The organism is Corallococcus sp. CA047B, assembly GCF_003612065.1.
GTDB lineage: Bacteria > Myxococcota > Myxococcia > Myxococcales > Myxococcaceae > Corallococcus > Corallococcus praedator.
On sequence record NZ_RAWD01000029.1, the window covers coordinates 1 to 48659 of the forward strand.

The following is a 48659-nucleotide window of genomic DNA, read 5'->3' on the forward strand; positions in this document are numbered from 1 at the left end:
AGCCCGCCCAGGCCCGACTTCATGCCCGCCAGGGACTTCCCGATGTCCACCTTCGACAGCGCCTGGATGGACTGGAAGGCTTTGCCCGCGCCCTCGCCCAGGTAGGTGAAAGCCGGCAGCACTTTCTTGCTCGTCTCCAGCACGAGCGCCATGCCCTTGGTCATCCCCTCCATCGCGCCCGCCAGCTTCCCGACGGCGCCCACGCCCAGGCCCACGCCGGCCACCCACGCGGCGATGCTCGCGCCCGCGCGCTTCGTGGCCGGTGAGAGGGATTGGAGCTTGGCCACCACCTGCTCGATGACGTTCGCCACCTTCTTCACGAGGGGCGCGAAGAGGTCCCCCAGCTCGGCGGCGAGCGTGATGAGCAGGTCCTTGATGCGCTCGGTCTGCTCCTTCATCGCCGCGTTGGACTCGGCGGACGCCGCCACCGCCGCAGCGATGCCGGCGGCCACCACGGCGCCGATGTTGCCGATGGGCTCCGCCGCCTCCTTCACCTGCTTGGCGGCCCGCTCGACGCTCTTCACCAACTTGCCCAGGCTGACGAGCGCTTCGCCGATGCTCGCGGTGACGGCGACGTAGAGGTCGCCCACTTTCAAAGCCATGACAGGACTCCGGAGGCAGGCCGCCTACCGCTTCGGCGTGGGAGCGAAGCGGTAGACGGTGGTGGTGGTGCTCCCCGAGGCAGGGCCCCGGGCGGGAGGCGCGGCGCCGGGTGTCGGGAGGCGCGTCTTCATCTCCTCGTTCTCCTGCTCGCAGTAGGCCAGCAGGTACACGGCGTCATCCCAAAGCCAGCCGCGCACTTCCTCGGGCGGCCGGCCCATCATCTTCGCCACCCCGTAGATGACGTTCAGCTCGGGGTGGCTTCGGAGTTTCCCCGCGCCTCCTGCACCGTCGGGCCACCGAAGGCCGCGAGGACGTCGGCCTGGTGCTCGTCGAGCCAGGGCTCGTTCTTCACCGCGTCCGCATCCTCGCGCACGTCGAAGACGCGGCGAGCACCGCCGGGGTAGTAGAGGCAGGCGCAGGCCGCACGCCCCAGGAAGCGCAGGCCACCGTCAATGCCCATGGGCTCGCGTTGCTCGTTGATGTCGCCTGCCTTCTGACTCAACGCCACGACGTCCGCCTTGTCACCCGTCGTCGGGTGGCAGAGGTCGTACTCGGCGCCGTCGATGGTGATGCGCTTGTGGAACTTCCGGGGCATGCCGAGGGGCTTGCGAAACACAGGGGCGGCGTTGCTCATGTCTGACTTCTCCAGAGGTGGACGGCTGCGAGGTGAAGAAGGGGCGGCTACAGCGCGACGGGCGCGCCCTGGCCGGTGAGGCTGACGGTGAGCTTGTCCACGTCGGAGGACGGGCCTCCGGAGTCGAAGGTCATGACGCGCACCGCGTAGCGCTTGCCTCGCTGGCCCACCGTTGCCTCCGCGTCGCGGATGACGTGCAGGTAGCCGAGCTTCCGGAGCTGCCCCTCCAACGCGTTCTGCGCCGCGTTGTCACGGATGCGGTGCCCACTGAGGCTGATGGTCAACCCGGTGAGGGTGGCGGCGTTCTTCTTGTACCCGTCGCTGCCGTAGTAGTTCGTGTCCACGCTGTCGGCCGCCTCGGAGACGGAGCACTCCGTGATGCCGTCCAGCTCGGTGGCGACGGGCTCGGGGTCGACCTCCGCCTCTTCGAGGGTGACGAGCGGGGTGGTGGGCAGGAGGGTGAAGTGGACCTTCTGCGCGTAGAGGACTTCCGGGTCAGCCATGGCCATGCCTTTCGCTACTTCGAGGGGAACATCTTCTTCAGCGCCTGCTCGAGGGCCTGCTTCACACCCTTGCGGCCCACGGCGCGCGAGCGGCGGAAGGCCTTCTTCAGGAAGTGAGGGGGCGGGTTGATGATCTCTTCGCCCCAGTGGAAGCCCTCGTGGATGGCCCCGGCCGCGTGGTGCGCGTAGCCGGCCACCCAGACTGTGGAGAGGCGCTTGTCCAGGTGGTGCTCGGGCCCGTCGATGAAGCCCGTGTCCGCGAGCGGGCGCGTCCGCTGCTTCTCGTTCCCGTGCTTGTCGTACTCAACGTCCCGGTCCCCGCGCGGCACGTCGAATTGCGACAAGTCCAACGCGTGGCGGACGGTGGCGCGCAGGGGCTTGTCCAACTCGCGCAGCACCTCAGGTGCGCGCTGGCGCAGCTTCAGGAGGGGGCGGAGGTCGAGCTTCACGCGGACAGGCATACGCACCCAGAAGGGGCGCCCGCCGCGCGTCAGCCGGCGTAGGCCAGGGTGACGGTGAAGGCGAAGCGGTGCTTGTCGTTGCCGTCCGGGCCCATGTACGCGGGAGCGCCCTGGGCTCGGCAGGAGCTGTAGCCGGGGACGGCCGCCAGGTGCAGCGCGCTCCAGCACCGGCGGGCCAGGGCCTGGGCGTCCGCGTACGTGCGGCCGCGCGCGATGACTTGCACGTCCGGCTGGAGGTAGCTGCGGCCCGTACCCATGTAGTCCTCGGGCGCGTCGCCGCTCACCTCGCGCACCGCCACCATCAGCGGTGGGGCAGCCACCGGCCAGGGGCCCATGTAGAGGCTGGGCGGCGTTGCCGTCTGGGAGACACCCAGGGCCGCGTCCTCCAGCACCTGGGCCACGTGCAGCTCCACATCCTTCAGCGCGGCGCCCATCAGACGTACACCTCGTAGTGGTCCAACTGCCCGCGGATGTCGAAGCAGGGGGTGACGCGCAGCGGCCGGCGCTGGGTGTTGAGGTCGCCCGGGGTGTCGCCGGGCAGCCACAGGGCGTCCCCGGGCTCCACCTTCGCGAGGGTGAAGAAGACGGCTTCGGACGTGGCGTCGGTGCCGTCCGAGGCGACGAGGCGCTTCGTGCTGCCCTCGAAGCGGCAGGCGTGCACGGTGGGCTCGGCGAAGTCCTCCTCGCCCCGTGAGTTGGTGGACAGGAGCTTCGCCAGGCTGAAGCGCTGCTTCATGCGGTGGCCCAGCAGCATCACGACACCCCACGGCGCGGACGGCGGTACCGGGCCACCAGGCGCCGCGCGCGGGCGGGCACCGTGGGCAGCTGCCCATCCTCGTCCGTGGCGCGCGTCAGGGAGGTGCCGCCGATGGACTCGGACACGGCCTCCTCGCCCCCGTCCCCGTGCACGAGCGCGGCCACCACCATCTGCGCCGCCAACTGGAGGTCCGCCGGCAGGTCCACCACCAGCGTCCCGTCCAGGGCCGCCTGCCCGGGCGTCACCCAGCCGGCGTCGTAGGTGACGACGAGCTCTCCCGTGTCCTCCACGTGCAGTGGGGTGGGGGAGACGCCCCGGGAGTAGGTGCCGGTGAAGGGCCACGCCTCCCCGCGCGACAGCACGCGCCCCATGAGGGCGGACTCCAGCGCGTACGCGGTGGTGGGCAACTGCACGCCGCGCACGTCCACGCGTTGCACCTGGCGCACGCCCCCGGCGCGCAGCCAGAAGTAGCGCCCGCCCTGGCAGGCGACGGACTCCACCACGCCCGTGCGGCGGTGCAGCGGGTAGCCCACGTGCCCCGCGAGGGCGAGAGAGGCGGCGCTGATGATGAGGGGCAGCCGTGCCGGCTCCGCCGCGTCGCGGACGTTCGCGGGCAGCTGCGCGGCGGTGAGCAAGTCTTCCTGGGCCATGCCCAAAAAGAAGGGCCGGGATGGCGAACTGCCATCCCGGCCCCGCGGGCACGTTGGGGGAGTCCGTGCCGCGCTAAACGGGCAGACGCTGGCCACCGCCCAGCACCAGCGAGACGCCCGTGACGAGCGTCGGCGAGGTGCCACCGGTGAAGGCCGTCACCTCCTTCACGCGCAGGAAGGCATGGTCCGCTTTCAGCAACTGGAGGTTGAAGTCCAGCTCCACGGCCTTCCCCCCTGCGGTAGATGCCACCTGGAGCGCGTTGCCATCCAGGTCCACCACGGCCGTCCAGCCGGTGGTGCCGTCCACGCTCGACTCCAGCGAGTAGGTGACGGTCTGCGTGGTGGGCGTGCCGGTGGCGGCGCCGATGTTGGCCACCAGCACGCCAGACTGGAAGCTGGACACGTCGATGGCGCTGCCGTTGCGCGTTCCAGCAGCCTGGGAAGCGGGCGGCAGGCCCTGGTTGGCGCACGAGACGTAGGCGCCGACATGCACGTTCTGGGGAATCATGGGTTGCTCGTTCTCTTTCTGCGGCGCGAAGCCGCTCAGTACCCGACGCCCGTCTTCTCGGCGAACGCCTTGCGGTAGCGCAGCAGGAAGTCCACCTCGGTGATGCCGCGCATGGTCACCATGTCCGCGGAGAAGTCGGTCCCGTTCTCCCCCATGGCCGTCTCCAGGGGCATCGCCTCGCCCAGGATGAGCTGGTTGGCGAGGCCGAAGCCCAACACCTCGTCATCCGCGAGCGTCTCCGAGTAGTGGTAGGGGAACCCGTTCAGCGTGGGGTTCTCGCCGGAGCGCAGGTCCGGGAAGAGCCATCCCGCGCTGTCGCGGGTCTGCCGGAGCGCCAGGAAGGTATCCGTCGAGGAGTAGTAGAAGCCCTTGTTGGCCTTCAGGCCGCCGGGGATCTGGGCCTTGGCCACCGAGCCCATGACTCCATCGGTGTCGGCGACCTTGTTCGTAGCGGTCGTCCCCGCCGACGCGGTCCGCGCGGCTTGGTCCATCTGGTGGCGGATGCCGTTGGGCCGCTTCGGGCCCTTGCCCTTGAAGCCGGTGATGTCGATCTCCAGGCCGATGGCAGCGGCCATGTCCGCGCCGATGATCGCTGCGGCGTCGATGGCACTCAGGCGCAGCAGGTCGTTGGAGATCCGCGCGAGAGCCATGAGCTTGTGCGCGGTCAACACGAGCGCGCCGTCCTTCACGGTCGACGGGGTTCCGGGCTCGCCTTCGGCGACCCAGTACACCTTCACCCCCTCGTCGATGGTGCCCATCGTGAGGCGGGCGCCATAACCGGAGATGGTCCGGATGCCGGCCCCGAGGAGGATGGAGTTCGGCCGCGCGAGCTCCACGATTTCCGAGGTGACCGTCTCACGCGTGAAGGCGCCACCCGACTCGAAGATGCCGGCGAACTGCCCGGCGGCCTTCACCCGGGTGAGGAAGGCGTCGAGCTTCTGGAACGCCTCGTCGTTGCCGCGCCCGAAGTGCTTCGCCTGCTTCAGGTAGGCGAGCTTCATCTTCAGGCCCAGCGCGGCGTTCAGGTGCGCCTGCCGGGAGTCCTTCGTCAGGTCCAGCTGCAGGTCACGCACGTTGGTGACAACGGGCCCCTGGGGGTTGTTGGGGCGCGCCGCGAGCGCGGCCTCGACGCCCTTGATGACGGCGGCGTCCACGGCGGCCTGGAAGTGGGCGGGGATGGGCGGCAGGGCGGCCGGCGTGGGAGGAGCAGACTTCGGATTCGGGGTCGTGCGCATGGGTTGGAACTCCGGGCTGCGGCAGAGGTTGAAGGGAGAGAAGGGCCGGCCCTACGCGGCGCGCGGGCAGAGCGCGGCGTACGCACGCAGGTCGCGGACGGTGAGCGCCTTGGCCTGCGCGACGGAGAAGCCGAACGCCTCGCGCACGAGGCGCCGCATCGCCTTCGCTTCCTCCTCGGGGAGCGGCGCGTCCTCCGCCTCTTCTTCGGATTCCGACGCATCGTCGGTTGACTCGGCGTCTTCTTCCTCGGCCCGGGCGAGCCAGGCCTTCGCCTCCTCGACGTCCGTGGGCAGGCCGTCTCGCAGCCCTTCCGCCAGGGCGACGAGGTCCTCGTCATCGGACTCGGTAGCGAGGAAGGCATCCGCCAGCGCCTTGCCGGCTTCGGCGTGGGCCACCAGCGCCGCCGCGAACGCCTTGGGCGTCATCTCCTCCGTAGCGGCTTCCTCCTTGGCCTCGTCATCCGCGTTCTTCTCCTCCGTGGGCGCAGGCGCTGCCTCCTCCTCTTCGTCCGACTCCGTGGCGGTCAGCTCGTCGAGGGCCTTCGCCAGGATCGTCTGGGTCATCGCAACCGCGTTGAGCGCCGCCACCAGCGCCGCATCGCCGCCGCTCTGCTGCCCAGCCATGGAGCGCACGCGGAGGGCATCCTCGTTCGCTCCCACGTTGACGACGGACCCCTCAACGAGGTGCACGAGGGGGTAGTCGAGCCCGCCCTCCGCATTCGGCACGGGGTCGTATCCATTCACGGGGATGAAGCCGATGGAACAGGCGTTGAGCGTGCCCGCCTTCACCTTGGCTGCGACAATCTTGGAGCGCTCGTCGAGTTCGTCGAAGAGGGCCTCCATCAGCCACACGCCGCCCTCCTGAAAGCAGCGTGCGGTGCCGAGAGCAGGCTCCCAGGAAGCGTGGCTCCACAGGAGGGGCACCACCAGTTCCGGCCCGTCCGCTTTGATCGCCAAGACACGGTCCCGGTGCCGGTCCAGCTTCGTGGAGGTGATCTGGAACACCGGAGCCTGCGTCCCGGTGGTGGGGGCGGAGCCGTCGAGCAGCTTCCTGCGAATGGAGAGGGTGCGCATGCCCAGGAAGAAGGGCCGGCCCTGTCGCTACACGCGGCCCTCTTCGCCCCTGCGATCCCTGGGCGGGTTGGGCGTGGCGTTCGCCGCGGCGGACTCCACGTTGTTGCCGCCGCCAGCGCCGGGGAGAGGACGAGCGCGGACGCCCTCCAGCTCCGGGTCCGGCTCGAGGCCGGCCATCCGCCGCACCTCGTTCCAGAAGAAGCCCTCGGTGATGGGCGTCGTCATGAGGCGGAAGACGCGCTCCCACTCCTGGGGGCGCGGGTCCTCGTAGTCGAGGATGACGTCCCGGTCGATGAGGGGCACCAGGGCCTGCTGGAGCCAGGACCAGAGGAACTCCAGGCGCGGGGCCACGGCGTACTCCGCGAGGTGGTACTTCGCGGCCTCGGAGGTGCTGCGGTTGCTGCTGGTGAGGTCGCCCACCGTCTCCGGGGGGACGTTGTACGTCTGCCGCACGTAGGAGCGGTATCCTTTCGCCAGCTCCTCCGCCTGCAGCTCGCGGTAGTTCACCGCCACCTGGGCGATGCTCACGCCGGCGGGCGCGAACCAGAGCTTCCCCGCGTTGTCGGGCCCGCGGTGGGCCTCGTTGAAGCGCTTCTCCAGGTCCTCGGCGGCCTCCTCCTGGTCGACGTCGTCCTTCTTGGAGTCCATTCCGACGATGGCCTGCGGGACGCCCCCGCGCTCGAAGACGGCCTTCGCGCTCCGGTCGATGGCCTCCATCGTGTCGAGCTGGTCGCCCACGGCGAGCCCGCGGCCGGCGCCGCGCCCGTGAGGGTTCTCCGGGTCGAGGTGCCGGAACCAGAGGACGTGCGCCGCAGGCACCGAGCCGTGGAACTGGTTGTAGGTGAGGGTGAAGTAGGGGCTCCCCGGGTACGGCGTCTGGTGGACGCAGTGGGGCGGCACCACCTCCCAGCCCACAGGCCTTCCATCCGCCCCCAGCCGGAGCCAGAGGAACGTCTCGCCCACCAGGTCGAGGTGTAGCTGCATCAGCTTCCGCAACTCGCGCGCCGGGAAGTCGCCGTGGGGCCGCTCCAGCAGACGGAGAATCTCGTGGTCGGGCAGCTCCACCAGCTCACCGGTGGCGGTCGCGTCGTCCAGGGCCTTGCGCCGCTCCTTGCGGTCGAGGCTCTTCCAGCGCGGGTCCGTCAGCCCTCGGGAGTAGGTGCCGCCGACGCGCTTGTAGGCCTTCCACCGGGGGGTGGCCACGGCGTCCGCGACGGTGTCCACGACGGCCCGTAGCCACCCGTTCTCCCGGTAGGCCGCGAGCACCTCCCGGCTGCCCCGGCGCGGCGAGAAGGAGAAGAGGGGCAGGCCGGTGGCGAGGGGGCCCCGGCGCGTGGGCAGGAAGCCCAGGGCCTTGAGGGCGCGGCGGAAGAGGGAGGCCATGTCCCCTCAGAAGGGTCGGGGCGCTACTCCTCATCGTCCTTCTTCAGCTCCTCGGTCGTGACGGGCACGCCAATCAGGTCCACGTAGGGCTTGGCGCCTCTCTCGGCCTCCGGGTGCTGCGACGCGTACTGGGGGTCGAGCACGATGACGCCTCCGTGCTCGCGAACATAAGTCCCGGTTCGGAAGTCATTCCGTCCGAGCCACTGATAAGCGCGTAGGCGCCCGTTCTCCTCGACGAGGACGGTCTCGACCGTCGCTCCGTGGTCAGTGGGCGACGCTTGCCAAAATTCCCAGTACCTCTGGCCCACCTTCGCTTTGGCAATGGCCTCCGCAGTTCGCGGGTAGAGCCTGGGCGGCAACTTGCCTTCCGGTACTTGGTGGTAGTCGCGCCCGGCGCGCTTGCGATGGTCGTCAATGGTCGTCTTCAGCGTGGATGTCATGGTGTCCCCCGCGCCGCGCTACTGCGGCGCTCGGCAACGGTAGGGACGCCGCAGCGTCAGGGCTACTCGTCGTCGTCGTCGCCATCTTCGCCGGTGGGCGTGGGGGCGGCCACGCCGCGCTCCGCCGCGCCTGCGTTCTTCTTCTTCTTGCAGACGTACTTGTAGATGGGCCAGGCGAAGGCGTCCGCGCGGTCGTCGCGCCCGTGGCCGCCCTCCTGGCCGGTGAACTTGCCGAGCTGCTCCTCGAGCTTCTTGTGCTTGCCCACCATGTGGACGAGCCCGGCTTCCGCCATCGCCGAGACGGGCGCCGCGCGCTCCGCCTTCGACTGCATGGCGCGCTCCGTCTTCACCTTCACCTTGGCGACCTGGCGGATGGTGCTCTTCACCATGCTGCCGCCGGTGTTCGTCTCGGCGAAGATCCACGCCTTGGGCCGGCCGCGCCCGTCCTTCTTCGCGAGCGGCTCCCACGCCCGGAGGCACTCGACGGCCTTCTTCGCCCAGGCGCTGGGCTCCGGCGATTGGAGGGAGGCGTCCTGGAGGACGTAGACGTGGTCCAACCCGTCCGCCTCCTCGCGCACGCCCACCACGACGATGCCGTGCAGGTCCGCCGACTTCTTCTCCCCGGTGGCGGGGTCGACGGACACGACGATGAAGTCGAACTCCGCCGGCCGGGGCTTCGCCTTCGTGCCGACGCGCGTCGCGTTCCAGTTCACCCGGCGGTACAGCGCCGGGTCCATGGAGAAGGAGAGCTCGCCGCGGAACTCGCGCTTGCCCTCCGTCGTGTTCATCACCCGGCGCACGTAGCGCAGGTAGGCCGGGTCCAGGTTCTCCTTGTTCTCCAGCGTGCTGCTGCGCGCGAGCACGAGGCCCTCGCGGTCGCTCAGCATCTCCCGGAAGAGGGGCGTCGGCGCTGGCGTCGTGGTGATGACCATGCGCGCGCACAGGCCGAGCCTCCGCATGCGCGAGCTGAGCAGCCGGTTGACGGCCCGGCACTCCTTGTAGACGGCGATGGCATCGCCCTTCCACGCCACCGGCTCGTCTGCCCAGATGAAGGTGTACTGGTGCCCGCGGAACTTGTCCGCGTTCTTCGCCGGCAGCCACGTGGCCTGCGCGCCGTTGGGCCACACCAGTCGCCGCTTCGACTTCTCCAGGCGCGGGTAGAACCAGGGCGGGGAGAGGGCGAGGATGCCGCTCGTCCCCTCAATCTGGTTCTTCACGATTTCGGAGTAGGTGGGCCCGACAATGAGGATGCGGGCTTCCGGGTCCGTGCGCGCCTCGTCGATGACAGCGGCGCTGCCGGCGAACGTCTTGCCGGTACCGCGCCCGCCCATGAAGAAGAACGTGCGGTAGTCGCTCGGCGGGCGCTGGACAGGGCGGAGCGAGTACTCCGACTCGTAGAAGAGGACGACCAGCTCCTGCGCGGTGAGCGCGAGCGCGTCCACGATGCTGGTGGGCTTCCCTGCGCGGCGGCGCGCTTCGAGCGCCAGTCGCTGGACCTTGGAGTAGCGCCCGTGCGTCTCCGATGTGATGACGGTGATGCCTTCGAGGAGCCGCTCGCCCTCCTCGAGGACAGCGGCGCTAGCGACCATCGCCCTCGTCCTCGTCGCCCTCGTCAGCCTCCAGAGGCGGCTCCGCCAGGGCCTTCGCCTCCTGGTCGTGCTCCTCCAGGAAACGCGTCAGCTTCTCGTCCAGCTTCGAGCGCGCCTCGTCCGGGGTGATGAACTCGAAGAGCGGCCCGTGCCCGTTACCCGCCGGTGCCGCTGCCTCGCGCGGGACGGTGAAGTCCTTCGGCGCCGCGACGGCCAGGCGCCAGCGGATGACCTTGTCGTTGATGTCCTTGTCGGTGATGGCGTCCGTCGAGGCCTCCACCAGGGTCATCTGGTACGAGGCCTCCGCCTTCTCCACCTCCTGGACGAACTCGGTGTAGCGGCTGCGCTTCCCGGCCTCGATGGCCTCACGCCCGCGCCGGAGCCAGTTCTGCAGCCGGCCCTCGGTGGTGCCGGCGAGCCCCGCCGCGATGCGCTTCGTGGCGCCCTTGCGGAGGCTGGCCACCAGCTCCGTCTGGATGGCGTACGTCAGGGTGCTGGCGGGCCCCGCCCACTTCCCCTTTCGTCCCGGGCGCGCCTCCCCGGCCGGCTTGCCGGGAGGATTCTTCGGGTCGTAGCCGCGCGGAAGAGACACACCCTCCAGAAGGGCCGGCTTCTCGGAGCAGGCGATGGTGTGCGCTGCCCCTGAGCCCTCTACTGGACGGCCGAGGGATTCATTCATCGCGCAGCTCGGCAGGGCTGCTCAACCCATACTGCTAGCTCAGCGGCCAACGTCCCTTGTCGGCGCGGGCGTAGTGGCACGCAGCCACGCGAAGAGCCGGGCAGGGCCGTATTCAGTGAAGGTGAGGAAGTCGTCGGTTGCGAAACAAAGCTCGCAAGTGAGCCGCTGTCTCACTGGCTCTTGCTCAGGGCAAGGGTCGTCGGAGACCAAAAATCTTGTTCGCGCGGTCGACGAAGGGGGGCCATAGGCAATGTGGTAAGCCCGATAATCAATCTTATCGGTCAACTGAACGAGCGCAATCCCATGCTTCCGCGCATATTCAATCGCCCCTTTTTGAAAGCCAGACACAGAGAAAAGCATTGCCTTGTGGGCACCCAGTTCCTGTGTCTTCCGATGCAGCGACATTACGCGCTCACGCTCTACGCGTCGATTGTAATGCTTACACTCCACGATGACTTTAATCTTGGCTCCGCCAAACAGCTCGAACTCGGCGTAAACGTCAACCTCGTATTCTTCATCTGCGCTGGTTTTCAGTGTGCTCTTTCCTAGAATACGAACGTCCATCTTATGTCTTGCGGATTGAAGGACCCTATTGACTTGCCTTTCGTATTCCTCCCACGCGACGCTGATTCTCCTGCTGCGACTCGACTTCTTTGGTTTCATTTAGGGCTCGGCGTCTGCGGAACAGGGCAATCAGCGCATGAGTAGGCGCGACACTGCGTCCGAGGTATCGGTAAATTGATGCTCGGCACGACTGCTACCTGTTGAGTCCTGCCCGAACGTCGGAAACCGCATCGGCCCATCCTCCTGACTGATACAGTGCAATGAATGAGCAGACGTCGATATGCCAATCCTTGCTCTCATCGACTTGAAGCAGTTCTGCGCCGCCGAATAGTTCTGAAGGGATGAGCAGGTGGCCCTGGTTGCTTCGATGCGAGAAGAACTCGGAGAGGCGGTTCCATACCGTTTTTGAGACGGGAAGGGAGGCTCCATTCCGACCCAGGTAAAGCACAACAGTGGAGAGGGAACGGAAGATCGCCTCAAGTACATTCTGCGGCACGATATTTACCTTGCAGGGATTATCAATTCCGCGCTTATCCAGAATGCATCGACATCCCTGAGCCTCGATCTTCGAGACATGCAAGGTACGCTCGTCGAAATGCCGGTTCAGGAACACTCGGTATCCTTCGACCGTGGCACGCTCAATTGCGGAGTCGACAAAGGGGCTACTAGCCACTTCGCGCTCATGCGTCTCACCCATCCGCCTTGCGCGCTCAGTGACGTAGCGCTCGAATGGCTCCCTGACCTGCGCATCGAGCGATAGGTAATGCAGCCGGGCAAAGGGCTCGTAGGTGATGGTGTAGAGGGATTGGTCCGTCGGTTGGTGGCTCATTCGATCCTCAGTGCGAACGGGCTAGTTTACTGCGTGCCGCTGAAGCATTGGGACGGGCTGCGAGTCGTTTAGGTTAAAAGGCGACATCGATTCTGCGGGGCATGCACGGTCCCAATGTTCGCAACCCAATGGTGCCCCTTGTCTGCGGCGGTCTCGTGCTTCGACTGCCGACGTGGCAGCAGCCCGTTGAGGAGCGGGACGAGGAGCTGGCTCACGCCAGGATGAGGACGGCGGACTCGGTGCTGACGGGGGGCATGCCCGGACAGAAGGGGCGGCCCCTCACCCAGGGGCGACTTCACAGATTTCGTAATTTCGTAATTCGTGGACCGGAGCGCTCACCCAGGAGCGCGAGGACCGCGCGGCTCGGCGGGCTCCCACGGCTGCCACGCCCACCGGGACAGCTCACCCACCACGTGCGCGAGGAAGCGGCCCCAGCGTGCGCCGCGGGCGTCCTCGTGGAAGCCACGCGGGAGTGCCACGCCGGCCGGGCACTGCGGCACCGGGCACGGCAGGTCCATGGGAGCGCGGTCGCGGATGCAGGTGCAGGACGTCATGGGCCGTCCACCTCGTGCGGCATGGCCTGTCGGCGGCGCCGCGCCGCGTGCCAGGACAGGAGCGCCCGGGCCTGCTCCTCCAACGCGTCGGTGGTGGTGAGCATCGCTGCGGTGAGGACGCCCGCGCCCAGCGCGACGAAGGCGACGGCGAGGCGCCAGCCCAGTTCGGCCGGCACACCGGATGCCCACAGCAGGAGGCGCAGGGACACGACGGTCGCCGCCGTCACTGCATGGAACCACGCCAGCCAGAGGCCCACGACGAGCGTCTTCATCGCGTGGCCTCCGCGTCGCGTCCGTCCGCGTCCCATCCGTACCAGCCGAGGTGGAGGCGACCCACCGCCTCGTCAACCCGCGGCCGGGGGATGCTGCTGTCGTACAGGAGTCCATCGAGCCACGGAGCCACAGGCTCCAGGGCGCCTACCTCGCGCCCCTCGTGGTCCGTCACCGTCATGCGGCCCGGGTAGCTGGTCATCCCCCAGGGAAGGGGCGTTGGCTGCTTCGTAGTCGTGCGCGTGGCCAGCCGTCCTGGTACCTCTGCGTCTATGGCCGACCAATCCGACTTGCTTCACAGGGCGACGCCTTTCACGGATGGACTCCAGGTCCGGGGGTTCGCCGCTGCAACCGAGAAAGAGCGCGCGGAGCTTCGCGAGATGGTTCTGAAGCTGATGGCAGAAGCCCACCCGGTCACTCGCCTCCCGCTCATCGGCATCCACAAAGGCCGAGTCGCCACTCGGCAGGAGGCGCTGAAGGAGCACGTGGAGCTTGTGGTGGCACTTCAACTCCTGCGGGATCGCTCCGGCCTGGCAGCCAACTTGGAAGCGCTGAGCCACTTACAATCCCAAGAGTGGCCAGCGGCCGACTATCTCGATGAGAAACTACTGCTCGACGCCATGGTTGCGGCCTACCGCTCGCTTCAGCGTGGCACTGAGGCGCCAGCAAGCGACTAGCTGAAACCTCGCCCCTTCCGTAGGGGATGCACGACGCTGATGTCCGCCCGCCGCTGGTGCGCCTCGTCCAGGCCACGTACCCGGAGGCGCGGGTGCTGCCGGAGCTGGGGCTCGAGTACGGGCTGGTGCGCGTGGACTTGGCCGCGCTCAGCCCGACGCGGCTCCACGGGTACGAGGTGAAGGCGGACGCGGACACGCTGCGACGCCTGCCGGCCCAGGCCCACTGCTACAGCGCCGTCCTGGACAGGTGCACCCTCGTCGCGGGCGCACGCCACCTGGCACGCGGGCAGGACCTAGTGCCGAGCTGGTGGGGGCTGGTGCTCGCACGCAGTGGCGCGGACGGCGTCACGCTGGAGGACGTGCGGCCGGCGACGGACAACCCCAGCCCGAGCCCGGGCGCCACGCTGCAACTGCTCTGGCGAGCGGAGCTGCTGGCGCTGCTGGAGGAAGCGGGCGAGGCGCGAGGCCTGCGCTCCGCCGGGAAGGCATGGCTCGTGGCGCGGCTGCTGGAGGTCCTGCCCGGGGACGTGCTGCGGTCCCGTGTTCGGGAAGCGGTTTGCGTTCGTTCGGCGTGGCGGGCGGACGCGAACACGTAGGGCGCTGGCGCGCGGCATGGCAGGCCCGTGGACGCGCGCTCGCGGATGCAGGTGCAGGACGTTACGGCTGCTGCCTGCCGTCTTTCATGCGGCGCTGTCTCTCCAGCGCCAGCAGGGCGTATCCGGCGACGTCCTGCCAGGGTGACTCGCCCAGCGCATCCCGGTCCGTCGCGATCCGGAAGAGCTTGTCGAGGATGCGGACGACGGTGAGCGCATCGTTCAGCTTCGCGAGCGGGATGCCGTCCGGGTAGAGGACGCTCAACACCTGTCCGGCCTTGCCGAACGCGTCCCCGTAGGCCGCCTGCTTCGCATCCACCAAGGCACCCACCTCGGCGCCCAGCTTCTCGTGCTTGTACGTAGGGGTCATGCCCCGGGAGAAGGGACGGCGCTGGCACGCGGCGTGGCGGCAGCGAACGTGCCACCGGGCCCGCCGACAGCCCCCTGGGGTGGGAAACCGACAATGTAGGACAAATTCGGGATTGCTCGGCGCGCTGCAATCTTGCGCGACGGATTCCTCCGGAAATTCAGAGCGAGATCTGAAAGACGACCCCCCATTTTTCTGGGGCTGGGGCGTTCCTGGCGGCCCGTAGGCGCGTCTTCCCGGCCGGCACGGGTCCTTGGGTGTCCGGCGGCTGCGTGCGGTGGCGGGCCTGCGGCGGCCCTTCTGTCCGGGCATGCCCCCCGACCGCCGCACCAACACCATGCGCGAGGACATCGCCCGCCTCTCCGCCAACCAGGAGGCGGTGAACGAGCGCGCGACCTCGGCCGTGAAGGCGGCTCAGCAGATCGCGATGGACCTGCACCGCGTGATGGAGAACGTGCAGCTCGAGGTCCGCGGCGTCGGCGACCGGATGGCGACCGCCGAGCAGGTGCGGAGGCTGGAGGACCGCGTCACGGAAGTGGACCGCCGGGTCATGGAGCACGCCCCCGCGGTCGGCGTCGTGCCCGGCCTGGTCGCGAAGGTCGAGGCGCTGGAGAAGGCGGCGGCCCGAGCCGATGCGCTGGAGAAGACGGCGGCCCGGGTCGACGCCCTGGAGAAGAAGGCGCTGGTCCACGACAAGACGGCGGAGGACCTTCCGGTCGTCACCGAGCGCGTCGATGCCCAGGAGCACCGCCACTCCCGCATGGGAGGGGCACTGTGGGCGGTGGGCGTCGCTGTCGGGCTGCTCGGCCTGGCCGGTTTGCGCGACTGTAGTCGGTGGTTCGTCGAGCCGACCCCGCACACCCAGCGCCAAGCCGTGGAGCCTGATGACACCCGGCCCACGTCCCGGCGGCGGCAGTGAGCCTTGTTCCCTTCGCCGCGCACGTGCTCGTCGCGTGTGCCGTTCTGGTCCTGGCCGTGTGGCGCACCGGCGGACCCGGTTCCTTGCTGCGCCCCCGGAGTTGCACGATGGCAGCCGTCACACAGCGCGCGTTGTTCCTCCAGCTCGTCCTCAACCAGGTGGGTGCCCCGTACCGATGGGGGGCGAAGGGCAGCCTTCCGGACCCCCATGGCCCCCGCCTCTTCGACTGCTCCGGGCTGGTGACGTGGAGCCTGCACCAAGTGGGCGGGCCCGATTGGCGCACGACGCACAACACGGACCGGCTGTGGGACGCGTGCAAGCCGGTGGAGCGCGTGGAGGAGCTCCAGCCCGGGGACCTCGTGCTGTACGGCAAGGCCGGGGACCCGGACCACGTGATGGTGCACGTGGGCGCGGGCGTGGTGGTGGGCGCCTCCGGGGGCGGTAGCACGACGCGCACCCTGGAGGACGCCGCGCGCTCGGACGCCAAGGTCAAGGCGTTCGCCCGGGTCGCGTACCGGAGCGATGTGCTGGGCTTCCGTCGCCCGCCGTTTGTCTCCTGACATGGGCATGCCACCGCAGTGCCGACTGTGCGGCAAGCGCCTGGGCCAGTGTGACCATCCGCGCTGGCTGCTGCGTCACGGGCTGGCCCAGTCCTCCGGGGGCTGTCCGCGCGCGGCCGTTGTCGCCTCCCGGTCCGCCTCGCGCAGCGCATCGTCCACGAGGTGGGCGACGCGTTCCACGTTGGCCGGCAGCTTCCCGCCCGTCTCGCACGCCTCCGCGTGAAGGCTCGCCGCTGCGGCGGTGAGGTGCATCTTCACGACGGGCATCCGACTGTAGGGCATGGCTTCCCTCCGCGCGGGAAGGTGCGCATGGGCACGCGGCGCGGCAACGACAACGGACGGCACTTCCTCCAGGTGCAGCTCACCCGCCGCATCTGGAGGAATTCCCGATGAAGACATCCGAGTCCCGAGAGCAGGCCCTGGAGGCGTTCCGCGCCGCCGTCCGTGAGGACATGGCCAGGACGTGCTGCCGCAAGGCGCGCGTTGCCATCACGCTCCGGCACCACATTCACCCGGACGGCTACGAGCTCGCCTTCGACTTCATGCGGATCTGCGCGAAGGAGACGGGCGGCACCCTGGACGCGCGCGGCGTGTGGCTGGACGGGGCCAAGGGCGAGCTGTGGCTGCCGCGGGCGCTGAGCTACGCGCGAGGGTCGGCCCTTCCTCTTGGGGCAGCTCACCCGCCGCACCAGGAGACACCCATGGCCGATGCGCCGAAGTACACGCCGCCCCAGCACCTGCTCACCAACGCCGAACTCGACATGCAGGCCGCATCCGGCGGGGAGGTCGATGCGGCGGCCGCGCTGTTCCTGGCCTACGGGCACACGACGGAAGGGAAGTCGGCGGCCACTGGCGCGGCGCTCCCGCCCTACGTGGAGTGCAACGTCCTGGTCCAGGCTGGGTGGCTCGCGGTCGCCAGGGCGGCGCGCAAGATGTTCGCGCCCGCTCCCCAGCCGAAGGGCGCCTCGGTGGCGCCCCCGGGCCAGAAGCCGTCCGTCGGCCGCTCCGTCCACTACCAGCGCGACGCGGTGACGTGCGCGGCTGACATCACCGAGGTGAATCCGGACGGCACGGTGGAACTGCTGGTGAAGCCCCCCCGCTTCCTGCCCTTCACGGCGTCCAACGTGCCCCAGGCGGACACCGAGGCGCCCGTCGCCGGCCACTGGAACTGGATGCCGCGCGCCTGAGCCGCCCCTTCTTCGTGGTGCTGTCCAACCCCCATCAGGAGCAACACCATGAAGAAGCGCATCATCCTCGGCGCCACGCTGGCGGCCGCCCTCGCCGCGCCGGTGGCCCTGGCCCAGGCGTCCACCAGCGCCAGCGCGGAGCCGAGCATCCAGTCCGTGCTGGTGGCGGCGGGCGTCGCCGTCGTCCCCGTCGTGGCCACCGCGCTGGCGGGCCTCATCGCCGCCGCCCTCCTCGCGCTCACGAAGAAGCTGAACGCCCAGGCGGGCGACTCGAAGCTGGCCCAGGTGGGGGCCCGCGCCTCCATGGTGACGGAGGCCATCGTCCGTGAGCTGGAAGTGACGATGCGTCCGAAGCTGGAGGATGCCGTCGCCGATGGCATCCTCACGGCGGCCGAGCTGGCGAAGCTCAAGGCCGAGGCCCTGGCCCAGCTCAAGGAGAGCCTGGGCGAGCATGGGATGAAGGAGCTGCAGGAGGTGCTGTCGCTCACCGCCGGCAGCATCGGCACCTTCCTGGGCGGGCTCATCGAGGCGGCCGTGGACCGGATGAAGGCCAGCAAGACGGCGCCCGTCGTCGGCTTCACGGAGGAGTTCATCTCCGCCGCGCAGTCGCTGGGTGCCATCGGCAGCACGGCGGGGCTGGCCCCGGCCACGGCGGTCCCTTCGACGCCCCGCGGGTAGCGGTCGCCGCGGGGCTGTCGCGGGTGCTGAGCGACGTGCCGATGCGCACCGGGTACCTGGAGGCCTCCGCCGGCGCCTCCTCCCTCACGGGCGCCTACGCGCGCCTGGAGGGTGGGGCGAGGCTCCGGCAGGACCTGGGCCTCTTCGCCTTCGCGGAGGCCAACCAGCGCGAGCGGATGGCCGGCGCAGGCATCCGATACACATTCGGCTGGTGATACACAGAGGCTCGCTCAATGAGTTGGGTGGGCCTCTGTGGTTGTTGTTGTGGTGACTCGGGTTGAGTTCTGGGGCGAGCGCCTGTCCTGTGTTGTGCCGCAAACGTGGACTCGGCGACGGAGCTTGGTCAGCCGACCGCAAGCGCAGTTCTTCTGCCGATAATCCTGTCGAGCTGCTTGGCGCTTCGTGCCAGCTTGAGCGTTTCTCCTGGGGTCACGGTCGACTTGGTGCCTAATGTTGCCCAGAGTGACAAGGACTGCTTTCCGTGGGCTGCCCATCCCATTGTGAATTGGGGAGAGACTCCGACAATTGGAGTTGATAGCACACGGTCTCTTAGGTGTGTTGCAAGTATGAAGGAATGCATTTCTGGGCCGGCGTTCCAGTGCATTTGGAAATCTCGTGTTCTTAATGTTTCCATGACTGGCGCCTCTAGCGCTATGCCGCTGCCGATTGACCTTGCGGCTCCTGGGAGGACTTCCTCTGGTTGAAATTTATTTGAACTCAGGAACGCGTATAGTTTGGTCTCGGGAAGGCCGAATTTGTTTGTGCGTTGAGGGTTTGATGAGCCAAGTAGGAACGATGCCTTGAGTGCTCGGAGCGCCGGGCTGTATCGGTTGAAATGGCGATTGATGAAGCGGGCAATCCAGCGGACTGAATTCTCGTTGAGTCCTTCTTGTGCATTTCGCGCTGGTATCAGGAATTGCGCAGTGAGTTGGTCGAGAATGTCAAGTCCGATGTCGACCGAGCCCGCAAATCCTCCAATGATGTTTTGGCTTAGTGGGTAAATTTTATGGAGGGCGTCGTGCTCGCTCTTGTCTGGCAGCATTATGCGAATGTCTGATGCCATTAAGACGGTGCCGAAGCCAACGTTTGCGCCGACTACCCATGTCATTGGGGCCTCCTGGTTAGGTGACATTTTGCCGATTGGCGTGGTTGGGCATAGGAAACGTAAAACGTTCTTTCGGCTTCGCGGATGGCCATCGCGGGCATCTGGCTCACGTTCGGCCTGTAGTGCTGCGGCCCGCTCCGGGAGACTGTGGGGGGGGCGCGTCAGTCCAGCTTGGAGCGTTCCGCGTCGGTCTCCAGTTCTCCTTCAGTCAGCGTGTCGAGAGCCCCCTCCGCAGACTTTTCCCACATCTGGTCTGTGTCGACGCGGTACGCCCAGACTTCGGCCGCAAGGTTCGCATCGGGCGCACCATCCTCGGTTCGGTCACCTGGATAGGCCAGGAGGATCACAAGGCCAACCCGGTAGTGCACCCCTCCGACCTCCACCACCAAGTGGTCCCCTACAACGGGCACCCGCGCTACGGGGCAGACGCTATTCGTCGGATTGCCGCTCTTCGTCTCGTAGCGGTGGAGCCATATTGTGACCTGGGACGGATTGGTCGTCGGGCGTTTGCTGGGCATGGGCTCGAAGCTACCCCCGGCGCTGCAAGATGCGCCATCCGAAGCGGCATCCTCCGTGCACCACGCGCGCGTGTGGTGCGACCACGCGCCACGTGTCCCACGAGGCCCCCAGAGTGAAGCCCTACTTCCAGACCGACACCATCACCCTGTTCCATGGCGACTGCCGCGACCACCTGCTCGGACTGCCGTCCGAATCCGTGGACGTGCTCCTCAGCGACCCGCCCTACGGGATGGCCTACGAGGCGAAGGGCAGGAGCGGCGCGGCCATCCGCGCGGACGGCTCCCGCCAGGGCATGCGCGTCTTTCGCCAGGCGCTCACCTCCGCGGGCCACGCGCTGAAGCCGGACATGCACGCCTACGTCTTCTGCCACTGGGAGAGCTGGCCGGACTTCTTCGACGCGGCGTCGGCGCACCTGCGCATCAAGGGCGCGCTGGTGTGGTGGAAGGCCCGGGGCGGCATGGGCGACTGCGCGGCCGGCTACGCCCCGGACTACGAGGTGGTGCTGCACGGGGCCGGGCCGAAGCGCCGGCCGCTCACCGGGAAGCGCCACGGCGCCGTGCTCGCGGGCTACCCGCCGGTGCCCGCGCGGGCGCGGACGCACCCGACGGAGAAGCCCGTCAACCTGCTGGCCTACCTGGTCGAGCGCTCCTGCCCGACGGGAGGCCTCGTCCTGGATCCGTTCGCCGGCACCGGGGCGACTCTCCTGGCCGCGCAGCAGCTCGGGCGCCGGGCGGTGGGCGTGGAGCTCGAGGAGCGCTACTGTGAGGCCGCCGCGCGCCGGCTGGAGGCGGGTGGCGCTGCGCTCCGGCGCGCTGCCTGACCCGCCCGGTTCCGGTTTTGCCTCCTCGACTGAGGGCGCGAAACCGGAACCACTCAGCCCTCTGGAGGCTCGCTGCTCAGCCAGAACGCCCGGTTGCCGCTGCGCAGGGCCTTCTCCAGGAACTCTTCGAAGGAGGACGCGATGCGCTCCGTCTCGGGAAACGTCTCGTGGAAGGCGTCGAGCAGCGGGTAGCGGTCGTTCTCGCGCTGGGTGACGTCCACGACGACGTAGTCGGAGTCCTGCATGTCCACCAGCGTGAAGACGGACAGGGCGCCATCCCGGTCCTCGTCCCTGGCGCGGATGGCCAGGCGCGCACGGCGGATCTCCGCGAGCGGCAGGACGCGGTAGAGCGCGTTGGCTCGGGGCTCGAAGAGCGTGCACCCGTCGCAGTGCAGGTAGAAGGCGCGCAGGTCCTCGTCCAGCTTCCAGCCGACACGTGCCTCGAAGGCGGCGAGCTGCGCGGGAGTCGCGGGTGCGTTGGGGAAGTGGAGCCGGGAGACTTCGGCCAGCAGTGGGTCCATGGGCATGGCCGTCAGTCCACGTAGGGCCGTTCGGGCCCCGGCTTCAGCCATTGGCCACCCGGCGCGTAGCAGGCGGGGTACTCGCGGTTGAACACGCCGTGCACGTCGTCGGGCACCGGGAGGACGTTGTCCCGGGCCAGCGGCGCACCGCCGTGCCCCAGGTCGAAGATGTGGTGCCCCTGCCAGTTGATGCCGCCCGTTGACGGCCACCCGCCGAACTCGCGGCCCCACTCGTCGCGGAACGTGGTGCGCGAATTCTTCCAGGTGTTCCGGCGCCACGTCAGGTCCGCCGCCTTGGGGTAGTCGCAGCAGCAGTGGGTGATGGCGAGCCGCCCGCCAGCCTCCGCGGGCATCAGCATGAAGCGGCCCTTCCAGTCGCCCTTGATGTCGGCGAGCCACATGCAGCCCATGAGCGCGTAGCCCTGGGCGGCGCACTTCGACTCGCAGCGGGACAGGAACGCGACGCTGCACTGCCAGGGCCCGTAGTAGATGGTCGTCTGCACCTGGCCGCCGTCCGGGGTGGACACGAACGGGCTCACCCACTTCGCGGACGCGGGGCTGCCGACGGTGCCGACGGTGGCGGATCCGCATCCCACGAGGGCGAGGACGGCGACGGCGCTCGCGGCGCGCGGAAGGTGGGGGACGGCTGGCATGGATTAACATGCCAGCACGGACAAACTGGAAAGTTAAGTCACGGCCGCGAGTGCGCCCTGACGGGTAGGGCGCTCAGGGCTACCTGGATGAGGGCCGCGCCGCTACCCCTCGGGCCGGACGACTCCATCCATGCCGACGATGAAGCGCAGCGAGCCGGCCGCTTCGCCGGACACCTGGATGCGGTAGAGCTTCCCGTGCTCTAGGGGCTGCGCGGCGTCGACCACCTCGAAGCCCTCGGGCACCTCGCCGTAGACGATGCGACGAGCCTGCTTCTCGCCGAAGGACCGGGCGCGGGTGAACCAGAGCTGCGTCCCGTCCTCAGCCAGGACGTAGATGGCGTTGTACCTGGGCAGGCCTCCGTCCTGGGACGGCTCCTCGACGGCGAAGGCGGGCGCCGGCAGCTGCTCGCTGCTGGACGCGAGCGTCACGTCCAGCCAGGGCTTGCAGGCGGTGAGGAGGGACACCTGGGCCAGGAGAAGCACGAGGGGGAGGGCACGGTGGAGACGCATGGCTACGGGGCTCCCAGGCCAGCGTGGACGGACTTCATCGCGGCCGCGAGCTGGGCACTGTAGTCCCTGCCGTCGACGATGAACGGCGCGGGCGGCGTCTTGAAGCAGCCCTTCGCGTAGGCCTGCTCGAGCATCTCCGCCTGCTGCTCCGGATTCATCTCCTCCCAGGCTTTGCCCTCGCGCAGCGCCTTGCCGAGGTTGTAGCCGTCGCCGAAGAACTGCGCGATGAGCGCCTCGCTCATGTAGTCGTTGCCCCCGTGCTGGTGCTGCCACACGTGGGCGGCCTCGTGGACGAGGGTGTCCGGGGTGAGGGGCAGCCAGCCCTCGGGCACGTAGATGGTGTCGCCGTGGGTGAAAGGCCGTCCGCCCACGGTGAGCAGCCCAGCGTTGCCCTCCTTGAGCTGGATCTTCGTGTAGTCGATGGAGTCCCCGTACACGGCGTGGAGCACGGCCATCTCCTCGCCCGTCAGCTTGCGGCCCACGGGCTCGATGAAGAGCCGCGTCTGGATGGCGCTGAGGACGCTGCCGCCCAGCCGGAGCAGCCCGTCCGTCGGCGTCTGCACCGCCTTGAGGATGCTGAGCCCAAGCTGCGCCAGTCCTTCCCCGAAGCGGCCGGTGAAGATGTTCGCGATGCCCCTGCCGAACGTCTCCGCCATCTCCCATGTGTTCTTGAGCGTGCCGACGACCGAGTCGTAGACGCCCGTCACGACGCCCGACACGCCGTCCACGAGCCGCTCACCCACCCCCAGGAGGGCGTCGCCGATGTCCCCCAGCAGGCCCTGGGCGGACACACGCTGCTCGCCCTCCGCCTTCGTGATGCTCGTCGCGGGCGGGCTGACGACGGCGGGGGCGATGGCGCTCACCGTCCTGGCCTTGGCGACGAGCGCACTCGGCATGCTCGCGCTGAAGACGTCGACGGTGTTGGCCGCGCGCGCGGTGGCGTCCGGCTTCGGCGCGAGGTGCGGCGTCTCCGCGGCGGTGTCGCGGTAAGTGGTGGGGAGGAGGGTGGTCCTGCTGCGTGTCGAGATGGGGTCCATGCTGGCTCCGTGGGACGTGTCCCTCCGGAGCTGTGCAGTGCCTGTGCCCTGGCTTTTCACTCTGTAGCGAGCTTAGGGCTCCGTCCCGGCGGAGGGACGGGTGTCCACGTGAAGCCGACTGCTTAGAAGCCGAGGTGTAGAGGTTCCCGGGCGCGGACTACGGGCACTGCTTGGGGGCGTTGCGCAGCGGGCTGCACTGGTTGTTACGCCCAGGCACGGAGCAAGGCGCGCTGAAACAGGTCCTCTGGTGCCCTAGGAACGTGACGAAGGTTGAGCAATAGCCGGTGACAGAGCCGGTGGCTACCGTGCTGTTTTCCGCGATGAGGATCCCGGCGCTTGTCGCGCAGCTGAAGTGGACGCAGGGGCGTGGAGGAACTGGCGCCGGAGGCTGTGGTGCATTCGCCGTTGGCGTCGATGTACTCGCACCCGTACCCGACCCCTGTGTCCCTAGAACAGTAGCCGTACTGGTTGATGCCCTGCCAAGCGCCTCTGACGCGGGCGCAATCGGTACCCACGGCGAAATCCGCCCCAGGCGTAAATTTCTCGCAAAATACGCGATGAGTATGGGGGCTTGTATTTACGTCTGATTGGGCGTAAAAGAAGTCCACGGAACGTTGGTTCCGGAGTCCGTCGTTCGGGTGGACGTCCAAATAGGCGTATTTTCTTGTCGTGGAAAGGGTTTTAGCTCATGAAAATCGGGGTTCTGGTTAGCAAGCAGGCGGGAAAGACGGTGATGATTGGTGCGATGTCCGCAGCAGAGGTCATCGCGAATCTTTCCAGTCAGGCCATGACGGTCAACAACGAGGCGCAGCGTTCGCTCGCGCGTGGAGCGGAAAAGGAGTCGACCAAGGATCTTCTGGACAGCGACACGGTGCACAAGATGCCGCGCACCAGGGAATTCCGTGAGTTTCTGGTCCGGGTACTCAAGCACGCCATCGCTGGCAAGAATGATCAGGGGTTCTTTGGATCCATCCAGTTCATCGTGCCTGAGCGGTTTAAGGGCGCGCGCCTGCGGCTTTCGGAGGTTGAACCGGGGCAGAGCCTGCCTACCAACCTCGCGCTCGCCCTGAGCTCCCTTGGCCGCCACCGTCAACTGGGCACGTTCGAGGCAGAGCCGATGCTCGAGGAGGCAGTGTTCCACATCGCCGACGGTCAGGGGCGCTGCTTCGGCTTCTTCTCGATGCGCCGATGGATCCAGGAAGAGATCAACAACCTGAAGGCCGAACTCAAGAAGCTCGAAAAGAACGAAGCCTCTGAGCAGTTGATCGACTCCAAGGAAAAGCAACTCAAGGAGATGGAGGCGCTGCGTGAGCAGATCAACGTCTTCCTGACTGAGACACACATCCCCTTCGTCGCTTACATCTCTGCGGTCACCACCGCAGGGGAGATCGTGGGCCTGGGTGTGGAGGCCGAGAAGCGTCTCTACATCGAGAGCAACGCACTCAACTCCAAGGCGAGTCAGGAGGAACTCGTGAAGTACGAGTCCAACAGCCCGGTAGTGCTCGCGCTCCGGATGGATCGCCTCGAAGAAGAGAACGTCTGGATGAGTCCCGATTTCATTGAAGAGGACAGCAAGACGGTGGGCAAGAACAGCACCAAGGTATTCACCCTTTCCGCATTGGTGCAGGCCTACTCCTACTCGATGACGAACGACAACGATCCCATCAGCCGCGGCCTTGATGAGCAGGTGTTTGAGATGGCGTCCAAGAACCATCCCTTTGTCTCGGCGTACTGGAAACGCGTGTCCGACGCCTTCAGCAAGGCCTGGGTGCCGGACGTAGACCAGAAACAATCCGAGCGGCGCGAGTATCTGCAGGCGCGTCGGGCTGAGCAGAACGTACTCTTCCAGGCCGTCTTCCTCCATGCTCTCGGTCGGCTTGGCTATGCTCTTGGCTTGAAGACTGGTTGGGACGCGAACTCGCCGGAGTTGAACAAGCTCGCCAAGCTGACGTCGATGGACTTCGTGGCGAAGAAGGCCGCCACCGATGCGGCTGGCGAAGCCACGCCAACGTACAACTCCGCTTGGCAGCAGGCGATGATGAAGCCAGCCAAGGATGGCGCATGGTCCTTCAACAACTCGAGCGAGAACGTCGAGCGGGTATACGAGTTGCTCTGCGGGACTGTTGGCATCCCTGTAGTGAAGGCTGCCAAAAAGGCTCCCGTTGCCGCAGTGCCGGTCGAGGAGGTCGCCTAGCGCTGCTTGCGTCTGACGGTGGGCGCGCCCTTGCTTCATTGGGGCGCCCTACTGCCATCGCTTGCGCCGCGTAGGCCCAGTATGCGCCGGTACACTCAGAATGAATTGGAGCAGGTCTTCGCGAAGACGGAAGGCGAATGCTACCTCTGCTGGAAGACGCTGAACTTCGGAAACTACGGCCTCCACGGTGCGTCGGGGGCGTGGCAGGTTGAACATCGGCGCTCACGGCGGTGCTGCGGCGTCCATGCTTTCTGGAACTGGTTCCCTTCGTGCATTGCTTGCAATCTCAAGAAGGGCCGTCGCTGCGATGGGTGCTGCGCGTCCGGGCGCACTTCTGCCGCCGCGTCATGGTAGCCGTGGGGCGCGGCCCGCGTCTGATTGACGCATATGGGTTGAGCGCGCCGTGCGTGACGGCGCGCGAGAGGAAGGCGGGCGGCCCGTGCTGCGCCGCCCGCTGGAAGCGTCTCGGCTACAGCGGAACCGGCTGGAGCTCAGCCGCCAGCATCGCGGCAATCACCGCAGCCCACTGAAGCGGTGTCAGCTTCGGGGGTTGGATGTTGCCAACCGTCGTGGCGATGGCCTTCTGCAGGTTCGCGACGGTCCTGCTGCCCTGGTAGTCGTGCCAGAGGCGATTGCCGCGATTGTCCAGGCCATTGAAGCCCGGCTTGTCGCACCAGTTGATGTCAGGGCCCTCCGCGAACTTCAGCGCCTCCTTGACGCCTTGGATGATGACGGAGTCGGACAGCGCCACCTTCTCCATCTCCGCAATCCAGCGTGTCAGGTGGCGAACCAGGCTCTTCTGATTCAGGCACTGGTCCTCGGACTCGATGTAGGGACGGACGATCTTCGCGCCGGGTTTCAGCGTCCGATGCTTGAACTCGGAGACGTAGCGCTGGACGTCGGTGAGCACCGTCTTCCACGTGGCCGACGACAACCCGGGCACCTTGAGGTTGGCGTCGATGGGGAGCGGTTCCGCCCAGACGGCGGAGGCAGCAAGGCACGCAACCAGCAGGGTCAACTTGATGAGGCTTTTCATGAGGGAACTCATAGGGAGAGAGGGCGCGCCGGGAGGGCCCACCAGCGCGCGGGGAGAGGGGGCGGGCCGCGACGACTGCGCGGCCCGCGACGTCAGGTGCGGTGGGGACTACGGGGCGGTGAAGACGTCCTGCCCGCGGATGACCGTGCGCAGCACCGTGGCAGCGCGCAGCGTCGCCGCGTCGGCACCGATGACCTGCCGGTCCACGACGATCCACGATGCGGGCTGGCCGTAGGCCAGCATGCCGCCCGCCTCACGCCGCGCCCGGGCGGCCTCGCGGGTGGAAGCGATGATGCCCTGCTCCGCCGTCAGCCGCTCGGACGGATTCCAGTGCTCCATGGCCTGGGCAATCCAGACGAAGGGGCTGTCCACTCCGGGGGTGATGGGGCCGAAGCTGTCGCGACCGAAGGCCAGCTTCACGCCACGGGCGATGACTGAAGCGTACGGTGACGCGCGAGCCGTCTCGGTCGCCGTCAGGTACTCGTCAAGCACGGGCTTGAGCTGGATGTGCCCGGGGTTCTGCACCAGGTACCAGCCCAGGTCCGCGAGCCCGTCGATGGTCTCCGGGTCCGCCATGTCCCAGTGCTCCATGGTGCCGCACTGGTTGGCCATCTGCTCTTCGTTGGCCACGTCCAGGGCGAACTGCGCCGCCGCGCTGCCGTAGGCGTGGTAGATGCCGCACGTGTTCGGCGTGTTCTTCACGCGCCGGTACGCCCGCGCCAGCTCCTCACGGGACAGGTTGCTGTGGCCGAGGTAGCCCGGGGCGTAGATGGACGGGCACTGGGTGTCGGAGTTGAGGTACCCCCGCTTGCTCCAACCGATGCAGGCCTTGAGGCCCCCATCCGTGAAGCTTTTGATCCACAGCTTGCCGGACGTGGCGCGCAGGCTGTCCGGGCACGCGTCGCCCTCCTCGAGCGGCATGCACGCCACCGTCAGGTTGACGGGGTGCTGCACCAGGGACTTCACCGCCGCGGCGCGCGTCGGACGGTACTCGAAGGGGATGTCCAGGGCCGACACGATGCCCACGGACGCCGCCACGTTGAGCCAGTGCGTGTACTGGGCGGCGAAGTAGGAGTCGGGGTGACGGTTGGCCATCGCCTCGAAGATGCGCCCCTGCGCGCCCACCTCATGGACGAAGCCGTCCAGGCTCCCGTCCTCCGCGCGGCCATAGAGGCCGTTGTACGGGTTCGCGTCCCAAATGCCGATGCCGGCCGCGCTCAGGGCCGCGTCGTTGGCGAACTGGCCGTGTCCCTCGAAGGCGTCGAATCCCGTGACGGGGTTGTTCGGGGACGCCACCGACAGCTCCACGCGGACGTTGCGGCCGTGGCTGGTGAGGTAGAACTTCCGCGAGAAGAGGAACACCGTCCAGGCCCCGGCCGGCCGCTGCTGGGCGCAGCTCGTGGCGTAGGTGCGCACCTCGTCGAAGGTGGGGTCGGTGTTGAGCACCGGCACTCCGTCGGGACCCACCACCACCTGGCCGTTGGCGTCGAATGTCGGCACGAAGCACAGGTCCGTGCTCGGCTCGAAGGGGCTCAGCATGTGCTCGTGGGCGTCAATGATGCCGGGCAGCACCTGCGCGCCGTGCAGGTTCTCCACCTTCTTCGTGTTCGGACCGACGTACTGCTTCCAGCCGTCGCCGTGGCCCACCCAGAGGATGGTTTCCCCGCGGACTGCCATGGCGGACGCCGAGCGGCGGAGGGGGTCACCATCCTGCGAGGTGTAGATGTTGGCGTTGTAGATGATGTGCGTGGCGTCGCCGCGCAACGCGGACGTGTCCGGCGTGGGCGGATGGTAGGAGGACTCCAACTGCGCGAGGGCGGGGGAGGCCGTCAGGCACACGAGTGCCAGCGCGGAGAGACGCGAGAGGGAAGACATACGACTCCTGGGGAAGGGTGCTGCGGTTGCGGCTGGACGGAGTGCCGAGGCCGGAGTCGAACCGGTGCGCTGCTTTCGCAGCGGGGCCCATGCCCTTCATCGGCGGGTGTTTCGTGTGCGGCGCGCGCCAGGTGCCGGCGCGGTGCTGCTACGCGGGGACGGTGAGCCGCTCCGTGCCGTCCATGTCGAACCACATGGGACGGACCTCGTGCTTGTGCGCCCAGTAGTCGAGGAGCACTTCCAACTCCCGGCGCGCTTGGTCGCTCACGACGTAGCCGTCACCGCCTTCCGGGCCCTCATCCATCGCGTGCTGGTCGAGCATGTCCACGACGTTGTCGGCGCCGAGGTAGCTGGCGGGAGTCGTCGCGACGGCCAACCAGAAGGGCTCGCCCGGCGAGAGTCCCAACTCGCCCGCCCTGGCGATGGCCTCCTCGCGTGTCGCGAAGGCCGGGGCGTCCATCCAGTTCTCGTCGTCCTTCGTGATGCACCAGTCGCCAGCCTTCATGCGTGCGTCCTCCGTGTGCTGCGTGAGAAGGGCCCGGCGAGGTGGATGGGGGGAGTACCCACCCCGCCGGGCAGGCGCCCAACGTCGGCGCCGCGAGAGAACCCCGTGCGGCCCAATGCCGACGGGGCGTGGTGGGGCGGTCCGTCCAGCCCTGTGCTGGCCGCTCCCACCGACAAGGCCCGGCCCCACGATGGGGCCGGGTTGCAGCCGTGCGCGTCGCGCAATCGGCCTCCCGGGCCGGGGAGACGGAAAAGACGCGCGCGGCTGCCCAAGGGCCCGACGGCATGTCGCCGCCGGGAAGTGACGCTCAACCGTCGTGCAGGCCCCAACCGCAGAAGAGCCCGTCCTTCCCTCGCAGGAGGGGCGCGCCGCAGTGGCAGTGGCCGTCCGGGGCAGGGCGCGCGCTCGGTGGCGGCGTGGGCTCCGCAGCGCCCTTCAGCTTGTCCAGCTCCCGGAAGTACTCCTGCCGGTTGGCCCGGTGCTGCCGCACAGCGGGGGAGGGTGTTCGCAGGTGGCGGGGGCCCATCGTCCGACTCCTATTCGTAGTGCTCGCCCGCGGCCTGCTCGGCCCGGCGCAGCAGTTCGCGCTCTTCCGCGAGCACCTCCTCTTCCGGGGTGCTCTCCCACTCAAAGGCCCGCCACCGGTGCTTCCCCTCGTGGCCCTCGCCCTCTTCGCGCTCGCACAGCACCCAGCTGCGCTCGGGGTGCTCGGTGAAGGCAGGGCAGGGGCTTCGCGTGCAGCCAGCCATTGGACTCTCCAGGTCTAATGACTTTATGCGTACCCCTCACGTCTGACATTGCGAGGGCACGTCGGCGGCGCGCAGCCGCGCGTGCCACAACTCCACTTCCAGCGAGACGAAGAGCGCGTCCTCGCCCTGGCGAAGGAGGGTGAGGGCCTGTCGCGCCTGGGTGACGGCCGCCTGCGCGCGGTACCACGGGGACTCCACGCCCATGTCTCGGGAAGGCGGCAGCGCGTCACGTGCCGCATGGGCGTCACGCCACGCCTGCGCTGCTGTCTCCCGTCGTGCCGGCAGCGCGTCCGCTTCGGAGAGGGCGCGCTCGATGGCCACGCCTTCCCCGATGCGCCAGTACGCCCGCAGCGTGCGGAGTCGGCGCGTCAGCTCCTCGAGGGAGTCCGGAGCCCCGGCCAGCGCCGCGCGGTCCACCGGCACCGCCGACTGCGCCTCTGCCACGGCGGCCGGGCCACGCCGCCGCAGCTCGCGGTCGACGAGCGTCTTGTCGGAGAGGCACCCCGAGAGGGCTCGGCGCATCAACTCCCGCGGGGACAGCACCGCCAGCTCCGCGCGGGCCAATGGTGCGGCGCGCGTCTGTCCGGGCTGCCGAGGGGCCGTGCCGTGCGGACGCACCTCTCCCGTCTCCATGTCGTTGGCCATCTCGTCCTCGGGGTTGTGAAGGGCTCTTGCCGGAGCGTGTCCGGCTCAACTGGAACGGGCGCAGGGACGTGCCTCGCCTGGGGACTCAGCTCTGCTGGGGGGCGTCCGGTTCCGCGTAGGGCCAGGTGCGGTTGTCCAGCAGCCCGCGCAGGCGCTCATCCGCCGGTGCCGCCACCACCTGCTGCGCGAGCGTCGAAACCTCGCGCAGCTTCTCGTCGCGCTGGCCTAGTGCGACGACGTTCTCCAGGGCGTACCGCACTTCGTACGCGCTGAGCGGCCTCTGGCCCGCGTCGCGGAGCACCTCCTTCAGGCGCTCCACCTTGCCCGTGAGCAGGTCCTCCCGCTTCCGCTCCCTGATGTGCACGTACCGCATCGGTCCACCCCCTGCGCCTGCGTGTCGATTCTGCGGTGCTTCTCCTGCTGACGTCCTCGCTGGCCACCCAGCTCGCGCCCGCCGCCGTGCCCTCTCCCGTGTGGAGCCCCGTCCGTCCGCCATCCGCAAGACCTATATATGCGCCACGCAAGCGCCACGCAAGCGTTGTGCTTGCGTGGCGATTGCGTGCGGCGTACGTTGGTCGTGCGTTGACCGGCGCACCGCCGGCCGCCTACACCGGAGGGCCAACTGCATGCGAGGTGCCACCGTGGCGCAGTACCGGAAGCAGGAGCCGAGATCCGTCGCGCTCAACCTGCGAATCACGAAGACTGCCGATGAGCAGCTGCTTGCTGCTTTGAAGGAAGAACAGAAGGAACCCTCCAACGCGGAGATGTCCAGAGCGGAGCTTGGCGCCCTCATTTGGGATGACGGCCTCGATATCTACGCCGCTCGAACGACGCTCGGACCCGAGCGCTTCACGAGACTGACGCGAGTCCTCGGTGACCAGCGGGCGGTCCTGACGGAACTGCTACGACGAGGGTTGGATGCGATGGAGGAAGAGCAGGGCTTCGACAAGCCGCCAAAGAAGGGTGGGCGCTGAGCGGTCTCGGTTCGAAGTGGGTCCGGGAAATCAAGTGAGCATCGTAGAGTGGGAGCTTGGCGCTACGCTGCCCAGGCAGGTGAGCGGGAGTGTTTCATGCGGAAGCCGATGAATACCGGCCAGGGTGGTACGTCTCAGCAGACGCGCGGAGGTGGTGGTGTGAGTCCGGGAGAGCCGCGCGCTAACGATGGCCGACATGCAGGCCGACTGGGCGGGTACCACCTCGGCAGGTGCATCGAGAGAGGGACGGCACAGGGCGACGTGTACCTGGCTCGGGAGATCCGAACCGGAGAAGCCGCAGTGCTGGCGCGACCTACGGTGGGCGAGGGGCAGTTGCTCCCATCTACTCCCGTGGAGGTGCTGGATCAGTACCCCAGTGCCTCGTTGCAGGTCGTGTGGACGTCGTCCGAATCTCCCTCGTACCGCGCGCTGAAAGTCCGCCTCCCCGGAACGGCGTCGCCCGCCAAGGTGGATGAGGAGCTGACCGCGGTGTCCGAGGAACTGCCGAACCTGTTGGAGCAAGCCCTGGCGCGCCCCGAACTGCGGGAACACCTGCTCTCGCCTCCGATCACGCGCTGGCAGCGTTGGCGCGGGCGGTGGCGTCGGTCCGCAGTTCGCGCTCGGACCGCCGCAGTGCACCACTGGAAGGACGTGGCGCTTGGCGCCCTCGTGCTTGGGTTCCTCGCGAACCTCGTCTGGCCTCACGAGCAGCCTGCGCCCTCACCCGACGCGCTGCGGACCTCCGTGACCAGTCGTCACGAGCCCGGTTTGGACACGCTCACGACCAGCCTCGCGGAAAGCATCACGGAGGACGTGGAAGCACCAGTGCTGCTGGTTGGCGTGGGCTCACCGTTCATCGCTCGCGACATGCCGTCGAAACCCTTCAAGGTCCAACAGCGCCCTCCGTGTAGGGGCAGCCAGAAAGAGCTCAACGGGGGGTGCTGGGTTCAGGTGGTTGTCGATGATGCGCCGCCATGCCCGGATGATCTCTACGAGTACAAAGGCGGTTGCTACGCGCCGGTGAAGCTGGAGACCGGTGACGGGGCCTCGCGCTCGATCTCACGGTAGCGGGCTTGCTTTCAAGCTGCACTAGCAGTAACGATATTCAGAGCAGTCTCGTTGTGCCCGCTGACTGAGTGGCAGTGGGTTTCCCAAGGCTTCACCACAGAATTCACCGGTTGGTCGTGATGGGCTGTCCGGTGATAGGGCCCTGTAACCACGTGATGGTGCTGCAGGTGTGTCCGCGGGTCTCCGCTGGCGTCCACTCAGCGCCAGCGGGGCCTGTCTTGGGGTCGCCGTGGGCCAATCGCAGATCACACAGGCTTCGCTATTCCTGTTGGGCGCCGCTTCGCTTTCGGACGGGACGGGTGTCTCGGTGCGCGGACGGGCGACTAGTGCGGGCTGCGCGGCGAGTGACTCGGGAGCCCGTGGCGCGCGTGTTGCTGAGGCACAGGTCAGGCCTGGAGGTGGCCTACCCGTGCGGTTGTTGCCATGTATCAAACCTGATAGATTGTTCAGTCGCGATGGGGGACGCCATGGTCAACTGTGACGACAGCGGAGGCGCCGACAACGCGAGCGGGGAGCCTGCGCGAACGGTGGCTGCCGTCCCCTCCATCGGTTTCTGGACGGCGGATGACGTGGCCGCCTTCCTCAAGGTGTCGTCCGCCTGGGTGTGGAAGCAGGTACGCGCGAACACCGGCTTCCCCTTCGTGAAACTTGGCACCCGGAATTACCGGTTCGACCCGGCGAAGGTGCGCGCGTGGGTGGACCGGCAGTCGTCGGAGGATCGTCCGTGACGAGCGCGTACTTCCGCCCCAACCGCGCAGGCCGAGCGATGGTCGCCGCAGGCAAGCGTGTCCGTCGGGAGGCGCCCGAGTACGGGACGTGGTGGCTGCGCTACCGCGACGAGAGTGGCCGCGTTGTGCGCGAGAAGAGCACGGCACGGATGGCGGCGGAGGCGGAGCGCCTCGTCCAGGAGAAGGCCATCTTCGCTGAGCGGGTGAAGGCGGGCGTCGAGAAGCGGATGGTGACGCCCATTCCCTGCGACGAGCTCATGCGGAAGTACGAGGCGGCGAACCAGCACCAAGCGAGCCTCGCGCCAATGCGGAGTCAGCTTCACCGGTGGATTGGGCCGCACTTCGGCAAGAAGCTCGTCAACCGGGTGACGCCCGCAGACTGCGAGGCGCTTCTTCAAAAATCCCGCGAAGCGGGCCAGGCCCCGGCCACCACGCGCATGCTGCACATCCGCGCGCGGCTCGTGTTCGAGTACGCGCGCCGGAAGCTGGGCCTCATCAGCGAAAACCCCTGGAATGCCGTGGATCGCCCGTCGCTGGAGCGGCGCGCGGTGACGGTTCTGCACGCGGACCAGATTGCGACGCTTCTGGCGGCGGCAGGCCCCTGGCGCATTCTGCTGGTGGTGGCCCTCTTCACTGGCCTGCGCCGCGGCGAGCTGGGCGCCCTGAAGTGGACGGACATTGACTGGAATGCGGGCGAGCACGGCGTCATCCACGTGCGGCGCAGTTGGGGACGCACCACGACGAAGGGCGGAAAAGAGCGGCTCGTGCCGATTCATCCGCAGCTCCACCCGGAGCTGGGGGACTACCGCCGAAGCTTCGGGGGAGGAGACGGGCTTCTCTTTCCGGCGCCCCGGAAGGGCGGCATGCGCCACACGAGCTGGCACGTGACGAAGCTCCTTCGCTCAATCGCCGGTCGCGCCGGGGTGACGCTGCCCGCAGGCTTCACGTTCCACGGCTTCCGGAAGCAGTTCGGAAGCTTCGTTCATCAGGCCACGGGAGACATCGTGGCCACCCAGCGTCTGCTGGGACATGCCTCACCGCAGGTAACAGCCGCGATCTACCTCGCGGACGACGTTGCGCACCTGGCGCGGCAGATGGGCCGGTTCCGGGTGGTTTCCGGAATGGCAGGCGAACACGCGGCGAACACGCAGGCCGGGTTGGTGCCGGTCGACGTGGTTTCTCTCACTGAAAAGGGGCAACAAATGCAGGCACTTACGAGTCGGATTGTCCGCGGCGCAGGCCGAGGGCCTTCATCTTCTTGTAGAAGTGACCCCGCTCCAGATCGAGGATCCGCGCCGCTTCCGTCACGTTGTCATGCGTGTGGGCAAGGACGTGCTGGATGATCTCCCGCTCCGCGTCCTCCACCTGTTCACGGAACGTCTGATCCACGCGGGGCCGCCAGCCCACGGGGCCTGACGCCGCGGGCCCGGAGGCCGGAGGCGCGACCGTCGCCGGAGAGAGGGGTGCGTCTCCGCCCACGGTGGCCGCGGGCATCGGGGGCAGGGGACGGCCCCGGGGCAGCAGCTCCAGCGCGTCCGTGCGCGACACCACCGGGCCTTCACACAGGATGGCCAGCCGCTCCACCAGGTTGCGCAGCTCGCGCACGTTGCCCGGGTAGTCGTACGCGCTCATCACCGCGAGCGCGTCCGGCGACAGCATCAGCGGGCGCCGGCCGTTCTTCGCGCACGCCTCGCTCAGGAAGGTATTGATGAGGTCCGGCAGGTCCTCGCTGCGCTCGCGCAACGGCGGCGAGTGAATCTGCACCACGTTGATGCGGTAGTAGAGGTCCTCGCGGAACCGCCCGGCGGCGATCTCCTTCTCCAGGTTCTTGTTCGTCGCCGCGAGCACGCGCACGTCCACCTTGAGCGTCTCCGCGCCGCCCACGCGCTCCAGCTCCCCCTCCTGGAGCACGCGCAGCAGCTTCGACTGCATCGCGGCCGGCATGTCGCCAATCTCATCCAGGAAGAGGGTGCCCTCGTGCGCCAGCTCGAACTTGCCGCGCCGCACGCTCACCGCGCCGGTGAACGCGCCCTTCTCGTGGCCGAACAGCTCGCTCTCGATGAGGTCGTGCGGCACCGCCGCGCAGTTGAGCTTCACGAACGGCCCGCCCTTGCGCCGGGAGTGCTGATGCAGCGCGCGCGCGATGAGCTCCTTGCCGGTGCCGTTCTCCCCGGTGATGAGGACGCGGCCCTCGCTGGGCGCCGCGCGCTGGATGAGGGAGAAGATGCGCTGCATGGCCGGCCCGCCGCCCACCATGTCGAAGCGGCCCAGCTGCGCGCGCAGCTCCTGCAACTCCTCCATCGCGGCCTGGTGCGTGAGCACGTTGCGCAGCGCCACCAGCAGCTTGTCTCGCGCCAGGGGCTTCTCCAGGAAGTCCCGCGCGCCCAGCTGCGTCGCCTTCACCGCCGTGTCGATGGTGCCGTGGCCCGACATCATGATGACCGGCAGCTCCGGCTTGAGCTCCGTGAGCCGGGCCAGCACCGTGAGGCCGTCCATGTCCGGCATCTTCACGTCCATCAGCACCGCGTCCACCGGACGCGCGCTCACCACGTCCAGCGCCACCTGCCCGCTGCTGGCCAGCTCCGTGCGGTAGCCGGCCAGCTGCAACGACTGGCTCAGGGTGAGGAGGATGTTTTTTTCGTCATCGACGATGAGGACGGCGGCGGGCATGGGCAAACCGGTCACACTCTCACGGAAATAATCGGGGCATCAAGTGACTCGTTCGGCCCGGAAGGATGAGGAAAGGACAAATCTTTTGACTCCCGGCTGGGTGTGCGACTACACGCGACAGCCTTGACCCGCGAGCTAGCGGGTCACCTTTTCCCGTGAATGCTGTACGGAGGAATGATGCGTCGGATTTCGCTTTGGGCGGGGTTGGCCCTCGCCGTGGCCGTGCTGACCGGGTGCCCGCCCACCTATCCCAAGTGCAACGACGACGAGACCTGCAAGGAGAAGGGCGAAGTCTGCGTCCAGGGTCAGTGCCAGGAGTGCGCCACGGACGACAACTGCCGTGAGGGCTTCACCTGCCAGGCGAACAAGTGCGCCCCCAAGCCCCCTGAGTGCACCACGGACGCGGCCTGTGGCTCCGGCCGCATCTGCGAGGCCGGCAAGTGCGCCGAGGCCCAGTGCAAGGACGACTCCGCGTGCAACGGTGGCAAGTGCCAGGCCGGCCGCTGCCAGGCCCCCAAGGACACCTGCACCGCCGCCACCGACTGCGGTGAGGGCCAGGACTGCCAGGGCGGCCGCTGCGTGACGGCCTCCGCCGACTCCCGCTGCGACTACTCGCCGGTGCGCTTCGGCTTCAACGAGTCCACCCTGGACTCCAGCGCGCAGTCTCGCCTGGGCGACCTGGCGGCCTGCATCAAGGCGGCCACGGGGAAGATCACCCTGGGCGGCCACGCGGACGAGCGCGGCACGGAGGAGTACAACCTCCAGCTGTCCAACCGCCGCGCCGCGGCGGTCAAGCGCTACCTGACCGACCTGGGCGTTCCGTCCAACCGTCTGTCGACGGTGGGTTACGGTGAGACGCGCCCTGTCGCCAACGCCGCCACCGAGGAAGGGTGGGCGGAGAACCGCCGCGTGGAGTTCCAGCGCTAGTTCTGGGGTAGGCTCTGGCGCGAAATGGCCGCCCTCGAGTCGGAAACGCGTCAGTCCTACCTGGTCTTCGCCTGTGGAAGCAGTTGGTACGCGGTGCCCGCGGAAGCCGCGGCGGAGGTGGTCACCTTCCCCGAGCTGACGCGGGTACCGGGTTCCCCGCCCCACCTGCTGGGCGTGTTCGCGCACCGGGGTGAAGTCATCCCGGTCGTGGACATGAGCCTGCTGGTGGGAGGGGTGACCGCCGGTTCCCGTCGCGCGGTGCTCGTGCGCCTGCCCCGGGGAACGCTCGCCCTCACCGCCAGCAGCGTCGCCGGGGTGTCCCCCGTGACGGGCGCGCTGGAGCCCCTGGGCCCATCAGGCGTCCACGTCCACCTGCGCGGCCCCGGCAAGAGCGGCGCGCGCGACGTGGCCGTCATCGACCCTGAAGGCCTCTTCGACCACCTCAGCCAGGGCGGCTAGGGCCATGCCCCGCGCCGCTCGGGTCGAGGGGACGCTCCTGTGCCACGTGGGCCCCCACCGCCTCGCGTTCGAGGCGAACGAGGTGGCCTCCATCGCCGCGCCGGGTGGGTCCTGGGTGTCCGCCCGCAGGGCCTTCCGGGAGGCCGCGGGCGCCCAGCGCGTGCTCGTCACCCTCACGGGCGAGGCGGTGGGCGTGGACGGGCTGGAGATTGACGCGGAGGTGCTGTCGGTGCTGCCGCCCTCGCCGGTGGTGGCGGGGTCCTCCGGGGGAAGCCTGCGCGGCTTCGTGGTGACGCGCGGGGTGCTGTGGCCGCTGGTGCACCTGGACGGCTTCGAGCGCTACCTGCGCACCCTGGGCCCGGAGGCCGCATGAAGCCGCCCCCCGAGCTGCGCTCCCTGGCCCGCTGGACGACGCGCCCCCGCGTGCTGGGCAGCTGCGTGGGCGTGATGCTCGCGCTGCTGCACATCCACCTGTCCCACACGTTGCCGACGGAGGGCCGGCTCCCGCTGTCCATCCTGGGGCTGTGCGCGCTCGGGTTGTTCCTGGGGCTGGGGGGGCTTCGCGACAGCCGCGCCCTGCGCACGTTGATCGCGCTGGGCGAGGGCCGGCTGCCCACCCGGCCCGAGCACCTGCGCCGCGCGCTCCAGGAAGTGGCGGCCATGCCCGGCGTCGGCTTCTGGTTCGCGCTGCAGGGCTGGCTGGGCGGGACGGTGCTGGTGGCGGTGTCCTTCCCGCTGCTCGCGCACGTGTCGTGGACCGAAGGGCTGCGCGTGGTGCTGATGGGCCTGTCGCTGGGGCCGCTCAGCTCCATGCTCGTCTACCTGATGCTGGTGCGCCGCGCGCGCGTCACGCTGGAGCGGCTGGTGGCGGAGGGGCTGTCGCCGCTGGAGGTGCTGGCCGCGCTGCCGCCCCGGCGCATGCACATCCGCCGGCGCCTGGTGGTGTTCACCGCCATCGCGGTGCTGAGCCCGTCGCTCTTCATCCTGGACGTGGCCTTCACGCGCACGGTGGCGGTGGTGGATGCGTGGGCGCAGGCCACCACCCCGCAGGCGCGGGAGGAGATCCTCGTGCGGGCGCGCAAGGGCGAGGGGCCTCCGCTGGGGCTGCTCGCGGGGCTCGTCACGCTGCTTGTCCTGGGCACCGCCGCGCTCGCGGGCACGGCGCTGTCGGAGCCGTTGCGCGCCATCACCGAGGACGCGACGCGCATCGCTCGCGGCGAGGTGCGCCCCCCGCGCGTCATCCATGCGGAGGACGAGGTGTGGGCGACATCCGCGGCCTTCACCCAGATGCAGGTGCAGCTGGTGCAGGCGCTCACGCAGTTGCGCAAGGCGGGCATCCAGATTTCCTCCACCACCGAGCAGCTGGTGGCCACCAGCACGGAGCAGGAGGTGGGGGCGGACGAGCAGGCCGGGGCGCTCAACGCGACCAGCGCCACCACGGAGGAGCTGGCCCGGTCCGCGCAGCAGATCGCCGACAGCGCGGAGTCCGTGTCCGCCATCGCGGAGACGACGTTCGGCGCGGCGCAGTCCGGCCAGCGCGGCGCCACCGCCTTCCTGGGCGCCATGCAGCGCATGAAGCACGACAACGAGGCCATCGCGGACGCGGTGGTGCGCCTCAACAAGCGCGTGCAGCAGATTGGCAAGGTGGTGGAGTTCATCAACGAGATCGCCGACAAGTCGGACCTGCTGGCGCTCAACGCGGAGCTGGAGGGCACCAAGTCGGGCGAGGTGGGCCGGGGCTTCTCGCTGGTGGCGGCGGAGATGCGCAGGCTGGCGGAGAACGTCATCCGCTCCACGAAGGAGATTGAAGGGCTCATCGGGGAGATCCGCGACGCGACGAACGCGGCGGTGATGGCCACGGAGGCGGGCCTGAAGACGACGGAGCTGGGCACGCTGCTGGCGGCGCAGGTGGATGACAGCCTGGGGCTCATCCTGGAGCTGGCGCGGCAGACGTCGCACGCGGTGCGCAGCATCTCCCTGGCCACGCAGCAGCAGCAGACGGGCACGGATCAACTGGCGGCGGCCATGGGGGACATCCTGCGCGTCACCGAACAGAACGCCGCGGCCACCAAGCAGATGGTGGCGGCCAACGCGGACCTGTCCACGCTGGCGCACGACCTGCAGCACGTGGTGGAGCGCTTCCACGTCGAAACCGGGGAAGGGTAGGGCGTCCATGGCCGTGCGCATCGGGCCCCGGCGGGCCTCCTTCAGCCGACACCTGGTGGTCCCCGTCCCACTGGCGAACCTGGTGGGCTCCACGCTGGGGCTGCACTTCGCGTCGCTCGTCATCGGCGGTCCGTTGACGGGCAGCCTGGGCGCGCTGGTGTTCCTGGTGGTGGGGGTGAGCGCGCTGCACATGCTGCTGGGCGTGGGCGTGTCCCTGCGCAGGTTCCCCACGCTGCGGGCCCTGGAGCGGGGGGACGTGGCGCCGACGGCCGAACACCTGTCGGAGGCCGTGGGGGAGATGTCGCGCGCTCCGGGCGAGGCGTTCTTCCGCTCGCTCGGCCTGTGGGTGCTGACGACGGGCGTGGTGGCGGTGGTGCTCTGGACGGAGATGGCGCTTCCGGTCGCGCTGACCCTCAAGATCGCGGGGCTGGGGGCGCTGTTCGGGCCGCTCACGTCGCTGCTCGTGTACGGGCTCGTCACGCTCCGGGCGCGCCGGGGCGTGCTGTGGGTGGCGGACCAAGGGCTGACGCACGCGCAGGTCATCGCCGCGCTGCCCCGGCGCTCGCGCATCCGTTCGCGGCTGGTGGCCTTCACCGCCATCTGCGTGGTGACGCCCGCGGTGCTGTGCGCCCAGGTCGTCATCGCGCTGTCGGACCGCGTCTTCACGCGGCTCCAGATGGCGGGCAGCCCGGACGTGCAGGGGGTGATGGTGGACGCGCTGCACCTGGAAGCGTTCATGTCCAGCGCGGTGCTGTGCGTGGTGGTGTTCGGCCTGGCGCTGACGACGGCGTACCTGGGCGGCACGCTGCTGGGCCGGCCGATGCGGGAGCTGTCCGGGGAGGCGCGCCGCATCGCCGCGGGGGACCTGGCGAGCCCCCGGCTCGTGCCCGCGGAGGACGAGGTGTGGGCGGTGTCCGCGGCCTTCACCACGATGCGCACGCACCTGGCGGACGTGCTCGCGCAGTTGCAGCGCGCGGGGGCGCAGATTTCGGCCACCACGGAAGAGATTCTGAGCACCTCCGGGCGCTACGAGGCGGGCGCCGCCGAACAGGCCAGCAGCCTGGATGAGACGAGCGCCACGACGGAGGAGCTGGCGCGCTCGGCGAAGCAGATCGCGGAGAACGCGGGCTCGGTGGCGGAGATCGCCCAGCGCACGCTGGCGGCGGCGCAGGGCGGGCAGGGCAGCGCGGAGTCGTTCCTGGGGGCCATGTCGCGCATGCGCCAGGACAACCTGGCCATCAGCTCCGCGGTGGCGCGGCTGAACAAGCGCGTGCAGCAGATTGGGAAGATCGTCGAGTTCATCAACGGCGTGGCGGACAAGTCCGACCTGCTGGCGCTCAACGCGGAGCTGGAGGGCACGAAGGCGGGCGAGGTGGGCCGGGGCTTCTCGCTGGTGGCGGCGGAGATGCGCAGGCTCGCGGAGAACGTGCTGGAGTCCACCAAGGAGATTGAAGGGCTCATCGAGGAGGTGCGTGAGGCGAGCGCCGCCGCGGTGGCGGTGACGGGCGGCGGGGTGCGCGCGGTGGAGACGGGCACCGCGCTGGCGGAGGAGGTGTCGGAGTCGCTGCGGCAGATCGTCAGCCTGGCGGGGCGCACGTCGGACGCGGTGCGGAGCATCTCCCGGTCCACGCAGCAGCAGCAGACGGGCACGGATCAGCTCGCGGACACGATGGCGGACATCCTGCGCATCACCCAGCAGAGCCTCAACGCCACGAAGCAGGTGAGTTCGGCGAACGGGGACCTGTTGGGGCTGGCGCAGGACCTGCGTGGGGTGGTGGAGCGCTTCCAGATCCATCAGGCGACGCTGCGCAAGGAGGAGGGCGGGTGAACCCCAGCGAACGGCTCCTCAAGCAGTTCCGCGACCTGGTGACGGTGCGCCTGGAGCGCATCAACCGCTCCCTCATGGAGCTGGAGGCCGGGGGCAGCCTGGAGGCCGGGCAGCGGGTGCTGCGCGAGCTGCACGGGCTGAAGGGCGAGGCCCGGATGATGGGCTTCGACGAGATCAACACGCTCGTGCACCAGATGGAGGAGCTGGTCCGCTGCGCGGAGCCCCACCGCTACCGCCTGTCGTCGGAGTCCACCGACGCGCTGCTCACCACGGCGGACACGGTGCTCGCGCTGTCCGGGGCGCTTCAGGCGGCAGAGCCACCGCTGGCGGTGGAGACGCTGGTGGCGACGCTGCAACAGCGGACCACGGCGGAGGCCGCGCGTCCGGTGGTGCCCCGTACGCTGGAGGAAGGGGGCTGGGCGGCGCCGCCGAAGGCTCCTGGAGCGACGGCGAAGGGAGAGGGGGCCGCGTCACAGCTGCTGGCGACGACGCGCGCGGAGTCGGGCGCGCCCGTGGTTCCCGCCCACTGGTCGACGATGGCGCTCCGTCCGGAGTCCGCGCCGGGGGCGGGCATGTCCCCGGTCACGGCCGCGTCGCACCTGCTCATGACGGCCATCCGTTCGGAGCCGCCCGGAGGACAGACGGCGCTGGGGGCTTCGCAGGGAACCCCGGGGGGAGTGCATCCGGGATCGTCCGCTTCGGGCGCGCCGGGAGGGGCGCACACGGCGACGGTCTCCGCTGCGGGATGGCATCCGTCGGGGCTTGTACCGGGGGCTCCGGTGGGGGCGCACCTCGCGAGTTCGCCTACCGGCGGCTCGGTGGGTTCCCATCTCGCAGGGGCCGCAAGTGCTTCCTCCGGCTCGCACCTCGTGAGTCCCGCCACCGGGGCCGCCTCCACGGGAGCTCACCTGCTGAACTCCACCGCCGGAGGCCCGGCGGGTTCCCCCTTCGTGAATCCCGCGTCGGCGCCGCTGCCGGGCACCCGGTTGATCGACTCCGCCTCTCGCTCCCGTCCACCCTCGGGTGTCGCGCCGAAGGCCGGTGGCGGTGCGGTCCGCAACGGTGACGTCCGCGTGGACACGGCGGTGCGCATTGGCGTGGCCAGCCTGGACATGCTCACCAGCGCGGTGACCAACCTGGGGCAGGTGGCGCGACGCCGCGAACTGGCGAACGCTCGGCGGCTGGCGCTCGTGCGCGAACTGAGTGAGCTGGCCCGCGCGGCGGAGGACCTGGGCCCCGCGGGCGTGGCGATCGCGGAGCGGCTGGGCCGCGCGAAGGAGCTGGCCGCCACCCTGCACCGGGAAGCCAAGCTGCTCGCCAACGCGGAGCTGCGCGACCTGGGGCAGGTGTCTGAAGAAGTCCAGACCCTGCGCATGCTGCCCCTGGCCGTCCTCTTCGAACCCTACCCCCGCATGGTGCGCGACCTGGCGCGGGAGCTGGGCAAGGAGGTGGAGCTCGTCGTGGACGGCGAGGACACCCGCGCGGACCGCTCCGTCGTGGAGGCCCTGCGCGAACCCCTGATGCACCTGGTGCGCAACGCGCTGGACCACGGCCTGGAGACGCGCGTGGACCGCGTCGCCGCCGGCAAGCATCCCCGGGGCTGCCTCACCCTGCGCGCCGCACGCGAAGGCAGCCGCATCGTGCTGCGCGTGGAGGACGATGGAATGGGCATGGATCCCGCGCTGCTGCGGCGGGTGGCCGTGCGCCGGGGCGTGCTCGACGAGGCCACCGCCAACGCCCTGTCCGACGCCGCCGCGCGCGACCTCATCTTCCTTCCCGGCTTCTCCTCGCGCGAAGTGGTCACCGACCTGTCAGGTCGGGGCGTGGGCCTGGACGCCGTGCGCGCGTCCCTCCAGGCGCTGGGCGGCGACGTGGGCGTGGAGTCCGCACCCGGCTGGGGCACCATCTTCACCCTGCGCGTGCCGGTGTCCCTCACCGTCGCGCCCCTGCTCTTCGTCCAGGTGGGCGACGAAACGCTCGCCCTGGGCGCCGTCCACGTCTCCCGCGCCCTCAAGGTGGAGGCCGCGGAGGTGGGAGAGGTCGCCGGCCGCCCCGTGCTCCGGGCCGAGGGCCGGGTGCTTCCCTTCGCTTCGCTGGCGTCGCTCCTGGGCCACGCCGCCGAGCGCCCCGCCCGGGAAGGCGAGCTGGTGCTGGTGGTGAAGGGCCAGGGCATGGAGGCCGCACTGGCGGTGGATCGCGTGTTGGAGGAGCGCGTCCAGGCCATCCTGCCGCTGAAGGGCATCCTCGCCCGCTTCACCCACCTGACGGGGGCCACCTCGCTCGCGGACGGGCGGCTGGCCATGGTCCTGTCGGCGGCGACCCTGGCGGCGGGCGTTCACGGCACGGCGCCCCTGCGGCTCGTCCGTCCCCCGGTGCGAGCACAGGAGGTGCGCCGGCGCCGCATCCTCGTGGTGGATGACTCGCCCCTGACCCGCGAACTGGTGGCGAACCTGCTGGAGGCGGTGGGGTACGACACGCTGCGGGCGCCGGACGGCGTCGGGGCGCTGGCGCTGCTCGGAGAGGACGGCCCTCCTGTGGAGCTGGTGGTCACCGACCTGGAGATGCCGGAGATGGACGGCGTGGAGCTCACCCGGCGCCTGAAGACCGATCCCGCCCGGAGCGGCCTGCCCGTCGTCATCCTCACCACCCGAGGAGGGGAGGTAGACCGGGCGAGGGGGCTGGCGGCCGGCGCGGACGGCTACATCACGAAAGGCGACCTCGTCCGGCAGGACCTGGTGGATGTGGTGGGGCGTCTGTTGGCCTGAAGTCCCAGGGCCCCGGCGATCCACGCGCATTGCTATACTCCCCGCCGCGCGTACGGGGTATGGAACGTCCATGGGCAAGAAAGTCTCGGTGCTGGTGGTCGATGACTCGCTCATCTGCCGACAGCTCATCAGCGCGGCGTTGAGCGACGACCCGGATGTCGAGGTCGTCGGCACCGCGGCGAACGGCGCGGAGGCCGTTGCCCTCACGAAGGAGCTCCGCCCCCACGTCATCACCATGGACGTGGACATGCCCGTCATGGACGGGTTGACGGCCGTGGAGCACATCATGGCCGAGTGCCCCACGCCCATCCTGGTGCTGACGGGCGACCCGCGCTCACAGGCCCCCGCGCTGACGTACCGCGCGCTGGAGCTGGGCGCGCTGGCGCTGCAGATCAAGCCCTCCATCGACGCGGGCGCGGACGCGTGGAACCTCACCAAGGAGGTGAAGCTCATCTCCTCGGTGCGCGTCATCCGGCACCTGCGCGGCCCCAAGCGCACGCAGGCGGGCACGCCGCACCCCACGGCGGTGCTGCCCGCGGTCTCCATGGGCATCGTGGCGGTGGCGGCCAGCACCGGCGGCCCGCAGGTGCTCTACCGGATGCTGGCGGAGCTGCCGGCGGACTTCCCGGCGCCCATCGTCATCGTCCAGCACATCAACGCGGCCTTCTCGGAGTCGCTGGCCAGCTGGCTCGCCAACGCGAGCAAGCTCAAGGTGCGGCTGGCGCAGGACGGCGACGTGCTGACCCCGGGCATGGTGCTGGTGGCGCCGCCGGATCAGCACACGCTGGTGCCGGTGCGCGGGCGCGTGGCGCTGAAGCCCGGCGTGGAGCGCGACGGGCACATGCCCAGTGGCACCATGCTGCTGGAGAGCGTGGCGAAGACGTACGGCCGGCGCGCGGTGGGCGTCGTGCTCACGGGCATGGGCGCGGACGGGGCGGACGGGCTCCTGGCCATCAAGCAGGCCGGAGGGCTGGCGCTGGCGCAGAACGAGGAGTCCTGCGTGGTGTTCGGCATGCCGGGCGCGGCGGTGGAGCGCAAGGCGGTGGATCACCTCATCCACGGCGATGATGTCGCGGCGACGCTGGCGAAGCTGGCGCGCGGAGAGTCCCTGGCCGCGGGGCGCTGAGCCGGTGCCGTGACGTCCTCTTCCGAGCGCTGGGCTCCCGTGCACGCGTTCATTGCGGCGCACACGGGCATGGCGCTGAGCGCGGCCCAGCGGCGTCGGCTGGACGCGCGCCTGGAAGCGCTGGGGCGCGAGGAGCAGGCCGCGCAGGTGGTGTCCCATCTGCGCTCGAGGGTGGGCGCGGCGGACCTGGCGCGGCTGGTGGGCGCGGTGGCGGTGCACACGTCGGAGGTGTTCCGGGACGAGGTGCAGCTGGCCGCGTTCCGGGAGCACGTGCTGTCGCCCCGGGTGCAGCGCTCGAAGCTGCCGCTGCGCGTGTGGAGCGCGGGGTGCGCGGCGGGTGAGGAGGTGGCCACGCTGCTCGTGCTGTTGGCGCAGGAGGGCGCGGATCCGGCCAGCCGGGTGCTGGGCACGGACATCTCCGAACAGGTGTTGAACCGGGCGCGCGAATTGAGCTTTCCGGCGGATGCGTTGCGCCGGGTTCCGGACGCCACGCGCGCGCGCTATTTCCAGCACCGGGGCGGACGTCAGGTGCTGGTGGAGTCGCTGCGCACGCAGGCCGGGTTCCGGCGCCACAACCTGATGGAGCTGCCGTATCCGGAGGCCGAGGGAGGCGGCGGGTTCGACGTCATCTTCTGCCGCAACGTCCTCATCTACTTCACGCCGGAAGCCTTCCAGCGCACGGTGCGCAACCTCAGCGAGCAGCTCGCGCCTGGGGGCGTGCTGGTGCTGTCCGCTGCGGAGCCCCTGCTCCAGGTTCCGCCGTCGCTGCGGCTGCTGCCCTGTGAGCAGGCGTTCTTCTACGTGCGCGTGGACGAAGCGGAGGTGAGCGCTCCTGGCTCCCGGCGGGGCTCGGGCCGCTTTCCCGCCGTGCCTGAGCCCGCGGCACCGAAGCGCGACTCCGGACGTTTTCCCTCGGTGACTGGGCCCGCTGCACCCAAGCGCGATTCCGGTCGCTTTCCTGCCGTGCCTGACGAAGGCGCATCGCCGAGCGACGTCGGCCGCTCTTCCCCCGAGCCCACGGACGTCACCCCGAAGCGCGACTCCGGCCGCTTTCCCGCCGTCCCTCCCTTCGCGGTGCTCGGACATGTGTCGGATCCGGAGCCAGACGCCGTCCCCCACGGGCCCCCCTTCGCCGCGGAGGCGCTCGCGTCCACGATGGCGGAGGCGGACTGGCTCTTCTCCCGCGTGCTCGACGGGGCCTCCACCGGCGTCTCCGACACGCAGGCAGAGGACGACCTGCGCCGGTGCCTGGACCTGGACCCGGACCATGTCGCCGCGCGCTACCTCCTGGGCCTGCTCCTGGAGCAGTGCGGCCGGCCCGACGCCGCGGTGGGCGAGTACCGCCGGGCGCGGGACGCGGTGGACTCCGGACGGGCGCGGCCGGTGCCCTTCCTCCTGAACCTGTCCCGGCTCCGGGTGGCCTGCGCCAGGGCCGTGGAGCGCCTGGAGGCGGAGGGGCAGCACTGAAGGCAGGGGCAGGCCGCCCGCCTGGATGGCGCCCGGAGGCAAACAGAAGCGGCGCGCGGAGGGCTTTGGACCTAGGATGCCGGCCCCATGCGCAGGCTCGTGCTCTTCGCCCTGTTGACCGCCGCCGTTCCCGGATGTTTCTACCCCGCCGACCGCGGCCGTGCCCTCGAAGCCAAGGTGGACAAGCTCGGGACGGACAACGCCCGTCTGTCGGCGGAGCTGAAGGAGGCGCGCGACCAGCTCGCCGCCACCCAGCCGAAGATCGACGAGAAGGTCGCCCAGGTGACCCAGGCCCTGCAGAGCCTGGACACCGCCGCGCGCCGCAAGGACGCGGACATCGGCGTGCAGTTCCAGAAGACCGTGGAGGACCTGGCGCAGCTGCGCGGCCAGGTGGAGACGTACCTCTACAAGATTGGCGAACTGGAAGCGGCGCTCGGCAAGAACACCGAGGAGACCAACCAGCGCCTCCTCGCGCTCCAGGGCGCCGAAGCGGTGAAGGAAGCCGAGGCGAAGAAGAAGGCCGAGGATCTCCAGCGCCCCGCGGACAAGAAGGACTTCCTCGCGCTCGCGCAGGACAAGGCCAAGGCCGGCGACGTGCTGGTCGCGCGCCAGCTCTACAACGAGTTCGTGAAGAAGTGGCCCAAGGACGCGCTCGTCGGCGAAGCGCACTACGGCCTGGGTGAGACGTACTTCTCCGAGTCCAAGTGCCGCGAGGCCCTCTTCGAGTACGGCAAGGTGGTGCAGGACTTCGCGAAGACGGCTTCCGCGCCGGACGCGTACCTGCGATCCTCCGACTGCTTCCAGAAGCTGAAGATGAAGGAAGAGTCCAAGCTGGCGCTGGAGGAACTCGTGAAGAGCTACCCCAAGTCGGACGCGGCCAAGACGGCGAAGACGAAGCTGGCGGAGCTGGACAAGAAGGCCGCCCCCGCGCCGAAGAAGGGCAAGAAGTGAGCCCCCGTCGGCTGGTCGCCCTGGCGCTGCTGCTCCTGCCCCTGGTGGCGGGCGCCGCGCCGAAGAAGCTCGTCCTGCTCTTCACCGGAGACAATGGGGGCGAAATCGCCCCCTGTGGTTGACGACACAACCCGTCTGGCGGTCTGGCCAGACGAAAGACGGTCCTGACGCAGGAGCGCGCCAAGGGCGTGCCGGTGCTCGCGCTGGATGCGGGCAATGCGCTCTTCAAGAGTCTGGCTGATGGCCAGGACCCGACGGCGAAGCTGCGCGCGGGGCTGCTGTTGGAGCAGATGGGCGCGCAGGGCTACACGGCCATGGCCGTGGGCCAGCGCGACCTCGTGCTGGGCGTGGACTTCCTCAAGAAGAAGACGAAGGGCGCGAAGCTTTCGCTCGTGTCCGCGAACCTCGTGGACGCGAAGGGCCAGCGGCTCTTCCCGGCGTCGGTGGTCACGACCGCGGGCGGGCTGAAGGTGGGCATCATCGGCGTCTCCCCCGCGTCGCCGGATCCGAAGGGAGGCGACAGCGCGGCGTTCCTGCCCCCGGGCGTCCAGGGCCAGCCCGTGCAGCCGGCGGTGGCGGCCGAGGTGAAGCGCCTGCGCACCACGGAGAAGGTGGACGTGGTGGTGTTGCTGGCGGCGGTGCCCTACGCGGAGGCCGTGAAGCTGGCGCAGGGCGCCGAGGGCGTGGACTTCGTGGTGCAGTCGCACGACGGCCGGGGCGTGGGCATGGCGCAGCGCCAGGGCGTCTCCACGCTGATTCCTCCCGGGGAGCGGGGCCGGCAGGTCGCGAAGCTGGAGGTGTCCGTGGAGGGCACCGGCCCCTTCAGCGACCAGTCCGAGGCGAACCGCGCCCTGGAAAGCCAGCGCATGGTGGAGGCGAACATCACGCGGGTGAAGGAGCGCCTCAAGACGGAGAAGGACGAGGCCACGCGCCGCTCGCTCCAGGAGACGCTGACCTCCTTCGAGGCCCGGCGCGACGCCCTGGGTCGTACCGCGGCCACCAGCGCCCCGGCGAAGGAGGGGCGCACCTTCCTGCTGTCGTACGTCCAGTTGGGCGCCGACGTGGCCTCCGACAAGGCCGTGCAGCAGCAGGTGGAGCGCGTGGAGCCCCCCGGCTCCGCGGGCCATTGAGTTACCCCCCGGGAGTCCACGCGGGGGGGGCTGGACGGGAGGGACGTCTCCGGGGGACACCTCCAGTCCTGGAGACACGTCATGACCGTTGAAACACCTTCGACATCCAGCGGGGGCTCCGTGTGGCCCAACCGCCTCATCCTGGCCGTGTACTTCGTGTGCTTCTCGGTCGGCTCGCTCATCCACATCGCCAGCGCGGCGACGTACGGCTTCTTCGCCAATGATCCGCAGGCCCCCGTGCCCATGGGCTTCGTGGTCGTCAACGAGCTGTTCACCTTCCTGAACCCGCTCACCCTGAGCCTGCTCATCTTCAAGCGGCGGGCGGGCATCATCTCCGCGCTGGTGGTGGTGGGGCTGGTGTTCGCGCTCAACCTGACGCTGATGGCCTGGATGTGGACCGTCCGGCACGAGCTCTACGTCGCCTGGCTGTACCTGAACGGCACCATGGGCGTGTTCATGCTCTTCACCGCGAAGCGCCTCTGGCGGGCCGCCCCCCCGACGAAGGCCCCCCTGGCCG

At 69.1% G+C, this 48659-nt stretch carries 60 protein-coding genes and 1 pseudogene; 25 read left to right on the top strand and 36 right to left on the bottom strand.

Translation table 11 applies throughout. From position 1 onward, the window contains the following. The 20 genes from D7X74_RS07520 to D7X74_RS42950 form a co-directional block, all read right to left on the bottom strand. The coding region (locus D7X74_RS07520) for a hypothetical protein (RefSeq protein ID WP_370450725.1) at positions 1-602 on the bottom strand (602 nt) is incomplete at its 3' end. 24 nt (positions 603-626) lie between these two features. Then, on the bottom strand, positions 627-833 hold the full coding sequence (locus D7X74_RS07525; protein ID WP_120532241.1) for a hypothetical protein: 207 nt from the start codon (positions 831-833) through the stop codon (positions 627-629). A 14-nt stretch (positions 834-847) separates the two neighbouring features. Then, positions 848-1237 (bottom strand): phage tail protein, encoded by a 390-nt coding sequence (locus D7X74_RS07530; protein WP_120532242.1) that lies wholly within the window; start codon positions 1235-1237, stop codon positions 848-850. A gap of 47 nt (positions 1238-1284) precedes the next feature. Next, positions 1285-1740 (bottom strand): phage tail tube protein, encoded by a 456-nt coding sequence (locus tag D7X74_RS07535; RefSeq protein ID WP_233602009.1) that lies wholly within the window; start codon positions 1738-1740, stop codon positions 1285-1287. 14 nt (positions 1741-1754) lie between these two features. Continuing rightward, entirely contained in the window at positions 1755-2189 is a 435-nt protein-coding gene (locus D7X74_RS07540) for a hypothetical protein (RefSeq protein ID WP_233602010.1), read from the bottom strand. A gap of 41 nt (positions 2190-2230) precedes the next feature. Beyond that, positions 2231-2635 (bottom strand): minor capsid protein, encoded by a 405-nt coding sequence (locus D7X74_RS07545; RefSeq protein WP_120532245.1) that lies wholly within the window; start codon positions 2633-2635, stop codon positions 2231-2233. Further along, positions 2635-2955, bottom strand: a complete 321-nt coding sequence (locus tag D7X74_RS07550) for a hypothetical protein (RefSeq protein WP_120532246.1) — start codon at positions 2953-2955, stop codon at positions 2635-2637. The genes D7X74_RS07545 and D7X74_RS07550 overlap by 1 nt, the downstream gene beginning before the upstream one ends. Then, complete coding sequence (locus tag D7X74_RS07555) at positions 2955-3608, bottom strand: hypothetical protein (RefSeq protein WP_120532247.1); 654 nt, start codon at positions 3606-3608, stop codon at positions 2955-2957. The genes D7X74_RS07550 and D7X74_RS07555 overlap by 1 nt, the downstream gene beginning before the upstream one ends. A 73-nt stretch (positions 3609-3681) precedes the next feature. Further along, on the bottom strand, positions 3682-4116 hold the full coding sequence (locus tag D7X74_RS07560) for a hypothetical protein (protein ID WP_120532248.1): 435 nt from the start codon (positions 4114-4116) through the stop codon (positions 3682-3684). A gap of 35 nt (positions 4117-4151) precedes the next feature. Then, on the bottom strand, positions 4152-5351 hold the full coding sequence (locus D7X74_RS07565; protein WP_120532249.1) for a phage major capsid protein: 1200 nt from the start codon (positions 5349-5351) through the stop codon (positions 4152-4154). A 51-nt stretch (positions 5352-5402) separates the two neighbouring features. Continuing rightward, the gene (locus tag D7X74_RS07570) at positions 5403-6425 is read right to left on the bottom strand and encodes a primosomal replication protein N (RefSeq protein WP_120532250.1); all 1023 of its coding nucleotides are present in this window, start codon (positions 6423-6425) and stop codon (positions 5403-5405) included. A gap of 27 nt (positions 6426-6452) precedes the next feature. After that, positions 6453-7808, bottom strand: a complete 1356-nt coding sequence (locus D7X74_RS07575; protein ID WP_120532251.1) for a phage portal protein — start codon at positions 7806-7808, stop codon at positions 6453-6455. A 23-nt stretch (positions 7809-7831) separates the two neighbouring features. After that, positions 7832-8248, bottom strand: a complete 417-nt coding sequence (locus D7X74_RS07580; RefSeq protein ID WP_120532252.1) for a hypothetical protein — start codon at positions 8246-8248, stop codon at positions 7832-7834. 62 nt (positions 8249-8310) lie between these two features. After that, positions 8311-9837: a terminase large subunit domain-containing protein gene (locus D7X74_RS07585; protein ID WP_120532253.1), complete on the bottom strand. Its 1527-nt coding sequence runs from the start codon at positions 9835-9837 to the stop codon at positions 8311-8313. Beyond that, positions 9827-10429, bottom strand: coding sequence for a hypothetical protein (locus D7X74_RS07590; RefSeq protein WP_120532254.1), 603 nt, complete (start codon positions 10427-10429; stop codon positions 9827-9829). The genes D7X74_RS07585 and D7X74_RS07590 overlap by 11 nt, the downstream gene beginning before the upstream one ends. Positions 10430-10555: 126 nt before the next feature. Further along, positions 10556-11179 (bottom strand): restriction endonuclease, encoded by a 624-nt coding sequence (locus D7X74_RS07595; RefSeq protein WP_120532255.1) that lies wholly within the window; start codon positions 11177-11179, stop codon positions 10556-10558. A gap of 94 nt (positions 11180-11273) precedes the next feature. Then, positions 11274-11909 carry a hypothetical protein gene (locus D7X74_RS42610; protein ID WP_147446494.1) on the bottom strand — a complete coding sequence of 212 codons (636 nt, stop codon included), beginning with the start codon at positions 11907-11909 and terminating at the stop codon, positions 11274-11276. Positions 11910-12244: 335 nt separating this feature from the next. After that, the gene (locus D7X74_RS07600; protein ID WP_120532256.1) at positions 12245-12463 is read right to left on the bottom strand and encodes a hypothetical protein; all 219 of its coding nucleotides are present in this window, start codon (positions 12461-12463) and stop codon (positions 12245-12247) included. Beyond that, positions 12460-12735 carry a hypothetical protein gene (locus tag D7X74_RS07605; protein WP_120532257.1) on the bottom strand — a complete coding sequence of 92 codons (276 nt, stop codon included), beginning with the start codon at positions 12733-12735 and terminating at the stop codon, positions 12460-12462. Before D7X74_RS07605 ends, D7X74_RS07600 begins: the two co-directional genes overlap by 4 nt. Next, a complete protein-coding gene (locus D7X74_RS42950; protein ID WP_120532258.1) occupies positions 12732-12935 on the bottom strand; it encodes a hypothetical protein in 204 nt (67 codons plus the stop codon). Before D7X74_RS42950 ends, D7X74_RS07605 begins: the two co-directional genes overlap by 4 nt. Positions 12936-13113: 178 nt before the next feature. Between D7X74_RS42950 and D7X74_RS07615 the strand changes: the two genes are divergently transcribed. Then, a complete protein-coding gene (locus tag D7X74_RS07615) occupies positions 13114-13410 on the top strand; it encodes a hypothetical protein (protein ID WP_147446495.1) in 297 nt (98 codons plus the stop codon). A 26-nt stretch (positions 13411-13436) separates the two neighbouring features. After that, entirely contained in the window at positions 13437-14006 is a 570-nt protein-coding gene (locus tag D7X74_RS07620) for a sce7726 family protein (RefSeq protein WP_147446496.1), read from the top strand. 61 nt (positions 14007-14067) lie between these two features. Here D7X74_RS07620 and D7X74_RS07625 read toward each other — a convergent pair whose 3' ends face one another. Then, positions 14068-14373 carry a hypothetical protein gene (locus D7X74_RS07625; RefSeq protein WP_120532260.1) on the bottom strand — a complete coding sequence of 102 codons (306 nt, stop codon included), beginning with the start codon at positions 14371-14373 and terminating at the stop codon, positions 14068-14070. 334 nt (positions 14374-14707) lie between these two features. On the opposite strand from D7X74_RS07625, the gene D7X74_RS07630 reads away from it, so the two are divergent. Both D7X74_RS07630 and D7X74_RS07635 read left to right on the top strand, forming a co-directional pair. Further along, positions 14708-15289, top strand: a complete 582-nt coding sequence (locus D7X74_RS07630) for a hypothetical protein (protein WP_147446497.1) — start codon at positions 14708-14710, stop codon at positions 15287-15289. Between the two features lie 107 nt (positions 15290-15396). Then, the gene (locus D7X74_RS07635; protein ID WP_120532262.1) at positions 15397-15849 is read left to right on the top strand and encodes a C40 family peptidase; all 453 of its coding nucleotides are present in this window, start codon (positions 15397-15399) and stop codon (positions 15847-15849) included. Positions 15850-15924: 75 nt separating this feature from the next. Here D7X74_RS07635 and D7X74_RS07640 read toward each other — a convergent pair whose 3' ends face one another. Then, on the bottom strand, positions 15925-16131 hold the full coding sequence (locus D7X74_RS07640) for a hypothetical protein (RefSeq protein ID WP_147446498.1): 207 nt from the start codon (positions 16129-16131) through the stop codon (positions 15925-15927). A gap of 107 nt (positions 16132-16238) precedes the next feature. On the opposite strand from D7X74_RS07640, the gene D7X74_RS07645 reads away from it, so the two are divergent. From D7X74_RS07645 to D7X74_RS07655, 3 genes are read left to right on the top strand one after another with little or no spacing between them, the layout of a single operon-like run. Next, positions 16239-17036 (top strand): hypothetical protein, encoded by a 798-nt coding sequence (locus D7X74_RS07645; protein WP_120532264.1) that lies wholly within the window; start codon positions 16239-16241, stop codon positions 17034-17036. 48 nt (positions 17037-17084) lie between these two features. Next, positions 17085-17714 carry a hypothetical protein gene (locus tag D7X74_RS07650; protein ID WP_120532265.1) on the top strand — a complete coding sequence of 210 codons (630 nt, stop codon included), beginning with the start codon at positions 17085-17087 and terminating at the stop codon, positions 17712-17714. 41 nt (positions 17715-17755) lie between these two features. Beyond that, a complete protein-coding gene (locus D7X74_RS07655) occupies positions 17756-17929 on the top strand; it encodes a hypothetical protein (protein ID WP_233602012.1) in 174 nt (57 codons plus the stop codon). Positions 17930-18057: 128 nt separating this feature from the next. Here D7X74_RS07655 and D7X74_RS42615 read toward each other — a convergent pair whose 3' ends face one another. Together D7X74_RS42615 and D7X74_RS07660 are read right to left on the bottom strand one after the other, a co-directional pair. Then, positions 18058-18822, bottom strand: coding sequence for a hypothetical protein (locus tag D7X74_RS42615; protein ID WP_147446499.1), 765 nt, complete (start codon positions 18820-18822; stop codon positions 18058-18060). A gap of 158 nt (positions 18823-18980) precedes the next feature. After that, the gene (locus tag D7X74_RS07660) at positions 18981-19187 is read right to left on the bottom strand and encodes a hypothetical protein (RefSeq protein WP_120532267.1); all 207 of its coding nucleotides are present in this window, start codon (positions 19185-19187) and stop codon (positions 18981-18983) included. A gap of 263 nt (positions 19188-19450) precedes the next feature. On the opposite strand from D7X74_RS07660, the gene D7X74_RS07665 reads away from it, so the two are divergent. After that, a complete protein-coding gene (locus D7X74_RS07665) occupies positions 19451-20158 on the top strand; it encodes a DNA methyltransferase (protein ID WP_120532268.1) in 708 nt (235 codons plus the stop codon). Positions 20159-20211: 53 nt separating this feature from the next. Here the strand turns inward: D7X74_RS07665 and D7X74_RS07670 are convergent, their stop codons facing one another. The 4 genes from D7X74_RS07670 to D7X74_RS07685 form a co-directional block, all read right to left on the bottom strand. After that, complete coding sequence (locus D7X74_RS07670) at positions 20212-20685, bottom strand: SMI1/KNR4 family protein (RefSeq protein WP_120532269.1); 474 nt, start codon at positions 20683-20685, stop codon at positions 20212-20214. A gap of 5 nt (positions 20686-20690) precedes the next feature. Next, positions 20691-21332 carry a hypothetical protein gene (locus D7X74_RS07675; RefSeq protein WP_120532270.1) on the bottom strand — a complete coding sequence of 214 codons (642 nt, stop codon included), beginning with the start codon at positions 21330-21332 and terminating at the stop codon, positions 20691-20693. Positions 21333-21434: 102 nt separating this feature from the next. Continuing rightward, a complete protein-coding gene (locus D7X74_RS07680) occupies positions 21435-21842 on the bottom strand; it encodes a hypothetical protein (RefSeq protein WP_120532271.1) in 408 nt (135 codons plus the stop codon). A gap of 2 nt (positions 21843-21844) precedes the next feature. Then, on the bottom strand, positions 21845-22879 hold the full coding sequence (locus D7X74_RS07685) for a hypothetical protein (RefSeq protein ID WP_120532272.1): 1035 nt from the start codon (positions 22877-22879) through the stop codon (positions 21845-21847). Between the two features lie 688 nt (positions 22880-23567). On the opposite strand from D7X74_RS07685, the gene D7X74_RS07690 reads away from it, so the two are divergent. Continuing rightward, on the top strand, positions 23568-25073 hold the full coding sequence (locus D7X74_RS07690) for a DNA sulfur modification protein DndB (protein WP_120532273.1): 1506 nt from the start codon (positions 23568-23570) through the stop codon (positions 25071-25073). A gap of 469 nt (positions 25074-25542) precedes the next feature. Here the strand turns inward: D7X74_RS07690 and D7X74_RS07695 are convergent, their stop codons facing one another. From D7X74_RS07695 to D7X74_RS07725, 7 genes are all read right to left on the bottom strand, one after another. Beyond that, positions 25543-26109 carry a hypothetical protein gene (locus D7X74_RS07695; RefSeq protein ID WP_120532274.1) on the bottom strand — a complete coding sequence of 189 codons (567 nt, stop codon included), beginning with the start codon at positions 26107-26109 and terminating at the stop codon, positions 25543-25545. Between the two features lie 108 nt (positions 26110-26217). Next, entirely contained in the window at positions 26218-27984 is a 1767-nt protein-coding gene (locus D7X74_RS07700) for an amidohydrolase family protein (protein ID WP_120532275.1), read from the bottom strand. A gap of 148 nt (positions 27985-28132) precedes the next feature. After that, positions 28133-28489, bottom strand: a complete 357-nt coding sequence (locus D7X74_RS07705; protein ID WP_120532276.1) for a hypothetical protein — start codon at positions 28487-28489, stop codon at positions 28133-28135. A 307-nt stretch (positions 28490-28796) separates the two neighbouring features. Continuing rightward, on the bottom strand, positions 28797-29015 hold the full coding sequence (locus D7X74_RS07710) for a hypothetical protein (RefSeq protein WP_147446500.1): 219 nt from the start codon (positions 29013-29015) through the stop codon (positions 28797-28799). Positions 29016-29025: 10 nt separating this feature from the next. Next, positions 29026-29238: a hypothetical protein gene (locus tag D7X74_RS07715; protein ID WP_120532278.1), complete on the bottom strand. Its 213-nt coding sequence runs from the start codon at positions 29236-29238 to the stop codon at positions 29026-29028. 36 nt (positions 29239-29274) lie between these two features. Further along, entirely contained in the window at positions 29275-29883 is a 609-nt protein-coding gene (locus tag D7X74_RS07720) for a hypothetical protein (RefSeq protein ID WP_120532279.1), read from the bottom strand. An 85-nt stretch (positions 29884-29968) separates the two neighbouring features. Continuing rightward, the gene (locus D7X74_RS07725) at positions 29969-30256 is read right to left on the bottom strand and encodes a hypothetical protein (protein WP_120532280.1); all 288 of its coding nucleotides are present in this window, start codon (positions 30254-30256) and stop codon (positions 29969-29971) included. Between the two features lie 253 nt (positions 30257-30509). Between D7X74_RS07725 and D7X74_RS07730 the strand changes: the two genes are divergently transcribed. The 4 genes and pseudogenes from D7X74_RS07730 to D7X74_RS44045 form a co-directional block, all read left to right on the top strand. After that, the gene (locus D7X74_RS07730; RefSeq protein ID WP_120532281.1) at positions 30510-30857 is read left to right on the top strand and encodes a hypothetical protein; all 348 of its coding nucleotides are present in this window, start codon (positions 30510-30512) and stop codon (positions 30855-30857) included. A gap of 351 nt (positions 30858-31208) precedes the next feature. Next, positions 31209-31925, top strand: coding sequence for a hypothetical protein (locus tag D7X74_RS07735; RefSeq protein WP_147446501.1), 717 nt, complete (start codon positions 31209-31211; stop codon positions 31923-31925). A gap of 527 nt (positions 31926-32452) precedes the next feature. Further along, a complete protein-coding gene (locus D7X74_RS07740) occupies positions 32453-32653 on the top strand; it encodes an AlpA family transcriptional regulator (protein ID WP_233602013.1) in 201 nt (66 codons plus the stop codon). Between the two features lie 437 nt (positions 32654-33090). Then, positions 33091-33717: pseudogene (locus D7X74_RS44045) on the top strand (tyrosine-type recombinase/integrase); the annotation flags it as partial. 148 nt (positions 33718-33865) lie between these two features. Here the strand turns inward: D7X74_RS44045 and D7X74_RS07750 are convergent. Then, on the bottom strand, positions 33866-35323 hold the full coding sequence (locus D7X74_RS07750; RefSeq protein ID WP_120532283.1) for a sigma-54 dependent transcriptional regulator: 1458 nt from the start codon (positions 35321-35323) through the stop codon (positions 33866-33868). A gap of 177 nt (positions 35324-35500) precedes the next feature. Here D7X74_RS07750 and D7X74_RS07755 point away from each other — a divergent pair, with 177 nt between their 5' ends. From D7X74_RS07755 to D7X74_RS07805, 12 genes are all read left to right on the top strand, one after another. Beyond that, on the top strand, positions 35501-36250 hold the full coding sequence (locus D7X74_RS07755) for an OmpA family protein (RefSeq protein WP_120532293.1): 750 nt from the start codon (positions 35501-35503) through the stop codon (positions 36248-36250). Positions 36251-36274: 24 nt separating this feature from the next. Continuing rightward, positions 36275-36709, top strand: a complete 435-nt coding sequence (locus D7X74_RS07760) for a chemotaxis protein CheW (protein WP_120532284.1) — start codon at positions 36275-36277, stop codon at positions 36707-36709. A gap of 4 nt (positions 36710-36713) precedes the next feature. After that, complete coding sequence (locus D7X74_RS07765) at positions 36714-37082, top strand: protein CrdC (protein ID WP_120532285.1); 369 nt, start codon at positions 36714-36716, stop codon at positions 37080-37082. Next, positions 37079-38875, top strand: a complete 1797-nt coding sequence (locus tag D7X74_RS07770) for a methyl-accepting chemotaxis protein (protein WP_120532286.1) — start codon at positions 37079-37081, stop codon at positions 38873-38875. Before D7X74_RS07765 ends, D7X74_RS07770 begins: the two co-directional genes overlap by 4 nt. A gap of 7 nt (positions 38876-38882) precedes the next feature. Further along, a complete protein-coding gene (locus D7X74_RS07775) occupies positions 38883-40703 on the top strand; it encodes a methyl-accepting chemotaxis protein (protein WP_120532287.1) in 1821 nt (606 codons plus the stop codon). Continuing rightward, a complete protein-coding gene (locus tag D7X74_RS07780; RefSeq protein WP_120532288.1) occupies positions 40700-43468 on the top strand; it encodes a response regulator in 2769 nt (922 codons plus the stop codon). The genes D7X74_RS07775 and D7X74_RS07780 overlap by 4 nt, the downstream gene beginning before the upstream one ends. A 70-nt stretch (positions 43469-43538) precedes the next feature. Beyond that, positions 43539-44594: a chemotaxis-specific protein-glutamate methyltransferase CheB gene (gene cheB, locus D7X74_RS07785; RefSeq protein ID WP_120532289.1), complete on the top strand. Its 1056-nt coding sequence runs from the start codon at positions 43539-43541 to the stop codon at positions 44592-44594. Between the two features lie 69 nt (positions 44595-44663). After that, positions 44664-46061 (top strand): CheR family methyltransferase, encoded by a 1398-nt coding sequence (locus D7X74_RS07790; protein WP_120532294.1) that lies wholly within the window; start codon positions 44664-44666, stop codon positions 46059-46061. An 87-nt stretch (positions 46062-46148) separates the two neighbouring features. Beyond that, positions 46149-47012: a tetratricopeptide repeat protein gene (locus D7X74_RS07795; protein ID WP_120532290.1), complete on the top strand. Its 864-nt coding sequence runs from the start codon at positions 46149-46151 to the stop codon at positions 47010-47012. Then, complete coding sequence (locus tag D7X74_RS44825) at positions 47009-47134, top strand: hypothetical protein (protein ID WP_255424395.1); 126 nt, start codon at positions 47009-47011, stop codon at positions 47132-47134. The genes D7X74_RS07795 and D7X74_RS44825 overlap by 4 nt, the downstream gene beginning before the upstream one ends. Before the next feature lie 72 nt (positions 47135-47206). Beyond that, complete coding sequence (locus D7X74_RS07800; protein WP_120532295.1) at positions 47207-48142, top strand: 5'-nucleotidase; 936 nt, start codon at positions 47207-47209, stop codon at positions 48140-48142. Between the two features lie 81 nt (positions 48143-48223). After that, positions 48224-48659, top strand: a 436-nt coding sequence (locus tag D7X74_RS07805) for a hypothetical protein (RefSeq protein WP_199741788.1), incomplete at its 3' end; no start/stop codon positions are given.

What these genes read in the sequence shown, in the direction of transcription:
- D7X74_RS07575 (WP_120532251.1), bottom strand. Translation starts at nt 7,808, where the DNA reads ATGGCCTCCCTCTTCCGCCGCGCCCTCAAGGCCCTGGGCTTCCTGCCC.
- D7X74_RS07770 (WP_120532286.1), top strand. Translation starts at nt 37,079, where the DNA reads ATGAAGCCGCCCCCCGAGCTGCGCTCCCTGGCCCGCTGGACGACGCGC.
- D7X74_RS07700 (WP_120532275.1), bottom strand. Translation starts at nt 27,984, where the DNA reads ATGTCTTCCCTCTCGCGTCTCTCCGCGCTGGCACTCGTGTGCCTGACG.
- D7X74_RS07585 (WP_120532253.1), bottom strand. Translation starts at nt 9,837, where the DNA reads ATGGTCGCTAGCGCCGCTGTCCTCGAGGAGGGCGAGCGGCTCCTCGAA.
- D7X74_RS07605 (WP_120532257.1), bottom strand. Translation starts at nt 12,735, where the DNA reads ATGAAGACGCTCGTCGTGGGCCTCTGGCTGGCGTGGTTCCATGCAGTG.
- D7X74_RS07790 (WP_120532294.1), top strand. Translation starts at nt 44,664, where the DNA reads ATGGCGCTGAGCGCGGCCCAGCGGCGTCGGCTGGACGCGCGCCTGGAA.
- D7X74_RS07620 (WP_147446496.1), top strand. Translation starts at nt 13,437, where the DNA reads ATGCACGACGCTGATGTCCGCCCGCCGCTGGTGCGCCTCGTCCAGGCC.
- D7X74_RS07545 (WP_120532245.1), bottom strand. Translation starts at nt 2,635, where the DNA reads ATGGGCGCCGCGCTGAAGGATGTGGAGCTGCACGTGGCCCAGGTGCTG.
- D7X74_RS07580 (WP_120532252.1), bottom strand. Translation starts at nt 8,248, where the DNA reads ATGACATCCACGCTGAAGACGACCATTGACGACCATCGCAAGCGCGCC.
- D7X74_RS07565 (WP_120532249.1), bottom strand. Translation starts at nt 5,351, where the DNA reads ATGCGCACGACCCCGAATCCGAAGTCTGCTCCTCCCACGCCGGCCGCC.
- D7X74_RS07675 (WP_120532270.1), bottom strand. Translation starts at nt 21,332, where the DNA reads ATGCCAGCCGTCCCCCACCTTCCGCGCGCCGCGAGCGCCGTCGCCGTC.
- D7X74_RS07775 (WP_120532287.1), top strand. Translation starts at nt 38,883, where the DNA reads ATGGCCGTGCGCATCGGGCCCCGGCGGGCCTCCTTCAGCCGACACCTG.
- D7X74_RS07725 (WP_120532280.1), bottom strand. Translation starts at nt 30,256, where the DNA reads ATGCGGTACGTGCACATCAGGGAGCGGAAGCGGGAGGACCTGCTCACG.
- D7X74_RS07690 (WP_120532273.1), top strand. Translation starts at nt 23,568, where the DNA reads ATGAAAATCGGGGTTCTGGTTAGCAAGCAGGCGGGAAAGACGGTGATG.
- D7X74_RS07670 (WP_120532269.1), bottom strand. Translation starts at nt 20,685, where the DNA reads ATGCCCATGGACCCACTGCTGGCCGAAGTCTCCCGGCTCCACTTCCCC.
- D7X74_RS07730 (WP_120532281.1), top strand. Translation starts at nt 30,510, where the DNA reads ATGCGAGGTGCCACCGTGGCGCAGTACCGGAAGCAGGAGCCGAGATCC.
- D7X74_RS07695 (WP_120532274.1), bottom strand. Translation starts at nt 26,109, where the DNA reads ATGAAAAGCCTCATCAAGTTGACCCTGCTGGTTGCGTGCCTTGCTGCC.
- D7X74_RS07710 (WP_147446500.1), bottom strand. Translation starts at nt 29,015, where the DNA reads ATGGGCCCCCGCCACCTGCGAACACCCTCCCCCGCTGTGCGGCAGCAC.
- D7X74_RS07685 (WP_120532272.1), bottom strand. Translation starts at nt 22,879, where the DNA reads ATGGACCCCATCTCGACACGCAGCAGGACCACCCTCCTCCCCACCACT.
- D7X74_RS07530 (WP_120532242.1), bottom strand. Translation starts at nt 1,237, where the DNA reads ATGAGCAACGCCGCCCCTGTGTTTCGCAAGCCCCTCGGCATGCCCCGG.
- D7X74_RS42610 (WP_147446494.1), bottom strand. Translation starts at nt 11,909, where the DNA reads ATGAGCCACCAACCGACGGACCAATCCCTCTACACCATCACCTACGAG.
- cheB (WP_120532289.1), top strand. Translation starts at nt 43,539, where the DNA reads ATGGGCAAGAAAGTCTCGGTGCTGGTGGTCGATGACTCGCTCATCTGC.
- D7X74_RS07750 (WP_120532283.1), bottom strand. Translation starts at nt 35,323, where the DNA reads ATGCCCGCCGCCGTCCTCATCGTCGATGACGAAAAAAACATCCTCCTC.
- D7X74_RS07555 (WP_120532247.1), bottom strand. Translation starts at nt 3,608, where the DNA reads ATGGCCCAGGAAGACTTGCTCACCGCCGCGCAGCTGCCCGCGAACGTC.
- D7X74_RS07680 (WP_120532271.1), bottom strand. Translation starts at nt 21,842, where the DNA reads ATGCGTCTCCACCGTGCCCTCCCCCTCGTGCTTCTCCTGGCCCAGGTG.
- D7X74_RS07570 (WP_120532250.1), bottom strand. Translation starts at nt 6,425, where the DNA reads ATGCGCACCCTCTCCATTCGCAGGAAGCTGCTCGACGGCTCCGCCCCC.
- D7X74_RS07615 (WP_147446495.1), top strand. Translation starts at nt 13,114, where the DNA reads ATGGTTCTGAAGCTGATGGCAGAAGCCCACCCGGTCACTCGCCTCCCG.
- D7X74_RS07630 (WP_147446497.1), top strand. Translation starts at nt 14,708, where the DNA reads ATGCGCGAGGACATCGCCCGCCTCTCCGCCAACCAGGAGGCGGTGAAC.
- D7X74_RS07760 (WP_120532284.1), top strand. Translation starts at nt 36,275, where the DNA reads ATGGCCGCCCTCGAGTCGGAAACGCGTCAGTCCTACCTGGTCTTCGCC.
- D7X74_RS07625 (WP_120532260.1), bottom strand. Translation starts at nt 14,373, where the DNA reads ATGACCCCTACGTACAAGCACGAGAAGCTGGGCGCCGAGGTGGGTGCC.
- D7X74_RS07655 (WP_233602012.1), top strand. Translation starts at nt 17,756, where the DNA reads ATGCGCACCGGGTACCTGGAGGCCTCCGCCGGCGCCTCCTCCCTCACG.
- D7X74_RS07550 (WP_120532246.1), bottom strand. Translation starts at nt 2,955, where the DNA reads ATGCTGCTGGGCCACCGCATGAAGCAGCGCTTCAGCCTGGCGAAGCTC.
- D7X74_RS07650 (WP_120532265.1), top strand. Translation starts at nt 17,085, where the DNA reads ATGAAGAAGCGCATCATCCTCGGCGCCACGCTGGCGGCCGCCCTCGCC.
- D7X74_RS07765 (WP_120532285.1), top strand. Translation starts at nt 36,714, where the DNA reads ATGCCCCGCGCCGCTCGGGTCGAGGGGACGCTCCTGTGCCACGTGGGC.
- D7X74_RS07715 (WP_120532278.1), bottom strand. Translation starts at nt 29,238, where the DNA reads ATGGCTGGCTGCACGCGAAGCCCCTGCCCTGCCTTCACCGAGCACCCC.
- D7X74_RS07795 (WP_120532290.1), top strand. Translation starts at nt 46,149, where the DNA reads ATGCGCAGGCTCGTGCTCTTCGCCCTGTTGACCGCCGCCGTTCCCGGA.
- D7X74_RS07645 (WP_120532264.1), top strand. Translation starts at nt 16,239, where the DNA reads ATGAAGACATCCGAGTCCCGAGAGCAGGCCCTGGAGGCGTTCCGCGCC.
- D7X74_RS07720 (WP_120532279.1), bottom strand. Translation starts at nt 29,883, where the DNA reads ATGGCCAACGACATGGAGACGGGAGAGGTGCGTCCGCACGGCACGGCC.
- D7X74_RS07595 (WP_120532255.1), bottom strand. Translation starts at nt 11,179, where the DNA reads ATGAAACCAAAGAAGTCGAGTCGCAGCAGGAGAATCAGCGTCGCGTGG.
- D7X74_RS07535 (WP_233602009.1), bottom strand. Translation starts at nt 1,740, where the DNA reads ATGGCTGACCCGGAAGTCCTCTACGCGCAGAAGGTCCACTTCACCCTC.
- D7X74_RS07560 (WP_120532248.1), bottom strand. Translation starts at nt 4,116, where the DNA reads ATGATTCCCCAGAACGTGCATGTCGGCGCCTACGTCTCGTGCGCCAAC.
- D7X74_RS07600 (WP_120532256.1), bottom strand. Translation starts at nt 12,463, where the DNA reads ATGACGTCCTGCACCTGCATCCGCGACCGCGCTCCCATGGACCTGCCG.
- D7X74_RS07635 (WP_120532262.1), top strand. Translation starts at nt 15,397, where the DNA reads ATGGCAGCCGTCACACAGCGCGCGTTGTTCCTCCAGCTCGTCCTCAAC.
- D7X74_RS42615 (WP_147446499.1), bottom strand. Translation starts at nt 18,822, where the DNA reads ATGACATGGGTAGTCGGCGCAAACGTTGGCTTCGGCACCGTCTTAATG.
- D7X74_RS07640 (WP_147446498.1), bottom strand. Translation starts at nt 16,131, where the DNA reads ATGCCCTACAGTCGGATGCCCGTCGTGAAGATGCACCTCACCGCCGCA.
- D7X74_RS07755 (WP_120532293.1), top strand. Translation starts at nt 35,501, where the DNA reads ATGCGTCGGATTTCGCTTTGGGCGGGGTTGGCCCTCGCCGTGGCCGTG.
- D7X74_RS42950 (WP_120532258.1), bottom strand. Translation starts at nt 12,935, where the DNA reads ATGACCAGCTACCCGGGCCGCATGACGGTGACGGACCACGAGGGGCGC.
- D7X74_RS07705 (WP_120532276.1), bottom strand. Translation starts at nt 28,489, where the DNA reads ATGAAGGCTGGCGACTGGTGCATCACGAAGGACGACGAGAACTGGATG.